Genomic DNA, 52,465 nt, shown 5'->3' with positions numbered 1-52,465 from the left:
AGGTAAGCGCGCACCCCAGCCCTGGCCACCCCCACATCAACCACAGCGCCACCCGGCGCGTAGAAAGCTGTGCCCGGCACGGTCCGCAAGATCATCTGCTGGTGGGAGGGGGCGGGGGAAAGCAGAGAACCGCCCGCAGCGACCGGACCCGCCCCACCACCACAGCCCTCCGCATCACAGCTCTCCACACCACAGCCCTCCACCCCACCGCCGGGCGCCGCCACATCAGCACCGCCACCGCCCCGCGGCGCACCACCCTGCCCACCACCAGCTCCGATTTCGACGCCACCACGCCCACCACCACCCCCCGCCGAACCCACACCGCCACGCCCCCGCGACGCATCACCCGACCCCGAACCAGCTCGCAACCCGGCACCGCCGCGCGCCGCCGCACCCTCCTGCCCACTGTCAGCCGCTCGATCGGCACTGTCACCGTGCCCGCTGGCGCCAGGCAAATCGGCAGCGCCGGTCCGCGATTCGCTCGCAGAACTAGCGCCGCTGCCATGCCCGGGCCTCTGCGACGCGCCGTCGGGACGGACACTGTCACGGCCCTGCGACATGCCCTCAAGGCCAGCACTGTCACGGCCCTGTAGAGCGTCCTCAAGACCAGCACTGTCATCGCCCTGTAGCGCGCCATCGAAGCCAGCACTGCCATGGTGCTGCGACGTGCCCCCAGCCCTGCCGCCGGCATCGGCCGCGGTAGAGCTTCCAGCGGGCGATGCGGCCGGTCCCCCAGGCTCCGAGGCGTCATGGGGCCGGGCGCCGGCGGCCGGATCCGTACCGATGCGCAACGACACACCGTGTCGCGGGCTGCCGGTCGCGGAGGCTGCGTGGTGTGGCTGGAAAGCGTCACCGCAGCTGCTGCCAGCCGCCGAGTCAGCGTCCTCGTGCGCGGTGCGGTCGTCGCTGGCGTCGCCCGACTCGGGAGCGGGGCTGAAGACCGTGATTTCGCACCGGGCCCCCGCGACCGCGACCCAGCGCCCCACCTCGAGTTGGACTGCGGCGCCGCCGAGGGTGAGTTCGAGGGCTGCGGCTTCCTCTGCGTTGCCCACTAGGCGGTTGGCGAGTTTCAGTGATGCTCGGTCTGCTGCTCCCGAACGTGGGACGCCGAGGTGGGCGAAGCCGGGGCGGCCCAGGTCCTGGACCGTGGTCAGTGGTCCGGGGCGGACCACACGCAGGCCCGGTTGCGTTGCGCTGGATCTATCCGGCGCCGGGGAGTACTCCGTGGAGGCGACGGCTTCTGAGGCGCTCTGCTCCGAGGCGTCGCGGAAGAGGACTCGCATGCCGGGTCTCAGCAGTGCGGGGGACGATCGCGTCTCGTCCCACAAGGCGGGTGCCCATGATGCGAGACGCCCGATCAGCTGCCAGCCGCCTGGCGATTCGCGTGGATACACGCCGGCGTACGGCCCGCCCAAGGCCACGGCGCCTGCGGGGACACGGGTGCGCGGCGCGTCGCGGCGTGGCGCGCGCAGTGCCTCCGGTAGGCCCGTCAGGTATGCGAAGCCTGGCGCGAAGCCTGTGAACGCGACCGTGAATTCAGTGCTCGTATGGAGCGCGACGACCTCGTCGGGGGCGAGGCCGGTCAGGCGGGCGACCTCATCGATGTCCGGTCCGTCGTAGGTCACCGGCAGCTCGACGTGCTCAGAATCAGCGCCCGGTGGAGCAGTGGCGTCGGCGCCCGCAGCGGCCCAATCCACATCCCGCAGCGCCGCCGCGAGCTCCCGCAGCCCACGCTGGCCCGCATCGTCGAAAGTCGCGATGGCCATCAGCGTGCGCTCGGCAGGCACCACATCTACCAGGACGCCGGGTCGCGATACGCGCCACTGCTCGACCCATGCGAAACAGCGTTGGACTTCGTCCAGCGACGTGAACTCAAGCAGTACTCCGAACGGACCAGCCGGCAGCACACGGGGATCATCCGACTGCCGCTGTCCGGAATCAGAGCGGGTGCCGGGAGACGGATCAGATCCCCGCGCAGCCGACGAAGGCGTAGAAAGCTCGGAAGGGTCCAAAGAGCCCGCAGAAGCCCCCGAAGGGTCCCCACTCACGCGAAAGCCCCGACCTCGACCCCCACCGACCGCAACCCATCCCGCACCGCGGCTGCCATCTCCACGGCAGAGGGCGAATCCCCGTGGACGCACAACGACTGCGCCGAAACCGCCAGCAGCGTTCCGTCGATCGCGCGCACCGTCCCCGACACCGCCATCTCCACGGCCCGCCCTGCGACCTCCTCGGGTGACGTCAGTACCGCCCCCGCTGCCGTGCGCGGGACCAGGGTTCCCTGCGGGGTGTACGCGCGGTCCGCGAATGCCTCCTGGACGGTCGGCAGGCCTGCCGTGGTCGCTAGTTCCAGGAACACCGATCCGGGGAGGCCCAGGACAGGTACCGTTTCGTCGTATGCCGAGGCGAATGCCGCTACCGCGCGTACCACCGCCTCAGCTTGGACTGCGTCGTGCACGATACGGTTGTATAGAGCGCCGTGCGGCTTGACGTAGCGCACGCGGTCGCCCGCCGCCCGGGCGAAGGCGTCCAGGGCCCCGATCTGGAAGAGGACGTCGTCTGCCAGTTCGTGGGGGTCGTACTCGATGTCGCGGCGGCCGAAGCCGGCCAGGTCGCGGTAGCCGACCTGGGCTCCGATCCGTACTCCGCGGCCTACCGCCGCCGAGCAGACCCGGCGCATGGTGGAGGGATCGCCGGCGTGGAAGCCGCAGGCGACGTTGGCGCTGGTGACCAGGTCCAGCAGGGCGTCGTCGTCCCCCAACCGCCAATGCCCGAAGCCTTCGCCCAGATCTGCGTTAAGGTCGATCATCCTGCGCACCACAGTACGCCCGAAGACGGAGTCGTCACCCCTTGTCGCTCCTGTACCCTCTCTGCCGCAGTGCCCTGAGTAAATCTGTGAGGACCAACCGTGGAGACTGCCCAGGCAATGAGTGAGCCGTTGTTCCAGAGTCTGGAAGACGCCGTCGTGGTGGCCGAGACGGCCCTGCTGGACACGCAGGTGGCCGTCGAGTCGCTGCGTGCCGAGCTGGACCAGTTCACCCGGCTGCACCAGATCCAACTGGGCCCCCTGTACGGCCGGCTGGATGAGCTTGACGCGCTCACCGCCGAGACCGAAGCCGCCATGACCGGCGACCCCGAGGCGATCCGCCGTGCGGTGGAGGCTCGGGCCCGCGTCGACGGCGAGGACCCGCTGCTGTTCGCCGCCGCGAACGCCGGGCTGCTCGAAGACGACGAGGAGGACGCCGCCGCCCAGTCCGAGACGCCACCGCGACCCCGCGAGTCGGCAGCACCGGCTCCAGACCCGGACGTCCCGGTGCGTCCCAGCAAGACCGCGCAGCGCCTCTACCGGGAGCTGGCCCGCCGCTCGCACCCGGACCTGGTCCAGGACCCGACGGAGATCGCCCGCCGGTCGGCCTTCATCACCCGGGTGAACGCCGCGTACGAGAAGGACGACCTCCCCGGGCTCCAGAAGCTGAGCGAGGAGTGGTCCCTGACCTCCTCAGGTCCCGGCGTGGACGCCCCACAACGCGAGATGTGGCTGCGCAACCGCCTGATCTGGCTGCGCGCGAAGCAGGCGGAACTGGCGCTGGAGCGCCAGACGCTGATGGAGAACCCCATGGCGGACGTTCTCGCGGCCTACCAGTACGACTCTCTTAACGCCCTGCGCTCGATCTCCGAACAGCTCTACACGGCGATCGCCGAGCGGGAGGCCCTGCTGAACGCGCTCATCGGTTCCTGAGACCGGCCAGCCATTCGGCGGCCTCGCGGAAGTCCTCGTCGGAGGTTCCCTTGCGAACCTCCACAGCACGTCCGTCGGCACGCGGGTAGCTGCCGAGGTAGCGAACCTCGGCGGCGACCCGCCGCAGTCCGGTCAGGACCTCTCCGACCCGCGCGTCGTCGAGGTGTCCCTCGCAGTCGATGGAGAACCAGTACGTCCCCAGCTTCGACCGCGTGGGCCGCGACTCGATGCGCATCAGGTCGACGCCCCGGACCGCGAACTCCTCAAGGATCTCCAGAAGCGCGCCGGGGTGGTTGTCCCGCAGCACCACCGCGAGCGACGTCTTGTCGGCGCCGGTGCGTACCGGCGCCGAGCCGCGCGGCACGACCATCACGAACCGGGTGACCGCCCCGCTGACGTCGTGGATGTCCTGCGCGAGCACCGCGAGCCGGTAGAAGGGCGCCGCGAAGGCACCCGCCAGGGCCGCGTCATGAACGCCTTCAGAGACCAGCCGCGCGGCGTCCGCATTGGACGACGCCGCGACCCATCGCGCGTCCGGCAGGTTCTCGGCCAGCCAACGGCGGCACTGGGGATAGGCGTGCGGATGGCTGGAGACCGTCTTGATGTCCGCGAGCGCCGTATCCGGGCGCCCCATTAGCGCGAACTCCACCGGGAGCAGGATCTCGCGCACGATGTGCAGCGGCGGTTCCTCAGTGGACAGATCATCCAGGGTGGCCGGGACCGCGCCCTCCACCGAGTTCTCGAACGCGACGACCGCGCCCTGCACCTCGCCCCGCCGCACCGCGTCCAGCGCCGCCGGGACCGACTCGTAGGGAACCCGCTCCGCCTCCGATGCCCCGGGAACGCTAAGAAGCGCCGCCTCCGTAAACGTCCCCGCCGGGCCCAGGAAGCCGTAGCGAATCGGGACGGGAGGCGACGCTGTCTGGGTCATGCGGCCTAGCCTACGGTCACTGTGGCGGCCGCCACGCGACCACCGGGTCCATCGCCCGCAACACCAGGTCCGGCACCAGACGCGCGGCCAGCCCCATCCCCAGGTTCCGCAGCGCCTCCTTGGGCCGCGACGTGCTCTGCGTCAGCGCACCCATCCGATGCGACCGGCGCACCATGTCCGCCCCGCGCGGGGCACGCAGTGCGGTGTACTGCGCGAGCCCGCTAGCGACCTCTACAGAGCTCTTAGCCGACCCCACAAGCGCCGCCAACGTAACGCCGTCCTCCATGGCCTGATTCGCCCCCTGGCCCAGATGCGGGGTCATGGCGTGCGCGGCATCGCCGAGGATCGCGACCGCGCCGCGGTGATACGCGGGCAACGGTTCGGCCATCTCATAGATGTCGTTGTGCAGGATCGTCTCCGGGGCCGCAGCCTCGATGAGTTCGGGGATCGGGAAGTGCCAAGCGCCGAAACGGCGCGTCAACTCCGCCTTCTCATTCGGATACGTAATGCCGGCTTCCGCGTAGTCGGCCGCATAGGCGTAGGTGCGTCCGTCGGCCAGCGGCGTGATCCCGAAGACCTGGCCGCCGCCCCACACCTCGCCAGGCAAGAAGTCCCCGGCGGGCGTCGGAACAAGCAGACGCCACGCTGTGATCCCGCTATAGACCGCGCCCTGGTGCTCGGGAAACAGAGCCCTGCGCAAGGACGAGTTCACCCCATCGGCGGCGACGATCAAATCCGCTTCGATGACCGCGGAACCGGTCAGCAGACACGGTCGCCGAGTACTGTCTCCGGCCTCCACACCCTGCGCGGTGACGCCGAGCCGGAACGTCTCCGGCGGCAGCAGCCCCACCAGCACGTCCATGACCGAGGACCGGGTCGCGGGGATCACCGCGTCACCGAACCGGCGGATCATGGCCTTGCCCGCCGTGCGGGCGATCACCCGGCCGTCGGGCCGGGACACGGCGGCGTCACCTTGAAAGGCAGCCAGCTTCCGCACCGCGTCGCCGACTCCCAGCGCGTCCAAAGCCCGCAACCCGTTCGGCGCAACAGCCAGTCCGGAGCCGACCGGCCGCAGCTGCGAGGCGCGCTCCACGACGACCACTTCCCACCCGCGCTGGTGGAGCCCAGCCGCGGCCGTGAGCCCGCCGAACCCCGCCCCCACCACAATCGCCTTCATGACCGCTCCCCACTACATCCGTAGTTTCAACTACAAACGTAGTTCTACGGCACTACAGCCGTAGTCGTCAACTGCTAGGGTCGGCTGTCATGACCTCCCGCTCGGATCTCATCGGAGACACCGCCATCGCCTTGCTCGCCGAGCGGGGCCTGCGCGGCCTCACCCACCGCGCCGTCGACGAGGCCGCCGGGCTGCCCCCCGGCTCCACCTCCAACCACGCCCGGACCCGCAGCGCGCTGCTGGAGACGACGTTCGCGCGGCTGTGCCGGCTGGAAGCCGAGGTCTTCGAGAACGCGGCGAATCCTGGCGGCGTCCTGGCGCTCCAGAACCTCACCCCGGAACTCGCCGCCGACCTCGTCGCCACCCAGCTGCACGACACCCTCACGCTCCGCCGGGAGCAGGCGCTGGCCCGCTTCGAACTCGCCCTGGAGGCCACGAGACGGCCGGAGCTGCGGGTCATCTACGACGCCGCCGGAGTCACCTTTCGCGAGCCCGCACGCGCCCTCGCGACGGTGCTGGGCGCCACGGACCCGGACCGCCACGGCCGTATGTTCATCGCGTGGTGCGAAGGGCTCTTATTCGACTCGGTGGCCGGCGCCGGCAACCGCGCGGTCCCGACCAGGGAGGAGATCCGCGACGGCCTCCTGGAGCTCTTCCGCGGCATGCTCGCGAAGCCCACGCCATAGCGAGTCCACGCACTAAGAACCCGGGCGCTAAGAACCCGGGCACTAGGAGCCCGGACGCTAGGGGCCCATATAAATAGGAGCCCGGGCAAAAGGGAACCACCGCACAGCGCGTACTCAGCGGGAGTATTAGAGCGGGCGCCCAGGAAGATGCCGCACGGCGAACGCCGCGGCCTGGGTCCGCCGCTGCATGGCCAGCTTCGCCAGGATTCCGGTGACGTAGTTCTTCACCGTCTTCTCGGCCAGGTGCAGCCGCTCGCCGATCTGCCGGTTGGTGAGCCCTTCGGCGATCAGCTCCAGGATCCGCGTCTCCGACACCGTCAGGGACGCCAGCTTCGCCGCCGCGCCCTCGCGGTCGACATCCGCCGGAACGATCCCCACCCGCAGGCGGCTCAACAACTGTTCGGTGGCGGTCGGGTCCAACAACGAGCCCCCGCGCGCCACCGTCCGCACCGCGTCCACGAGCGCCGAACCCCGGATGTCCTTCAGGACGTACCCGGCCGCACCGGCCATGATGGCGCCGAACAACGCGTCGTCATCGGAGAACGAGGTCAGCATCAGGCAGCCCAGCCGCGGCATCCGCGACTTCAGCTCGCGGCAGGCCTCGATCCCCGAGCCGTCGGGCAGCCGCACGTCGAGCAGCGCGACATCCGGCCGCGCCGCCTCAGCCGTGGCCAGAGCCTGCGCCACACTGCCGGCTTGGCCTGCCACGTCGATGTCGGGCTCGGCGCTGAGCAGTTCGGCCACCCCGCGCCGCACCAACTCGTGGTCGTCCAGGAGGAAGACACGGATCGTGTCCGTTATATCCGACTTCCCCGCATCAGAGTGCACACCGACAACATAGCGATACTCGAGAGCTTTCGCGTGTTTGGTGGGGGGCATCGCCCAGGCATTGCGCACTGTAACGTGGCCTCTGCACGGCCGAGGGGGATCCACGTCACACCCCGACCGAAACCCGGCGGCCGGCGTCGAACCTCGCTGACCGCGGCGGCGATCCCGCCGTACGTCCGTCTGAGATACGTGTAGAGGAGACATGTAGTGGTGACCTCACGCAAGGGCGCGGGTGGCAAGACCGCTGCTGCGAAGAAGAAAGCCGGTGCCGCGGGCCCGGACCTCGTGCAGCTGCTGACGCCCGAAGGGGACCTGGTCGAGCACCCCGATTACTCGATCGATCTGTCGCCCGAGGAGTACCGCGGCCTGTACCGGGACATGGTCCTGGTCCGCCGCATCGACGCCGAAGGCACGGCGCTACAGCGCCAGGGCGAGCTGGGCCTGTGGGCCCCGCTGCTGGGCCAGGAGGCCGCGCAGGTCGGTTCCGGCCGCGCGCAGACCGCCGAGGACTATGCCTTCCCCACCTACCGCGAACACGGCGTGGCCTGGTGCCGCGACGTGGACCCGGTGAACCTGCTCGGGATGTTCCGCGGCGTGAACAACGGCGGCTGGGACCCGAACGAGAAGAACTTCCACCTCTACACGATCGTGATCGGCTCGCAGACGCTGCACGCCACCGGCTACGCCATGGGCATGCAGCGCGACGGCCGCGAGGCGGCGGTGATCGCCTACTTCGGCGACGGCGCGTCCTCGCAGGGCGACGTCAACGAGGCGTTCGTCTTCGCCAGCGTGAACAACGCCCCGGTGGTCTTCTTCTGCCAGAACAACCAGTGGGCCATCTCCGAGCCCAACGAGCGTCAGTTCCGTGTCCCGCTCTACCAGCGCGCCGCCGGCTTCGGCTTCCCGGGCGTGCGGGTGGACGGCAACGACGTCCTGGCCTGTCTGGCCGTCACCCGTGCCGCTCTCGAGCACTCGCGCAGCGGCAACGGCCCGATTCTGGTCGAGGCGTTCACCTACCGCATGGGCGCGCACACCACCACCGACGACCCGACCCGCTACCGCAGCTCGGAGGAGCTGGAGGAGTGGAAGGCCAAGGACCCGATCATGCGGATGCGGTCCTTCCTGGAGAAGAACAAGTACGCCGACGAGGCCTTCTTCACGGAGGTCGACACCGAGGCGGACACGGTCGCCGCCGACATCCGGGCCCGCTGCGTGGCGCTGCCGGACCCGAAGCCGATCTCGATCTTCGACCACGTCTACGCCGAGCCGCACCCCCTGATGGACGAGGAACGAGCAGAGTACGGGGCTTACTGGGAATCTTTCGAGGGTGCTCACTGACATGGCAGAGTCGACTACCAAGACACAGCAGATCTCTCTGAGCAAGGGCCTGAACCTGGGCCTGCGTCGGGCCCTTGAGGACGACCCGAAGGTCCTGCTCATGGGCGAGGACATCGGCAAGCTCGGCGGAGTCTTCCGGGTCACCGACGGCCTGCAGAAGGACTTCGGCGAGGCCCGCGTCATCGACACCCCGCTGGCCGAGTCCGGCATCGTGGGCACCGCGGTGGGCCTGGCGCTGGCCGGGTACCGGCCGGTGGTGGAGATCCAGTTCGACGGCTTCGTCTACCCGGCGTTCGACCAGATCGTCACCCAGGTCGCCAAGATGCGGGCCCGGGCGCTGGGCAAGGTCAGCATGCCGATCGTGATCCGCATCCCGTTCGGCGGCGGCATCGGCGCGGTCGAGCACCACTCGGAGTCCCCCGAGGCCTACTTCGCGATGACCGCGGGCCTGCGCGTGGTCGCGGCCTCGAACCCGGTGGAGGCCTACTGGATGATCCAGCAGGCCATCGCCTCCGACGACCCGGTGGTCTTCTTCGAGCCCAAGCGCCGCTACTGGGACAAGGCCGAGCTGGACCCGACGGCGACGCCCTACCCGCTCTACGCCTCCCGCGTGGTGCGCCAGGGGACCGACGCCACGGTGGTCGCCTACGGGCCGATGGTGAAGACCTGCCTGGAGGCCGCCAAGGCGGCCGAGGAGGAGGGCCGCTCGCTGGAGGTCATCGACCTGCGGACGCTGTCCCCGCTGGACCTGGAGCCGGTGTTCGCCTCGGTGCGCAAGACCGGCCGTCTGATCACCGTGCACGAGGCCTCGGTCTTCATGGGCATGGGCGCGGAGATCGCCGCGAAGGTCACCGAGAAGTGCTTCTACTCTCTGGAGGCACCGGTCCTGCGCGTCGGCGCTCCGCACACCCCGTACCCGCCGTCGCGGGTCGAGGAGGAGTTCCTGCCGGACCTGGACCGGGTGCTGGACGCCGTCGACCGCGCGTTCGCGTTCTGAGGGATCGGGAGCACACATGGGTGAGATCAAGAGATTCAACCTCCCGGACGTCGGCGAGGGCCTGACCGAGGCCGAGATCCTGGCCTGGTCGGTGAAGGTCGGAGACATCGTCAAGGTCAACCAGATCCTGGTCGAGATCGAGACCGCCAAGGCCGCCGTCGAGCTGCCCTCGCCGTGGGCCGGCAAGATCGTCGAGCTGCTGGTGTCCGAGGGCCAGACGGTCGACGTCGGCACCCCGATCATCGGGATCGACATCGACCCGAGCACGCCGAGCACCAGTGGTGCCGCGGGCGGGGACGACATGACCGCCGGAGTCGCGGCGACCGCCGAGGCGAAGGCGGCCCCGCCAGCCGAGAAGGAGAAGCGCGAAGCGGTCCTGGTCGGCTACGGGGTGAAGCAGGCCGCTGCCGCCCGCCGTCCCCGCAAGACCGCGGCGGCCCCTTCGGCCGCCGACGTCATGGGCGCCTCGCTGCGCGAGGAGCCGGTCGTCGACGACGTCCCGGCCCCGGCGTACTACGGCCAGCCCGCGGGCCGGGAGACGGCCGCTCCGACGGTCCGGGCCCCGGCCTCGACCGTCTCGGTCACGCCGGCCGCGCCATCCGCGCCGATCGGGGCAAAGCCGCTGGCCAAGCCGCCGGTCCGGAAGCTGGCCAAGGACCTCGGCGTCGATCTGGCGTCGGTGGTCCCCACCGGCGTCAACGGCACCGTGACCCGGGAGGACGTCCACGCGGCGGCCTCCGGGACGACGCAGACCGCGCCGAGCGCGGGCACCGCGGCCCCGGCGGCCCCGGCGGCCCCGGCCGCCCCGTTCGTCAACGGCGAGCGCCGGGTCCCGATCCGGGGCGTGCGCAAGGCGACCGCCGCGGCGATGGTGCAGTCGAAGTTCACGGCCCCGCACGTCACCGAGTTCCTGACGGTGGACGTCACCCCGACCATGAAGTTCGTGCAGCGCCTGAAGGAGATGCCGGACTTCAAGGACGTCCGGGTGTCCCCGCTGTTGCTGGTCGCCAAGGCGTTCCTGGTCGCGATGGCCCGGAACCCGGAGATCAACGCCCGCTGGGACGAGGCGAATGGCGAGATCGTCTACTTCGACCACGTCTCGCTGGGCATCGCGGCGGCCACGCCGCGCGGGCTGCTGGTGCCGAACATCAAGGGTGCGGACCTGCTGCCGCTGGTGGAGTTGGGCCGCGCGCTCAACGCCCTCACCGCGGTGGCGCGCGAGGGCAAGACCTCGCTGGCCGACATGACCGGCGCCACGGCGACCATCACCAACGTCGGCGTGTTCGGCGTGGACACCGGCACCCCGATCCTGAACCCCGGCGAGGCGTCCATCCTGGCGTTCGGCGCGGTGCGGGAGCAGCCGTGGGTGCACAAGGGCAAGGTGAAGCCGCGCCAGGTGACGACCCTCGCGCTGTCCTTCGACCACCGCCTGGTCGACGGCGAACTGGGGTCGAAGGTGCTGCGGGACATCGGTGCGGTGCTGGCCGACCCGCTGACCGCGCTGGCCTGGAGCTGATTTCCTAGTAGGGATCCCCATAAGGATCTCTACCCGGGAATCTCTATAGCGGTACCGGCAGAGGCGCACCGGTTCTCAGAACCGGTGCGCCTCTGGCACGATCGAGGGTATGCGCGTATCGCTCATGCAGCTCGTCGTCGACGACGCGGAAGCGCCGCACGACCGCTGGAACCGGGTCGTCAAACTGGTCGAGGCCGAGCGGGAGACGGGAGCCGACCTCATCGTCCTGCCCGAACTCTGGGTGGCCGGCGGGTTCGACTACAAGAGCTGGAGCGATCACGCCGACCCGATCGCCGACAGCGAGCCGATCGCGGCATTGGAGAAGGTGCGGACCCACGAGGGCGCGGGCCCTGAGACATGGCTGCACTTCGGTTCCTATGTAGAGCGCGCAGCTGACGGGACTCTCTATAACACCTCTGTCTTCCGTGGCCCCGGTGGAGTGCGGGCGGAGTACCGCAAGATCCACCGCTTCGGCTTCAGCGAGGGCGAGGCGACGCTGATGGGCGCCGGGGAAGAACTCGTCACCGTTCCCTCTCCCTGGGGGACGCTGGGACTCGCCACTTGTTACGACCTCCGCTTCCCCGAACTGTTCCGCGGACTTCTGGACCGAGGGATGGAGCACCTCGTCATCAGCTCTGCGTGGCCTGCGAAGCGGATCGAGCACTGGCGAGTGCTGCTGAAGGCCCGCGCTATTGAGGACCAGGTTTTCGTCTTCGCCACGAACTGCGTGGGGACCAACGGAGGCGTTCCCCTCGGTGGCCGCTCCGCGGTCATCGACCCCTGGGGGAATGTCGTGGCCGAAGCGGGTACCGGTGAAGAGGTCCTGCGGGTGGACGTGGATCCGGCACTGGTCGCTCAGACGCGTGGCGCGTTGCCAGTTCTCAACGACCGCCGCCTGCGCTGAGGGCCGGGGGGCACGATCCTGAGCTGCTGCCCCATAATGGCCCGGACGCCGTACAGGGGAGGCAGACGTTGAATATGAACGGCAATGTACTCAGGGGGGAGACCGCGGCGACCGACCGGATCGGTCCATACCTGCTCGTCACCCAGCTCGGATCGGGTGCCATGGGCCGGGTGTTCCTCGGCACCGATGCCGCCGGACGGCAGGCCGCCGTCAAGGTGGTCCGGTCCGACCTGGCCGACATCCCGGCGTTCCGCAAGCGCTTCGCGCGGGAGCTACAGGTCGCCGAGCGGGTACACAGTCCGCGCGTCGCGGAGATCTTCAACGCGCAGACCGACGGCCGGCAGCCGTGGCTGGCCACCGAATACGTCCCCGGCCCGACCCTGCAGGACGCCGTGGACCAGGGCGGCGCCTTCGACAACCGACGGCTTCGCGCGCTCGCGGTCGCCGTCGCCCAAGCGCTCCAGGTCATCCACGCCGTGGAGGTGGTCCACCGCGACCTCAAGCCGGCGAACATCCTGCTCGGCCCGGACGGCCCCAAGGTCATCGACTTCGGCGTGGCCCGCGCCCTGGACGCCTCACTGCTGACCAATACGGGCCAGACCCTCGGTACGCCCGCGTACATGTCCCCTGAGCAAGCCGACGGCCGCTCGGTCGAAAGCTCCTCGGACGTGTTCGCGCTCGGCGCGTTACTGGTCTTCGCCGCGACCGGCCGGCTCGCCTTCGGCGACGGCGCCCCGCTGGCGATCCTGCACCGGGTGGTCAACAACGAACCGGACCTCACCGGGGTCGCCGAGGGCGACGAGGCGCTGCGCCGGGTCATCGAAGGCTGTCTGGCCAAGGAACCCGAGGACCGGCCCTCGCCGGAGCAGATCGTGCAGCTCTTCGGCGTCACCGAATGGCAGCCGCTCACCGGGGTGGCGTGGCAGCAGCCGCCGCTCGGCGTGGGGCTGCCGCTGACCGCCAGCGAGTCGTACGACCTGTCCACCATGTCGCTCGCCCCGAGGCGGGCCGGAAAGCGCGCCGCCGTGATCTCCGGCGCCACGGCCGCCGCGCTCGTCCTGGTCGCCGTCGCCATTGCGGAGAGCAGCGGCGGCGGAAAGGGAACATCGGCGGACAGCGCACACACCGGCGGCACGACCGCCGGTTCTCAGCAGAACGGCGGCGCGTTCCCACCCACCGGCGGCTCGTCCGGCAGCGGTTCCGGCGGGCAGACGACGAGCAGCGGTGGTCCTTCTCCGACACCGGGCGGGCAGGTCGCCCCGGTGAAGCCCGGTTCGCCCGGCACGACGCCGGCTCAGGGCGGCTCGCAGCCGGTCACGATCACCTTCTCCGAATCGAACAACCAGAACGATCTACCGTCCTCGTCGGCATCGCACCCGAGCTCGCATCCGTCAACGAAGAAGTCTTCCGCGCCCGCACAGCCGGCCCACAACCCCCCGGTCCCGATGGGCGCCGGTGAGATCACGGCCCTGATCCCGACCTGGTTCGGCGAGCCCACGATGAACATCTCGTGGAAGGCGCACCCCGACGCGACAAGTTACAAACTCCACTACACGATCAGCCCTGGCGTCTCCAGCGGGCTCAACCCACCCCCGGCGACCGACCAGACCATCCCGGTCGACGGCACCAGCTACTCGTATCAATTCACAGCGGGCGGCGTGACCTGTCTCCAACTCGCCGCGGTCAACCAATACGGCGTGTCGGCCTACTATCCGAGCCCGATGACCTGCTTCAACGACGGCGGCCAGCAAACCAGCGGCTGACCGCCCCCGCGGCAGCCCTACCGCCCAGTAAGTTACCGGCGGTAGGGTTCAGTCATGGGAACCTGGGGACCGTCTGGCGTCAGCGGGAAAGTCGTGGTCATCACCGGTGCGGCCCGCGGAATCGGCGCGGACGCGGCACGGCGCCTGGCCCGCGCCGGGGCGAAGGTCGCGCTGGTGGGTCTGGAGCCCGACGAACTCCGTAGGACCGCGGAGTCGTGCGGACCGGACGCCACGGCCTGGGACGCGGACGTCACTTCCTGGGACCAGCTCGGCGCGGCCATCGACGGCATCGTCAACCACTACGGCGGCATCGACGTGGTGGTGGCCAACGCCGGCGTGGCTCCGACCGGCTTCATCCGCTCCATCGACCCGGCGGCCTTCGAGCGCACCATCGAGATCAACCTGCTCGGGGTCTGGCGGACGGTCCGCACCGCCCTCCCGCACATCATCAAGAGCAAGGGCTATGTCCTCGTGGTCACCTCGGCCGCGGCCCTCATCCACCCGCCGGCGCTGGCCGCGTACACGGCTTCCAAGGCCGGCGCCGAAGCGTTCGGCGACAGCCTGCGGGCCGAAGTGAAGCACCTCGGCGTGGACGTCGGCGTGGCCTACTTCTCCTGGATCAAGACGGACCTGGTGACCAGCGCGGACTCGCATCCGGTCCTCGGGAAGTTCCGCAAGGCCGCACCCGGCCCGGCATCCCGCGTGTACCCGGTGGAGAAGGTCGGCCAGGCGGTCGTCGCCGGCATCACCAAACGCAGCCGGGTCATCTGCGTGCCGTCCTGGCTCAACAACCTGCGCCGCTTCCACGGCATGCTGCCCGCGATCGTGGAGAAGGCGAACGCCCGGGCCACCGCACGCGCGGACCGCGAGATGATCGCGGACGTCGAGAAGCGGGGCGCCGAGGCGGCATCGCGGCTGACCGGTCCCGGCGGCGCGGCGGCCCAAGCAGCCCAAGCAGCCAAGGCGGCAGCCACAGCGTCGGAAACGCTAAAGGAATCAGCGACTACTACCTCTGCAGAGAACGCATAGCTACGGCTACTGCCTCTACAGAGAAGGCACAGCAGCCGACTTCAGCCCGAGCACCGAACCGGCCACCCGGTCCAGCGCCGCCGCGGGATCGGCGGTGAGTCCGGTGTGCACCGGACCCGGCTGCACCACCGTGGAACGCGGCGCGATCAGCCACCGGAACCGTCGCCCCAGTGTGTCCTGTCCGGCGGGACCAGAGTCCGGTCCGCCGCAGCACACCTTGGCGATGGCGCCGAGCAGCGCCTCGATCCCCTCGACGTCCGCTGTGGGATCCAGTGCGCGCACCCGCACAGCGTCCATCTGCGTGGTGCATCCGAGGAAGTCGAGCTGCTGGCAGTAGAGCACCACGCCGACGTTGACGTACTCCCCGCGCTCCACGCGGGGAACGGCGCGCAATACCGAGTACTCGTAAGGCTGAACGCTCATTTCACGCGCCCCTGCATCCAGTTCGGGTGCTTCGCCTTAAGGCGTGCCTTGAGATCAGAGCTGTCCAGAGCCCGCGCAGCTTCCTGTGCAGAGCTATCCACAACCTGTGGAAACCACTCGCGCGGTCCCGCTACCCGGGTCGACAAGTAGCCCACATACGCCTCGCGCACTTCTTCGGGAGATCCGAATCCGGGCTCGTCCGCCAGCCACTCATCCGGGACCATCGCCACGACCGACCGCAGCAACTCCTCGGTGACGAGCGGAGCCAGCGCGGCATCGGCAGCCGGCATGTCCTTCGCATAGGAGGCAAGCACATGGTCGCCCGCGTCAAAAGGCGCCAGGGCACCCTTCTGCGCGCCCGGCCAGTTGTGATGGAAGATCAGCGAAGCGCCGTGGTCGATCAGGTAGAGCTTGCGGTGCCACAGCAACAGATTCGGGTTCCGCCACGACCGGTCGACGTTCCGCACCAACGCGTCGAACCACACGATGCGGCTGGCCAGTTCGGACTCCACGGGAAACGCTAAAGGGTCATATCCCAGTGAACCCGGCAGATAGTCCATACCGAGGTTCAACCCCTTGCTCCCCTTAAGGAGTTCCTGGATCTCCTGATCCGGCTCGGCGGCGCCGATCGCCGGATCCAGCTCGATCCCGACCAGGGCCGGCACCGGCAGGCCCAGGGCCCGGGCCAGTTCCCCGGCGACGACCTCGGCGACCAGGGCCTTGCGACCCTGGCCGGCCGAGCGGAACTTCACCACGTACGTCCCGAGGTCCGAGGCCTCGACCAGTCCGGGCAGCGAACCGCCCTCGCGGAGCGGGGTCACGTACCGGGTGGCGGTGACGGTCGGCAATACGGCAGGCATGGTCACCACGCTAACCGCACCGACGCTGGTTGATCATCCGCATTACGACGACCGCGACGACGGCGGCTCGGGCCGCACCGACGACTCGTCCTCGGCCGACGCCTGCGCCGGGGACTGCGAGCTGATCACCAGCGCGTCGTCCTCGATGTCCACGTCCACCCGCACCGTGTCCCCGTCCCGGATCTCCCCGGCCAGCAGCCGGCGGGCCAGCGGGTCGCCGATCGAGGACTGCACCAGGCGGCGCAGCGGCCGGGCCCCGAAGGCCGGCTCGTACCCGGCGATCGCCAGCCAGTCGGAGGCACCCGGGGTGACCTCCAGCGTCAGCCGCCGGTCGGCCAGGCGCGCGGCCAGTTTGCGGACCTGGATGCCGACGATCTTGCCGAGCTCGCTGGTGCCCAGCGGGTCGAAGATCACCTGCGCGTCCAGCCGGTTCAGGAACTCCGGCTTGAAAGCCGCCCGCACCGCGCTGTCCACCCGCTGGCGCCGGTCCAGCCGGGCCTGCGCCGGGTCCAGGGCCTCGTCAATCGTCAGGTCGAAGCCGGAGGTCCCCAGGTTGGAGGTGAGGATCAGGATCGTGTTGCGGAAGTCCACGGTGCGGCCCTGGCCGTCGGTGAGCCGGCCGTCGTCCAGCACCTGCAGCAGCACGTCGAAGATCTCCGGGTGCGCCTTCTCGACCTCGTCGAGCAGCACCACCGAGTACGGCCGGCGGCGCACGGCCTCGGTCAGCTGGCCGCCCTCCTCGTAGCCGACGTAGCCGGGAGGGGCGCCGACCAGCCGGGCCACCGAGTGCTTCTCGGAGTACTCCGACATGTCGATGCGCACCATGGCGTGCTCGTCATCGAACAGGAAGTCCGCCAACGCCTTGGCCAGCTCGGTCTTGCCGACGCCGGTCGGGCCGAGGAACAGGAACGAGCCGGTCGGGCGGTCCGGGTCGGAGATGCCCGCGCGGGCGCGCCGCACCGCGTCGGAGACCGCGGCCACCGCCTCGGTCTGGCCGATCAGCCGCTTCCCGATCCGCTCCTCCATGTGCAGCAGCTTCTCCGTCTCGCCTTCCAGCAGCCGGCCGGCCGGGATGCCGGTCCAGGCGCCGACCACCTCGGCGATGTCGTCCGGGCCGACGTCCTCCTTGACCATCGGCTCGACGGCCTCGGCCTGGTCGACCGTGGTGGACGCGGTCTCCAGCTCGGCCTCGACGGCCGGGATCTCGGCGTAGAGCAGCCGGGAGGCGGTCTCGAAGTCGCCGGACCGCTGGGCCAGCTCGACCTGCGACTTCATCGCGTCCAGCCGCTGTTTCAGCTCGCCGACCCGGTTCAGGCCGCCCTTCTCCTGCTCCCAGCGCGCGATCAGGGCGTTGAGGGTCTCCTGCCGGTCGGCCAGGTCCAGCCGCAGCCGGGCCAGCCGGTCGCGGGAGGCCGGGTCGTGCTCCTTTGCCAGCGCCAGCTCTTCCATTTTCATGCGGTCCACGGTGCGCTGCAGCTCGTCGATCTCCACCGGACGGGAGTCGATCTCCATGCGCAGCCGGGAGGCGGCCTCGTCGATCAGGTCGATGGCCTTGTCCGGCAGGAAGCGCGAGGTGATGTAGCGGTGCGAGAGAGTCGCGGCGGCGACCAGCGCGGTGTCCGAGATGGCGACCTTGTGGTGCGCCTCGTAGCGGCCCTTGAGCCCGCGCAGGATCGCGATGGTGTCCTCAACCGTCGGCTCGTCTACCAGCACCTGCTGGAAGCGGCGCTCCAGCGCCGGGTCCTTCTCGATCCGCTCTCGGTACTCGTCCAGCGTGGTCGCGCCGACCATCCGCAGCTCGCCGCGGGCCAGCATGGGCTTGAGCATGTTGCCGGCGTCCATCGCCGAATCGCCGGTCGCGCCCGCCCCGACCACCGTGTGCAGCTCGTCAATGAAGGTGATGACCTGGCCGTCGGAGTCCTTGATGTCGGCCAGGACCGCCTTCAGGCGCTCCTCGAACTCGCCGCGGTACTTCGCGCCGGCCACCATCGCGCCCAGGTCCAGGGACACCAGGCGCTTGTCGCGCAGGCTTTCCGGGACATCGCCGGCGATGATGCGCTGGGCCAGGCCCTCGACCACGGCGGTCTTGCCGACGCCGGGCTCTCCGATCAGCACCGGGTTGTTCTTGGTCCGGCGGGAGAGCACCTGCACCACCCGGCGGATCTCGGCGTCGCGGCCGATCACCGGGTCCAGCTTGCCGTCCCGCGCCGAGGCGGTCAGGTCGACCCCGTACTTCTCCAGCGCCTGGTAGGTGGCCTCCGGATCCTGCGAGGTCACCCGCGAGGAGCCGCGCACCTTGCTGAAGGCCTCGCGCAGCGCCTTCGGCGTGGCCCCGGCCTTCTTGAGCAGTTCGGCGGTGGCGTCGTTGCCCAGCGCCAGGCCGACCAGCAGGTGCTCGGTCGAGACGTACTCGTCGTCGAGCTTGCGGGCCTCGTCGCCGGCGGCGTTCAGGGCGTTGAGCGTGTTGCGGGCCAGGGTCGGCGCGGAGACGGTCGACCCGCTGGCCGACGGCAGCCGCTCAGCGGCGGCCGCGACCGCCTGGCTGAGCGCGACGCGGTCCACCCCGACGGCCTCCAACAGCGGCCGGGTGGTGCCTTCGACCTGGCCGAGCAGGGCCAGCAGCACCTGGACGGTCTCGACCTGAGGGTTGCCCGCGCGGGTGGCCTCGCGGATCGCGACGCTCAGGGCCTCCTGACTCTTGGTCGTCAGCTTCTGCGAATCCACAGTGAGTCCTCCACGCCTTTAAAGCAGATCAATACAGATCAGCCCCCCGAAATTCAGTTATCAGCGCGTTGCGTGGCGCCAGCCGTTCAGTGGCGCGCAGCGCTCACTTGCCCTGCGGCTTCCACACCGCCAGCGCCGTGGTGAACGTCGCGGGCAGGGCGGGCAGCAGGTCGCCGCGGTACCCGGGCGGGGCCGGCGGCAGCGGGGCGGTCGGCTGCGACGGCACCGGCATCGCGACCGGAACCGCGCTCTGGGTCGGGTAGAGGGTGACGGCCTCGAGTTCGGCGACCCGCCGGGACAGGGCCGCGACCTGCTCCTCGAGTTCGCGGATCCGCTTGATCCCGGCCAGGTTCACGCCCTCGTCCTGGGACAGCCGCTGCACTTCGCGCAGCGTGTCGACGTCCCGGGCCGAGTAGCGGCGGCCGCCGCCGCCGGTACGCTCCGGGCAGACGATGCCCAGCCGGTCGTACTGGCGCAGGGTCTGCGGGTGCATCCCGGCCAGCTGGGCCGCGACGGAGATGACGTAGACCGGCGTCTCCTCGGTCAAGGGCAGGAACGGGTTCTTGGAAGCCATCAGTCCCTCACTCTCCCTTAGCCGCGTCCAGCAACTCCGCCCGCGGGTGGTGGTTGCCGGTCGCCTCCTGGTACTTCTGCAGCGCCGCCCGGGCGTCGTCGCCGATCTCGGCCGGGACCGCGATCTCGAAGCGGACCAGCAGATCGCCCTTGGTGCCGTCCTTGCGCGCCACACCCCGGCCGCGGACCCGCAGTACCCGGCCGTTCTGCGAGTTGGCCGGCAGCTTCACCGTCACCGGCATGCCGCCCAGGGTCGGGACCTGGATGTCCGCGCCCAGCACCGCCTCGGGGTAGGTGACGGGCACGGTCACGGTCAGGTTGTCGTCCTCGCGTCCGAAGACCGCGTGCGGGCTCACATGGACCACCACATAGAGGTCGCCGGCCGGGCCGCCGCGCTCGCCGGAGGCACCCTTGCCCTTGAGCCGGATGCGCTGGCCGTCGCGGACGCCCGCCGGGATACGGGCCTGGATCGTCCGGGAACTGGCGGCCCGGCCGGAGCCGTGGCACACCGGGCAGGGGTCGTCGACCAGCAGGCCGCGGCCCTTGCAGTCCCGGCAGGGTTCGGAGAAGGCGAAGCCGCCCTGGTTCCGGCTCACCTGGCCGGTGCCCGAACAGGTCGGGCACACCCGGGGGGTGGTCCCGGCCTTGGCCCCGGTGCCCGAACAGGCCGAGCAGGGGGTGTCCGAGGTCAACCGGAGCGAGACCGTGGCGCCGTCGATGGAGTCGCTGAACTTCAGCGTCACCTCCGACTCCACGTCCGAGCCGCGCCGGGCCTGGGTGGTACGCCCGGTGGTGCCGGTACCGCCCGTGGTCGGCCCGCCGGTGCGGTTGAACAGCCCGCCGAGCAGGTCTCCGAGGTCGAAGTTGAACCCGCCGGCGCCGGCACCGCCCGGCGGCCGGAAGCCGCCGTTGCCGAAGACCGAGCGCGAGTCGTCGTACTCCTTGCGCCGCTTGTCGTCGGACAAGACGTCGTAGGCCTCGGAGATCTCCTTGAACTTCTCCTCAGACGCCGCGTCGCCCTTGTTGGCGTCCGGATGGTACTGGCGTGCCAGTTTCCGGTAGGCCTTCTTGATGTCGGCGACCGGTGCGTCCTTGGGGACTCCGAGGATCTTGTAGTAGTCCTTGTTGACGGCCACCTAAACCCACGCCTCCCGTCCGGGTTGTGCCATGTCGTTCACGTGTCGTCTACGCCGGCAGCCTCGGGGCTCACAGCCCCGAATCGTCGTCGTCGTCGACTTCCACAGCGGGTTCGGCCTCTGTCTTCTTCCCCGCCGCGCCCTTGGCGGCAGGGGCGGAGACCTCAGCCGCGGCCGGCTTGGGCTTGGCGGCCGGCTCGGGCGCCGACTCGGTCTCCGGTGCCGGTCCGGGCTCGGCGACCTGTACCTGGGCCGCGCGGACCACACGCTCGCCGATCCGGTAGCCGGGACGGAACAGCACCGCCACGGTCACCTCGTCCACGTCCGGGGACGTGATGCTCATCAGCGCCTCGTGCAGGTTCGGGTCGAAGACCTCGCCCGCCGCGCCGAACCGGGCCAGGCCCAGCTTGGCCACCACGGCCTCGAACGCCTCGCCGACCTGCCGGAAGCCGCCTTCCAACTCGCCGTGCTCGCGGGCCCGGCCGATGTCGTCCAGCACCGGCAGCAGCTCGGACAGCGCACCGGCCACAGCGGTCTCCTTGACCACCTGGCGGTCGCGCTCCACGCGCTTCTTGTAGTTGCTGAACTCGGCCTGCAGCCGCTGCAGGTCGTTGGTGCGTTCGGCCAACTCCGTCTGCACGCCCTGCAGCTCATTGGTCCGCTCGGCGAGTTTGGCCAGCAGCTCGGTCACCGCGAGGTTGGCGCGCTCTCCCTCGCCCTCCCGCTCGGCCGCATACTCGTCGCTCACGAATGGTCCTCCTGAACCGCCGCTTCCCCATGGTCCGGGAAGGCTTCAGTGTCGCTGGGGGTGGCGCCGTACGGGGCGGTCCATCATCCGCTGATGGTCCTGCCCCGCACGGCGCCGTCTAGCCGTCGTACTTCTCTGCCTGTCAGCTTCGCCGATCAGCGCGAACCTGAGGGGCCGGCCTGACTCAGGCCTGGCCGCCCTTGCCCTCGTCGACGATCTCGGCGTCCACCACGTCGTCCTCGGCGGCGCCGCCGCCAGGAGCGCCGGTCGGCTCCTCACCGGGCGCGGCGCCCTCGCCGGAAGCCTGCGCCTGCTGGTACAGCGCGGCGCCGAGCTTCTGGCTGGTGGTCGCCAGCTTCTCCGAAGCCGAGCGGATGTTCGCCGAGTCCTCGCTCTTGAGGGCTTCCTTGGTCTCGCCGATCGCGGCGTCGACCTCGGACTTCACATCGGCCGGGACCTTGTCCTCGTTGTCCTTGAGGAACTTCTCGGTCGAGTAGACCAGGGACTCGGCCTGGTTGCGGACCTCGGCGTCCTCGCGGCGCTTGTGGTCCTCGTCGGCGTACTGCTCGGCCTCGCGCATCATCCGGTCGATCTCGTCCTTCGGCAGCGCCGAGCCACCGGTGATGACCATCGACTGCACCTTGCCGGTGCCCAGGTCCTTGGCCGAGACGTTGACGATGCCGTTGGCGTCGATGTCGAAGGTGACCTCGATCTGCGGCAGCCCGCGCGGCGCCGGCGGCAGGCCGGTCAGCTCGAACATGCCCAGCCGCTTGTTGTAGGCCGCGATCTCGCGCTCGCCCTGGTAGACCTGGATCTGCACCGAGGGCTGGTTGTCCTCGGCGGTGGTGAAGGTCTCCGAGCGCTTGGTCGGGATCGTGGTGTTCTTCTCGATCAGCTTGGTCATGATGCCGCCCTTGGTCTCGATCCCCAGGGACAGCGGGGTGACGTCGAGCAGCAGGACGTCCTTGACCTCGCCCTTGAGCACACCGGCCTGCAGCGCGGCGCCGACCGCCACCACCTCGTCCGGGTTGACGCCCTTGTTCGGCTCCTTGCCGCCGGTCAGCTCGCGGACCAGGTCGGCCACGGCCGGCATCCGGGTGGAACCGCCGACCAGCACCACGTGCTCGATCGCGCTCAGCGGGACGCCGGCGTCCTTGATCACCTGGTGGAACGGGGTCTTGCAGCGGTCCAGCAGGTCCGAGGTGAGCTGCTGGAACTGCGAGCGGGTCAGCTTCTCGTCCAGGTGCAGCGGGCCCTCGGCGCTGGCGGTGATGTAGGGCAGGTTGATCGAGGTCTCGGTGGAGCTGGACAGCTCGATCTTGGCCTTCTCACCGGCCTCGCGCAGCCGCTGCATGGCCATCTTGTCCTTGGACAGGTCCACGCCGTGCGCGTTCTTGAACTGGGTCACCAGCCACTCGACGACCTTGTTGTCCCAGTCGTCGCCACCGAGGTGGTTGTCGCCGTTGGTGGCCTTCACCTCGATGGTGGAGAAGCCGTCGTCGTCCTTGCCGACTTCCAGCAGCGAGACGTCGAAGGTACCGCCGCCGAGGTCGAAGACCAGGATGGTCTGGTCGCCCTCGCCCTTGTCCAGGCCGTAGGCCAGGGCCGCGGCGGTGGGCTCGTTGACGATGCGCAGGACGTTCAGGCCCGCGATCTCGCCGGCCTCCTTGGTGGCCTGGCGCTCGGAGTCGGAGAAGTAGGCCGGGACGGTGATGACCGCGTCGGTGACCTTCTCGGACAGGTAGGACTCGGCGTCGCGCTTCAGCTTCTGCAGGATGAACGCCGAGATCTGCTGCGGGGTGAACGACTTGTCGTCGACCCCGATCTTCCAGTCGGTGCCCATGTGGCGCTTGACCGACCGGATGGTGCGCTCCACGTTGGTGACGGCCTGGCGCTTGGCGACCTCGCCGACCAACACTTCGCCGTTCTTGGCGAAGGCCACCACGGACGGCGTCGTCCGGGAGCCCTCGGCGTTGGTGATGACGGTGGGCTCGCCACCTTCCAGGACGCAGACGACGGAGTTCGTCGTCCCGAGGTCGATGCCGACCGGACGTGCCATGGGGATTCCTCCGCGAAAGACGTTTCGTTGCTGACGCGTGCCCATGGAGTGGGGAAGGCCCGCGACAGGTTGAGTCGAGTTCGCTCAATAATGCACGGTGCGGCGACCCGAAGTCAAAAGGTTGCGCGGATGACGCTCAACTTTGATGCGTTAGTTGCGGATGACCTGCACAGATGCCTAACAGAAGGCCTGACACGCGGTACCGCCCGGACGGCCGTCCAGACCCGGCGTCGACATGCACAGTACCGATCGACGGCTTACCGTCGGCCTGAGGGGGCGGCGGAAGGAGCCTGAAACATGCGGAACGTCCTCGGCGGCCTCCTGGCACTGATCGGCGCGGCGGCCACACTCTTCAGCCCTTGGAAGGCCTGGTACAACAACCGGCACGGCAGTACCTACAAGTTCTGGGAGGTCTTCGGGTCCGGGATCTCCCCCTCCGGGTCCGGGGTCATGGACTCGGTCTTCCTGGTCTTCCTGGTCATGGCGGTGCTGGCGGTGGCCGGTGTGCTGCTGCGCTCGCGGGCGCTGGTGGGCTTCGCCGGCGTGGTCGCGTTCGGCTTCACCATCCTGTGGATGGTGCGGCAGGGCCAGGCGGCCGGCGAGCTGACCATCACCGGCACGAACAGCCGGGGTCTGGGCACCGGCCTGGGCTACGCGTTCGGCGGCGGACTGCTGATGATCATCGGGTCGCTGCTGATGGCCGGCCGGCCGCAGCGGGCCCCGAAGGCCGAGCGGGCCGAGGCCGGGGCGGCCGATCGGGCGACGGGTACCGCCGCGGCGACATCCGCACCGCCCGCGATCGCGACGACCGCGCCGGCGGACAAGCACCCGGCGGGGGCGGGCGGCGCTACGGCCGCGCCCGCCCCGGCGGCGTCGTCCGAACGCACCGGCACGGAACGGCTCAGCAAGGAGGAGCGGCAGATGCTCGGCCTGGACGAGGACGCCTCGGCCAGGCCCAAGTCGCAGAACTGAGCGCCGCGGCGGCGGGCGCGCCGGAGCCATGTTTCCCGTGAAACAGCCCGGCGCGTCAGCCGTTCGACGCCGAGGCGGATACTGATGCCGACGCCGAGACCGGGGCAGGCGCCGACGTGGCGGCGGCTGGATCGGCCGTGAATCCCTGGTCCAGGAAGGTGATCACCTTCGGGAAGGACCCGGTGACGAAGTCGTAGGTGTGCCCGCCGGGCTCCAGATGCCAGTTCAGATCAACGCCGCAGTCGCAGTCGTCCAGCCGCTGGGCGAACTCGGCAGCCTCACCGTTGATCAGCGGATCGGGGTCGTCCTCGTCCTCCAGCAGCAGCACCCGTTTCCCGGCGGCCTTCTGGACCATGTCGTCCGGGGTGTTGGCGGCCTGCAGCTTGGCGTCCGAGCCGAACATCCCAGCGGGGTCGTCGACGTGGAAGTAACCGGCCATCGAGACGAACTGGCCGAACAGGTCGGGGTGCCGCAACGCCAGGTTGGCCGCGCCATAGCCGCCCATCGAGAAGCCCGCGATCGCGCGCATGCTCGCCGGCAGCGGCGTCTTGCCCTCGACCGCCGGGAGCACGTTCTTGATCAGGTAGGTCTCGACCATGTCCTTGCCGTCGGCGGCGTCGGCCCATTCGGTGTCGTCGTGCGCGGTGCCGCCGCCGGTCGGCGCGGCCACGATGAAGGGCGCCTGGCCGCCGGTGGTGAACGCCTGGTCGAGGACGTCCTTAACGGCCTCCATCATGCGGTCCGGCTCACCGGGATCCCCGTGGAGCCAGTACACCACCGGCAGGACGACCCCGGCCGGCACCGCGGGGCGGTAGACCAGGACCGGCCGGGTCTTCATGTCGGTGTCCGCTGAGGGCACGTTCAGCGTCGTGACCGTGCCCGGCCCGGTGGCCTTCGGCACCGCGTGCCAGGTGATCGTCCCGGGCGCCGAGGCTATGGAGTCGTCGGTCGTGGAATCGGTCAGCGGAGCGGTCGGGGGCGCGACCGGGGTGGCGTCGTCAGCGCTCTGATGCTTGCCGAAGTGGTGGGTGGCGTAGCCGAAGGCCACCCCGGAGCCCGCGACCAGCATGGTGCTCAGGACGAAGAGCGCGAAGCCCCGCAGCGCGTTCCACCTGCTGCGTTTGCGCGCGCGACGGTGACCTCTCGCCGCGCTGGCCGCCATAGCCCGTCCGCCTCCCCGCCCCACGCCGGAGCGCTGCGCGCGCGCCGTCCGGACTGGGACGGCACACCGGATGTCCACTGGTTCATTCGAGGCTAGTCAGCACACATAAAGCGCAGGTTAAGGATGATCCGCAATGTAGAGTGCGCGCATGCCCGGGACATCAGGGCCACTCCAGGCGCTGTTTCTGCGGTTCGGGCTGCCGGCGCCGACCGCTTTCCACGCCGTCGACAGCGGGCTCCTCAACCGGTCATACCAGATTATCTGCACAGATCAGCGCTACTTCTTGAAGCACTATCTGCCCTGGCGGGGAATCGGTTCCGGTCTTCCCGACGCGTACGGACGCACGCGCTCAGCGGCGCAGACCCTGCGGTGGCAGCACGAAGCCGTGATCCGATTACAGGCGGCGGGTCTCCCCGCAGTCGCCCCGCTCAGGGATTTACGTGGCAGTACAGTCGCATATGTGCGAGGACGCCCTTTTGCGGTGTTCCCCTGGAATGACGGAGTACACCGTCATGGCCGGCATATGCAGGATGTTGACGCGCGCCGTTTAGGCGTCCTGCTGGCCGAGATCCACACCGGCCTGGAGCGGGTCCTCCCCCCGGTTCCGCAACCGCTGTTCGTCGCGACCAAGTCCGAACTACACGCCGTCGCAGAGGCGGAACAGTTCCTGGCGCTGATCGACCGGCGTCCTGAGCGGGACGACATGGACCAGCTCTCCGCGCACCGATTACGGGAGCGATTAGCGCTCCTCTCCGAAGTCGCGCACCTGCGCCCCGCGCCCGGTGCCTGCGCGACCACCGGCTACATCCACGGCGACTTCCACGCGGGGAACGTCATGTGGTCGGCGCGGGAACCCGGCAGCCGGGTGACGGCGATCGTCGACTGGGAGAAGACAGCGGTCGCGCCTTGTGGGGACGAGGTAGTGAGTACCGCATTAGTGTTCTTCACGGGGGAGTACACAGGTCAGCTCGACCTGGATCTGGTACGCGCGTTCATCGCGGGCTATGTCTCGGCCCGGCCGCGGTTCTCCGAACGGGAACTCACTGACTCCGTACGCCGTGTCTGGTGGGAGCGGCTGACCGACTTCTGGATCCTGACATGGCACTACCACCATGCCGACCACCGCGCGGACTCGCTGTTCCCCGCCACCGCGGCACTGGTGCCGTGGTGGACGGAGAACTACGACAAGGTCCGGGACGCGTTCTTGGAGGGCGCCGGCGCGGCTACAGGTACGGTCCCGCGCCGCTGATCCGCCCCGGCTGCTGCTCGCCGTCCGCGGGCATTCCAGGCGGCACCGAACCGGGCGGCAGCGCCCGCCGGATCTGCTCCAGCTGCGCCCGCGCGGCCATCTGCTGCGCGAACAGCGCGGTCTGGATGCCGTGGAACAGCCCCTCCAGCCAGCCGACCAGCTGCGCCTGCGCGATCCGCAGCTCGGGCTCGCTGGGCACCTCGTCCTCGGCGAACGGCAGCGACAACCGCTCCAGCTCGGCGACCAGCTCCGGGGCCAGGCCCTTCTCCAGCTCGGCGATCGAGGAGCGGTGGATCTCCCGCAGCCGAGCCCGGGAGGCCTCGTCCAGAGGCGCCGCCCGGACCTCCTCCAGCAGCTGCTTGATCATCGAGCCGATCCGCATCACCTTCGCCGGCTGCTCGACCATCTCGGCGACGTTCATCGGGTTCTCGCCGGACTCCTCGTCCCCGTGAACCCCGCCGGCCGCCTCGGCCGGCACCACGATCACCCGGCCGGCCAGGTCGTCCTCGTGCTCGGGGTCGGTGTTCAGGCTCATGTTCATCGCTCCGAAGATGTCGCCGTTCAAACCCGTCATGTATCCGTCCCTAGATGTGTGAGCGGCTTCGCCGATCGCTCGCCGGCTCAGCTGCCTCGTACCGCCGCCACGTCGAGCACGACCTTGCCGATGTGCCCGCTGTCCTCGATGACCCGGTGGGCCTCGGCCGCCTGGTCGACCGGCAGTACCCGGTCGACGATGACCCGGAACCTGCCCTGTTCGATGAGCGGCCACACGGCGTCCCGCGCCGCCGCGACGATCTGCGCTTTCTCTTCAGACGACCGGGCGCGCACGGTGGTTGCGCTGATCGTCCCCCACTTGCGCAGCAGGTTGTTCAGGTTCACCTCGCCCTTGACGCCGCCCTGCAGCCCGATGATCATCAGCCGGCCGTGCGGCGCCAGCGCCTCGACGTTGGGGTCGAGGTAGGCGGCGCCCATGTTGTCGAGGATCACGTCCGCGCCGCGGCCGTCGGTGACCTCCCGTACCCGTTCCACGAAATCCTCTTCGCGGTAGTTCACCGCGACGTCGGCACCGAGGTCGCGGCAGGCCTGGAGCTTGGCCGCGCTGCCGGCCGTGACGATCACCCGGGCGCCGAACTCGTGCGCGAGCTGGATCGCGGTGGTCCCGATGCCGCTGGAGCCGCCGTGGACCAGCAGGGTCTGCCCGGCGGTGAGCCCGGCGAGCATGAAGACGTTCGACCAGACGGTGGACAGCGTCTCCATCAGCCCGGCGGCGTCCAGCGCGGCCATGCCGTTCGGCAGCGGCGCGACCTGCCCGGCGGGCACCGCGACCAGCTCGGCGTAGCCGCCGCCGGTCAGCAGCGCGACGACCTCGTCGCCGGGCACGAACCCGGAGACCCCGGCCCCGACCTCGACGATCTTGCCTGAGCACTCCAGCCCGAGATAGGGCGAGGCTCCCGGCGGCACCTGGTAGAAGCCCATCCGCTGCAGGGTGTCGGCCCGGTTCACCGCCGTGGCCGTGACCTGGATCAGCACTTCGCCGGCCGCCACGACCGGATCGGGGACCTCGGTCCACGCCAACTGCTCCGGTCCGCCCGGTTCCGCGATCGTGATGGCACGCATGACTTCACCCTAGCGAGAGCTGTCGGCGGGGGTCGGATCCAGGCACACGGGCGGCTTCAGCGGATACCGCTGTGCACGACTGGGACCCCTGTGCAGATTGAGGCGCCTTTGCTCCCCCATTCGGTCGACAACAAGTAAAAACCGGTCAGTAGCCCTTGGCACCGGTCTTAATCGGTCGTAGAAAGAAAGCAAGGCCCGGCGACCACCCAACTCAACGAGAAGGAATGGTTTGGCACAAGGCCGCCCGACCTCGACACCGATACGGGAACCCACGCAAAGACCGACCCCTTAAGGGGCCAGCCAGCCAGGCAGACGGCAGAGATACAGCGAGGACCTGGAAGGCGACTACGGAGAACAGACGCTTGTTAACTCGTTCTCGGTGTCTTTTATAACAGCGGTGCCGCTGCGCAGCGGCACCGCTGACCATTTCCTTATAGCCATTGTTTCCTGATGACTACCGGACATTCCCAGTGGCTACTGAGGATTCGCAGCGGCAGCGACCAGTGCGCCGGCGAGTTTGCGCGCCGCCTCATCGTCAAGCGGCCGATGCCCGATCAATCCGCGATACCAGAGCAGGCCGTAAGCCAGGTCGGTGAGGAAGTCCAGATCGGCGTCGGGGGAGACCTCGGCGCGGGCGGCCCCGCGTTCGAGCAGGAGCCGCAAGGTGGCGCGCCGCCCGGCCAGGAAGTCGTAGAAGGGCCGGGCCGCCTCGGGGTTCTCGATGGAGGCGGCCATCATGCTCTTCAGCTCGCTCATCACATTCGGGTCCTCGGACTGCTCGAACGTGGTCTCGAAGAACTCCCGCAGGTCGGCACCCAGCGCACCGGTGTCGGGCAGCGGGATGGTGTGCCGCGCCCGCGTCCCGACCGCCTCGGCGATCACCGCGGCCTTCGACGGCCACCAGCGGTAGATCGTCTGCTTGCCGACCTCCGCGTCGCGGGCCAGCCGTTCGATCGTGAAGCCCTCGTAGCCGACCTGCTGAAGCAGCGCGATGGCGGCGTCGATGATCGCTTCGCGGGCCGCCTCGTTGCGGCGCCTTCCGGTGTGCGGTCGCTCCATGACCGGCAGCCTAGCGGAGTTGTCTAGACGCGTCGTCTCGGTAATAATTGTCGAGACGGATCGTTTCGACAAAGAGTCATCCGACGGAGGGGACGGGTATGTCCACCCAGGGGAAGTTCACCGGCAAGACCGTTTACGTCATCGGCGCCAGCCACGGCATCGGGGAGGCGATCGCCGGCGCGTTCGCCGCCGCCGGCGCCGACGTGCTGATCACCGGCCGCACCAAGGAGCGTCTGGACGCGGCCGCCGAGCGCATCGGCCACCCGGTCCGCGTCTTCCAGTCCGACGCGCGCCGCCAGGAGGACGTGGACGCACTGTTCGCGGCCGCCGACAAGAAGATCGACCACCTGGTGCTCGCGGTCAGCGGCGGCATGGTGGGGATGGGCACCCTGGCCGAGCTCACCGACGAGGCGCTGTACGAGGGCTTCGACGGCAAGGTCTTCGCCCAACTCAGGGTCCTGAAGGCGGCCCTGCCGCACCTCGCCGCGGACGCCTCGGTGACCTTCATCGGCGCCGGCAGCTCCCGCGCCGCCTTCCCCGGCACCACCGCCCTGGCAGCGGCCAACGGCGCGCTGGACGCCGCGGTCCGCCCGCTGGCCTCGGAGCTGGCGCCGGTCCGCGTGAACTCGGTCTCCCCCGGCATCATCGACACCGCGTGGTGGCACCCGCTGGGCGAGCAGCGCGACGGGTTCATGGCGCAGACCGCCGCCGCGACCCCGGTCGGGCGCGTCGGGCAGCCGCAGGACATCGCCGACGCGGTGTTGTTCCTGGCCGGGAACGGGTTCACGACGGGTGTGGTGCTGGATGTGAACGGCGGGGCGACGCTGGCGCGGAGCTGAGGGGGAGCGGCGGCGCCTCAGCCCCGCATGATCGCCTCGCACACCGCCAGCGACTCGCGGGCGCCCAGGGCGACCGCCTCGGCGTAGTGCGCGAGCCAGGCGGCGAGGCCCTCGTCGGTGCCGGTCGCGTAGCCGCGGGCGGCGTCCAGATAGACGCCCACCCCGAGGTCCACGTGGCCGGCTTCGACCACGGCCAGTGACTGCGGGTCCAGACCGCGGTCGGCGAGGATCAGCCGGGACGCGGCGCGGGCCAGCAGGCCGTCGCCCCAGCCGAAGGGCTCGGCCACCAGCAGCTCGGCGTGGACCGCCGCCGCGACGACCACGGCCGGCGCCTCGGCGGCGGCCGGGTCGCGGAGTTCGTTCGCGAGGGTGCTCAGGGCGGCCGCCGCTTCGGCGCCGCGCGGCCGCCCGATGCGGTCCGGGTCGACGTGGCCGGCGGCGGCGAGCAGATGCATGCGGGACAGAGCCTGGATCGGGGAGCGCTTCCACACCGGGGCCAGGGTGCCGAGCTCGCCGGAGATCCGCAGGGCACCGCGCAGGTGGCCGGAGCCGTCCTCCTCACCGAGGTCGGTGCGGCGGCGGACCTCCTCCAGCGGCCAGTCGGTGCCGGTCTCGCTCAGCGAGCCGAGGGCGGCCGACGCCCGGGCGCCGCGCAGCTGGGATTCGGCCGTGACCCGGGCCGACTGGCTGCGCAGGACCTTGTGGCGGCGCACGCGGTCCACGGCCTCGCGGGCGGTGTCCGCGGCCTCGGCGGCGTTGGCCGCGGCGGCCAGGCGCTGGATCGGGGAGCTGGTGTCCATGACCGGGACTCTACCTACCGGCCGGTAGCGCGGACGCCACCCGATCGGAGGACTCATGGTTGACGGCCGGCACCGGCGCCGTCGAGACTCGGCGCGTACCCGTTTTATTGAAAACGGTTGTCATCAGGCGCGGGCCTCCTCCCGGGAGGCCCGCCGCTTGTTCCCATGTCCCGTGCGAGGAGGTCCCGGCATGCGCATCGCCCTGGTCGGCAAAGGCGGCAGCGGTAAGACCACGGTCTCGGCCCTCCTGATCCGGCACCTGGCCGCCGGCGGGCGCCCGGTGGTCGCCGTGGACGCCGACATCAACCAGCACCTCGGGGTGGCGCTGGGCCTTTCGGAGGATCAGGCCGCCGCGCTCACCCCGATGTCCGCCCGCCTCAGCGAGATCAAGGACCACCTGCGCGGCGACAACCCGCGGATCTCCGGCTCGGAGTCCATGGTGAAGACCACCCCGCCCGGGCGCGGATCGCGCCTGCTGCGGCTGGAGGAGGAGAACGCCGTCCACAGCCTGTGCGCGACGCGGCTGGCCGGCGATCTGGAGAACGTCCGGCTGATGGTGACCGGCGGCTTCGAGGAGAAGGACCTCGGCGTCTCCTGCTACCACTCCAAGGTCGGCGCGGCCGAGCTCTATCTGAACCACCTGGTCGACGGGCCCGACGAGTACCTGGTGATGGACATGACGGCCGGCGCGGACGCCTTCGCCTCCGGCCTGTTCACCCGCTTCGACCTGACCTGCCTGGTGGTGGAGCCGACCCGCAAGTCGGTGTCCGTCTACCAGCAGTACCGCGAGTACGCCAAGGAGTACGACGTCACGATCCGCGTGGTCGGCAACAAGGTGACCGGCCCGGAGGATCTGGCCTACCTGCGCGAGCACACCGGCACCGACCTCGTCGCCTGCCTCGGTGCCTCGGCCTACGTCCGAGCCCAGGAACAGGGCCGGGACAAGGGCTTCGACACCCTGGAGCCGGCCAACCGGACCGCCCTGGCCCGGCTCCAGATGGAAGCGGACGCGGTCCCGCAGGACTGGGCCAAGTTCACCCGGCAGGCGATCCACTTCCACCTGAAGAACGCTCAGGCCTGGGGCGACCGTGCGACCGGCGTGGACCTCGGCGCGCAGGTCGACCCGGACTTCATCATGGGACCGGAAGCGTTCGCGGAACAGAGCTGAACGCCGCCACCTTCCGCACCACGTCGGGGTCGGTCAGGATCCGGAAGTGGCCGAGGCTGGTCCACGGGTCGAACTCGGCCCCGGGCCACAGGGCCGCCAACCGGTCGCCGTTCGCCACCGCGACCTCGCGGTCGCCGAGGTCGTGGACGATCAGCAACGGCGGCAGCCCGCTCAGGTCCTCGGAACGCATCCTCAGCGGAATGTCGAACCTGTCCATAGACGTTCCCACGCGGTTCTCCAGAATCCTGAGGAACCGCGTACGTATCCGTTCCTTAAAGCCCAGCATCTTCGCGAACTCATAAGAGAACCCGATCGGGTCGCTCATCGGCGCCACCGCAGCCAACCTCCCCACCGGGAGGCCGTCGAGGATCGCCAGGACCACCGCTGCGGCACCGAAGGAGTGCGCGATTACTGCGTGCGCTTCCCCGAAGCGGTCTACAACGGCGGACAAGCTCTCTGAGAACTCCGGGAGAGTGGAGCGTCCGGGACCGGCAAGGCTCTCCGTCGACGTCCCATGGCCCGGCGCGTCGAACGACACGACCCGGTAGCCGGCGGCCAGCAACGGCTCCACGAAGGCGTCCAGTTGTCGGGCTACGCCACCCCATCCGTGCACCAGATAGACGAACGGTCCCTCTACTCCCCATACGGTGCCGCGCACTGTGCTGCTCCGCACCGCCACGGTGAACGGCTCCCCGGCCGATACCGCGACCGGGGTCTTCGGCAGCCAGGGCCGTTTCGGCACCGTGAGCCAGATCCGTTCGGCCCAGCGCGCACCGGGCCCCGGGGCGACGACTTCCAGCACCTGGAACGTGGTGCGCAAGGCGCCGAACGTGAGCGCCTTTTTAGCACGAACGATCGTGCTTTTTTTACCCGACGACGAAGACGCGGCCATATGAGGACCCCCTCTAGCGGTTGGACTCGATCAGTCTGGAGAACGCGCGGCGCGCCCGCTCCTCGGCCCTGGCGTCGCCGAGCAGCCGGTGTGCCTGGAAGTAGATGAGCATGATCCCGTGCAGGTCGTGGGCGAACTGCTCCGGATCGGCGTCGGCGGCGAAGAAGCCCTCGGCGATCCCGGTCCGGAACATCTGCGCCACCGAGTCGCGGAAGTCCAGGTGCATGCGGACCAGGCGGTCCCGCACCGCCCCCGGCTGGTCGTCGTACTCCCACGCGGCCGAGACGAACAGGCATTCCGCGGTGCCGTCACGGGCCGTCGCCAGCCAACTCTCGAACAGCGTCAGGACGCGCTTCTCACCGCGCGGGGCGGACACCGCCGGCCGGACGACGTCCTGGATGAACGCCTCGCCGGCGAACTCCAGGACCTGCACCTGAAGCGTCTCCTTGGATTTGAAGTGCGCGAACAGGCCGCTCTTGGACATCCCGGTCCGTTCGGCGAGCGAGCCGATGGTGAGCGAGGCCAGCCCGCTGGACGCCGCGACCTCGACCGCCGCTTCCAGCACCTGCTTGCGAGTCTCTTCACCCTTGCTCACAGGACGAAAATAGCACGATCGTTCGGCGTGCGCGACCGAGCCCGGTCACGCTCAGCGATGTCAAGGCCCGGACACCCTCGACTTCGTACCCGGACCGCATCAGACTGGGGCTTGTGGCATCCAACAACGCCACCGTCGGCATCGTGGCCGCTCTGGTCGCCCCGGCGGTCGCGGTGTCCCGCGCGATCCAACGGCACCGCTTGGCGGGCACCTCGGCCGAGCGCGCCGCATACGCCGCTATGCACGCCGTCGCTCTCGCCGGCCCCCCGCTCCGCGCCGGCCTGACGCCGGACTCCACCCGCCGCGCCGCCCGGCACCTGCGGCCGCTGCTCGGCACCGCGGCCCTGGCCTTCAACGACACCGAGCGGATCCTCACCTGGGACGGTGCCGGGCAGCACCGGCATTCTCAGAACTCCTACGAGCTCTCTACAGGCGCCCTCAGGTCCGGGGACATCCGTGTGCTCGGCCCAGAGGACGTGCACTGCGGCAGCGACTCCTGCGGGATCCGGCACGCGGTCGTCGCCCCGATCATCCCGCCGAGCCGCATCGGGGGGATCCGCGAAGACGGGGACAGCACGGCGATCGGGACGCTGTCCGTCTATACGTCCAACACATCCGTCGCCCTGGTACGCGCCGTCAGCGAGGTCGCGTATTGGGTCGCCACGCAGATCGAACTCGCGGAGCTCGACCGGTCGCGGACCCGGCTGATGGAGACCGAACTCAGGGCGTTGCGTGCCCAGATCTCGCCGCACTTCGTCTACAACTCGCTCACCGCCATCGCGTCCTTCACGCGCACTGACCCGGAACGGGCCAGGGAACTACTCCTGGAGTTCGCGGACTTCACCCGCTACTCGTTCCGCGCGCACGGCGAGTTCACGACCCTCGCCGAGGAACTGCGCTGCGTGGACCGCTACCTGCTCCTGGAGCGCGCACGCTTCGGCGAGCGGCTCCAGGTGACCCTGCGGATCGCCCCTGAGGTGCTGCCTGTAGAGGTTCCCTTCTTATGCGTTCAGCCCATAGTGGAGAACGCAGTACGGCACGGCTTGGAAGGCAAGCCCGGCCCCGGCCACGTCACCATCACCGCCGAGCCGACCCGGCACGACTACCGGATCACGGTCGAGGACGACGGCGTCGGGATCACCCCGGACGTCCTGCGCGAAGCCCTCGCCCCGGCCGAACCCGGCACCCGCACCTCGGTCGGCCTGTCCAACGTCCATGAACGCCTGCGGGCGGTTTACGGAACCCTCCACGGCTTGGTGATCGACTCCCGGCCCGGAGCGGGTACCACGGTGGTGATCCGGATCCCGAAGAAGGAGAGACGGCAGACCGCATGACCATCGCGACGCCCGCCGGTCTGCGGGTACTGGTCGTCGACGACGAGCCCCCGGCCGTCGCCGAACTCGCTTACCTCCTGTCCCTCGACCTCCGCGTCTCCTCGGTGCGGACCGCCAACGACGGACAAGAAGCGTTGCGGATCCTGAAGAACTCACCTGTGGACGCGCTGTTCCTCGACATCCGCCTGCCCGGCCTGGAAATCGCCGCGCTCCTCAACCAGTTCGCCACGCCCCCGCAGATCATCTTCGTGACCGCCCATGAGGAGTTCGCTATAGAGGCGTTCGATCTGCACGCCTCGGACTACCTCCTGAAGCCGGTCCGCGCCGAACGCCTCGCGGAGGCCATCCGCCGGATGGCCCCGGCATCCACACCCCGTAGGGCCCCCGAGTCGGGGCCCTACGACGTCATCCCGGTAGAGCTGGCCGGCGTCACCCGCTTCATCCCGCGCCAAGACGTCTCCTACGCCGAAGCCCAGGGCGATTACGTGCGCTTGTATACGGCCACAAGCAACCACCTCGTCCGCATTCCCTTGGCGGTCCTGGAAGAACACTGGTCCGCCGCCGGCTTCGCACGCATCCACCGCCGTTTCCTGGTCCGCGTCGAGGCCGTCTCCGAGGCCCGCTGGGAGAGCGGCCACCTGACCGTCATCGTCGGTGGAACGCCGATCCCCGTGGCCCGTCGCCACACCCATGAGGTCCGCGAACGGCTCAGCCACCGCTGATCGCGCTGAGGCGGTGATCGCTCGTCCATCGGGCGTCGATCTGGACCCACTAAAAACGATCTTGTACCCGCTGAAACAACCACCGCGCGGCACCCTGAGCACGCCGCCCACCGAATCGGGTCCTGGTGGGCGGCGCACCGGTGTCTTCAGGTAAAAGGTCTATACCAATGAGGCCGAGGCCCTTGTATTCCCGGCCCTCCCTTGGTGTGCTACTGCCTGGATACAGTGTGACCGCTGCCATAAAGGATCGAACGAGGAGAGACGGTGTCGAACGAGGCCCTTTCCAATCTGCTACGTGAGGACCGCCGGTTCGCGCCGCCCGCGGCCTTCGCCGCCGACGCGAACGTGAAGGCCGACGCGTACGCCGAGGCCGAGGCCGACCGCGAGGCGTTCTGGGCGAAGCAGGCCTCGCGCCTGTCCTGGGACACCGAGTGGAGCGAGGTGTTGGACTGGTCGGGCAAGCCGGTCGCCAAGTGGTTCGTCGGCGGGAAGCTGAACATCGCCTACAACTGCGTCGACCGGCATGTCGAGGCCGGCAACGGCGACCGGGTCGCGATCCACTTCGAAGGCGAGCCCGGCGACTCCCGCGCCATCACCTACGCCGAGCTCAAGGACGAAGTCTCCAAGGCCGCCAACGCCCTCACCGAACTCGGGGTGCGGCAGGGTGACCGGGTCGCGATCTACATGCCGATGATCCCGGAGACCGCGGTCGCCATGCTGGCCTGCGCGCGCATCGGCGCGGTGCACTCCGTGGTGTTCGCCGCCTTCTCCCCCGACGCGCTGCGCGCGCGGATCGAGGACGCCGGGGCCAAGCTGCTGATCACCGCCGACGGCTACCACCGCCGCGGCGGCACGGTGAACCTGAAGGCGAACGCCGACGAGGCCGTGACCGGCGCCGAGACCATCGAGAACGTCCTGGTCGTCAAGCGCACCGGCGCGGACGTCGCCTGGGGTGCCAAGGACGTCTGGTGGCACGACGCCGTCGGCGCCGCGAGCACCGAGCACACCCCGGAGGCGTTCGACAGCGAGAACCCGCTGTTCATCCTCTACACGTCCGGCACCACAGGTAAGCCGAAGGGCATCCTGCACACCACCGGCGGCTACCTGACGCAGGCCTCGTACACCCACCACGCGGTGTTCGACCTGAAGCCGGAGACCGACGTCTACTGGTGCACCGCCGACGTCGGCTGGGTCACCGGCCACTCCTACATCGTCTACGGCCCGCTCTCCAACGGCGCGACCGAGGTCATGTACGAGGGCACGCCGGACACCCCGCACCAGGGCCGGTTCTGGGAGATCGTCCAGAAGTACAAGGTCAGCCTGCTCTACACCGCGCCCACCGCGATCCGCATGTTCGCCAAGTGGGGCGACGACATCCCGGCCAAGTTCGACCTCTCCTCACTGCGCCTGCTGGGCTCGGTCGGCGAGCCGATCAACCCCGAGGCCTGGATCTGGTACCGGAAGAACATCGGGGGCGACCGCACCCCGGTGGTGGACACCTGGTGGCAGACCGAGACCGGGGCGATCATGATCTCCCCGCTGCCCGGCGTCACCGAGGCCAAGCCGGGCTCGGCCATGCGGCCGCTGCCGGGCATCTCGGCGAACGTGGTCGACAAGGACGGCGCCATCGTCGAGAACGGCCACGGGGGCCTGCTGGTCCTGGACAAGCCCTGGCCGTCCATGGCCCGCGGCATCTGGGGCGACCAGCAGCGGTTCGTCGACACCTACTGGGCCCGGTTCGCCGAGCAGGGCTACTACTTCGCCGGCGACGGCGCGAAGAAGGACGACGACGGCGACCTGTGGCTGCTCGGCCGGGTCGACGACATCATGCTGGTCTCCGGCCACAACATCTCGACCACCGAGGTGGAATCCGCGCTGGTGTCCTACCCGGCGGTCGCCGAGGCCGCGGTGGTCGGCGCCAAGGACGAGACCACCGGCCAGCGCATCGTCGCCTTCGTCATCCTGCGCGCCGGCGAGCAGGAGGACACGGAGTTGGACGCGGCGCTGAAGGCCCACGTCTCCAAGGAGATCGGCCCGATCGCCAAGCCCAAGCAGATCCAGATCGTGGCCGAACTGCCGAAGACCCGCTCCGGCAAGATCATGCGGCGTCTGTTGAAGGACGTGGCCGAGGACCGCGCGGTCGGCGACACCACGACCCTGGCGGACTCCGCGGTCATGGACCTGATCAAGGCGAAGCTGCCGCACGCCACCGAGGACTGATCGGGGCCCGATCGGCTTCACCGACCGCCGGGTGCACGGACCTCAGGGTTCGGGCATCCGGCGGTCGCGTCGTATGGCGCGCGCCGCTCCGGCGCCTTCTCAAGATCCGGATAGTCGCACACTAGTTCCTCACGCTCCGGTAACCTGAACAGCTCAGGTGCGCCGGGAAGTCTGGTCGGCATGGGTAGTGGTCTGGTGATCACCGCCCGTCCGCCGCCGACCGCCGAACCACGAGGACGCCCTGATGACGCCCCCGGACCAGCCCTCCGCCCCGCTCCGCGCGTTCGCGCGCCTGAAGCGGCTAGAGCGCAGACACGTGGCGGCCGTCCTGCGGACCGAGACCGTCGGCGGCGCGCTGCTCATCGTCTTCGCGATCCTGGGCCTGTTGTGGGCCAACTCCCCATGGCGCCACTCCTACGACACCGTGAGGGACACCGTCGTCGGGCCGCACCTGTGGCACCTCGACCTGTCGCTGGCGAGCTGGTCCGCGGACTTCCTGCTCGCGTTCTTCTTCCTGGTGGCCGGGATCGAGCTCAAGCACGAGTTGCAGGCCGGCGAGCTGTCGAACGCGCGCGCCGCGGTACTGCCCGTCGTCTCCGCGCTGTGCGGCATGGTGGTGCCGATCGCGGTCTACCTCATGGTCAGCGCCGGGCACGCGGAGGCCGGCGACGGCTGGGCCGTGCCGACCGCCACCGACATCGCCTTCGCGCTGGCGGTGCTGGCCGTGGTCGGGCAGAACCTGCCGTCGGCGCTACGCGCGTTCCTGCTGACCTTGGCCGTCGTCGACGACCTCGGCGCGATCATCATCATCGCGGTCGCGTACACGGCCAAGATCGATGTCGCGGCGCTGGCGATCGCCGCGGTCCTGATCGTCGCCTTCTACGTGGTGCAGCGGATGCGGATCGCCAGCCTGTGGCTCAACGTCCCGTTGGGGCTGGCCATCTGGATCGCGGTGCACGCCAGCGGCATCCACGCCACGGTGGCCGGCGTGGCCATCGGCCTGATGCTGCGCGGCCGGGTCCACGACGACGCCTACACGGACGGCGCGCAGGATGACGCCGCGCAGGACGAGGAGTCCCAATCGCCCGCCGAAAGGGTGCAGTGGCTGCTCCAGCCATTCTCAGCAGGCTTCTGCGTCCCGGTCTTCGCCATCATGTCCGCCGGCGTGTACATCGGTGGCGACACTCTCGGCAACCTGGTCAGCGACCGGATCCCGCTGGCGATCGCCGCGGGCTTGTTCGTCGGCAAGTCGGTCGGGGTGTTCGGCGGCGCGTATCTGACGGCGCGCTTCACCCGCGCCGAGCTGTCCGACGAACTGCGATGGCGGGACATCGCGGCGGTGTCCGCCCTCACCGGCGTCGGGTTCACGGTTTCGCTGCTGATCTCCGAACTCGCCTTCACCGACAACCTGGCTCTGCTCAACCTGGCCAAGGGTGGAGTGTTACTCGGGTCCCTGGTGTCCGCACTGGTCGCCGTCGTGCTGTTGCGGAGAAGGGACCGCTTCTACGACCAGCTGTGCACCGCCGAGGAGTCGGAAGACGTGGAAGTGGCGCTCAGGCGAGAATGAGACGGCGTCCCCTCCGCACTGGCCGCGGAGGGGACGCTCATCGGGATTCGCTATAGAGGTTCCCTACTAGCGATTCCCTACTAGTCGGTCAGGCGCGCGTCCGCATAGGCGGCCATCGCGGTGGCCTGGTACTCGGCGAGGCCTTCGGCGATCTTCTCGTAGTTCGCCTTGAAGCGCTCGTCGTCGACGTACATCTTGCCGAGGCACCTATAGGCGTTGCGGTTGGGCGTCCAGAACACGCAGAGGCCCTGGTAGTGCTTGTGGGTCTCGTCCAGAACCGCGGGGTCGTCGACCGGGGTGCCGGCCGCCATGAACTCGGCCATGCGGATCATCGCCGCGGTCGTCTCGCGCTGCCAGCGCTCGATGTCCGCTTCGGTCATGGTCGCGTAGACGGCCTGGGATCGCTCGAACTCCTCAGGCCACCGCTCGCGCGCCTCGTCGTCGTACTGCGAGTTGTCGAACCCCTCGAACAGGTTCTCCGGCCGGTTGATCTGCACGGACATCTGGGGTCTCCCTTCCAGCTCGGCGATGGTCCGCCGCACGGTCTCGGCCACCCGCGACAAGCGGTCGCGTTCGACGAGCAGCCGGGCGTACTGGCGGCGCAGCGCCGCCAGCGTGTCCGGCTCCGAGTCGATCGCGGCGGCGATGTCGGGCAGGCCGAGCCCGAGCTCGCGCAGTACGAGGATCTGCTGCAAGCGCAGCAGCTGTGCTTCCTCGTAATAGCGGTAGCCGTTGGCGCCGACATGGTCGGGCTTGAGGAGCCCGACGTCGTCGTAGTGACGCAGGGTTCGGGCGGTCACCCCGGACATCCGCGCCACCTGCGCGATCGACCAGCTCATGGCGGTTCCCATCGGTGTGCGGCCGGTCGGTCCGGCCACTTCCTCGAAGGTAGAAGCTTCCGTTACGTCAAGGTCAAGCCGGATTCGCCCGCCCCGTCGGCCCGCACGGCAGCCTCGCGCCGCAGACCGCTCAGGGCCGGCTGAGGATCAGCTCGAAGGCCTCGGCGGTGTTCTTGAGGATGTGCTCGGGCTGCGGGTCTTCGGGGGCCAGCACCCGGCCGTGCCGGAGCCACGCGGTGTGCATGCCGACGCCGTTGCCGCCGGCGATGTCCGAGACCAGGGAGTCGCCGACCATCCAGCCGCCCTCCAGCGGCGCCCCGGCCCGTTCGGAGGCCAGCTGGAAGATCTTCGACTCCGGCTTCCAGCTGCCCTCGACGTCCGAGACGCACACCACGTCCACGTAGGCGCGCAGCCCCACCGCGTCGATCTTGGCGTTCTGGAAGTGGCCGAACCCGTTGGTGACGATGCCGATGCGCCAGCCCGCGTCGCGCAGGGCCTCCAAGCCGTCCAGCACGCCGTCATAGGGCTTCAGCAGCCCGACCATCCGCTCCCGGTAGTCGGCCAGCAGCTCGGCCGGCTCGGCGGCCAGCCCGAAGTGTTCGACCAGGCCCCGGAAGGCGTCCTCCGGCGTCCCGGTCCAGAAGATGTGCTCGTTGTCGACGAACCACCGCGCGTCGCCCCCGGCGTCTTGGGTCGCGACCACCTCCTCGACCCAGGCGACGAAGGCGTCCTTGGAGGAGATCAGGGTGTCGTCCAGGTCGAAGAGCGCGAGACGGGGCATGGCTCCGAGATTAACTGATCGTTCCGACGCCCAACGGAACTCCGGGTTACGGCTGGTGGCGGAGGTACCGCCCGGGCCGGTGGGCCCAGGCGGCGGCCGCGCTCAGACCGCGCTGAGCACCAGCCCCGAGGTCGGCACCCCGGTACCAGCCGTGACCAGCACGTTGTGCACCTCCGGGACCTGGTTGACGGCCGTCCCCCGGACCTGGCGCACCGCCTCGGCGATCCCGTTCATGCCGTGGATATAGGCCTCGCCGAGTTGGCCGCCGTGGGTGTTCAACGGCAGTCGGCCACCGAGGTGGACGGCGCCGTCGCGGATGAAGTCGCGCGCCTCACCGCGGCCGCAGAAGCCGAACTCCTCCAGCTGGGTCAGGACGAACGGAGTGAAGTGGTCGTAGATGACGGCGGTCTGGATGTCGTCCGGTCCCAGCCCGGACTGGCTCCAAACCTGCCGGGCGACGGTGCCCATCTCCGGGAGGCCGGTGATGTCGTCACGGTAATAGCTGGTCATCATCTGTTGGTCATGCGCGGACCCTTGCGCGGCGCCCGCTATAAGGACTTCCTTCCCAGGGAGGTCACGCGCGCGCTCTGCAGAGACGACAACCAACGCGACCCCACCGTCCGACTCCTGACAGCAGTCCAGCAGCCGCAGCGGATCGGTGATCAGCTTCGAACTCTGATGGTCGGCCAGGGTGATCGGGCGCCCGTGGAACCACGCCGCGGGGTTGGTGGCGGCATGGGCCCGCGCCGCCACCGCGACGCGCCCGAAGTCCTCGGAGGTGGCACCGTACTTGTACATGTAGCGGCGTGCGGCCATCGCGACCCAGGCCGCCGGGGTGATGAGCCCGTAAGGCGAGTAGTAGCCGAAGTGCTGTGCCATGGGGGATTCGCCACGTGCCTGGATAGCGGCGTCTCCGCTTCCGAAGCGGCGGCCGGAACGCTCGTTGAAGGCGCGGTAGCAGACCACGACGTCGGCCAGGCCCGCGGTGATCGCCGCCGCCGCGTGCGCGACGGTCGCGCAGGCCGCGCCGCCTCCGTAGTCGACCAGCGAGAAGTAGCGCAGTTCGGCGACGCCCAGACCGCGGCCGACCATGATCGAGGGGCTGGAATCCATCGAGAAGGTCACCAGGCCGTCGACATCGCGCGGCGCGATGCCGGCGTCGTCCAGCGCTGCCTTGCACGCTTCCAGACACAGCTGGAGTTCGCTGCGGCCGGAGTCCTTGGAGAACTCCGTGGCGCCTATGCCGACGATCGCGGTCGCACCGGACAGAGACGCCTTCACTTGCCGATCCCTTTCACGGTCACGGTTCCGGTCACATGGTTACCGAGCTGGTTGGCACCACGGATCGCGACCTCCACGGTGCCGTCCTCCCCGACCCGCGCCACGGCACCGGTGAGGGTCATCGTGTCGCCGGGATAGTTCGGCACCCCGAGCCGGATCGCGATCTTCAAAACCCGGGCCTGGGCGCCGGCCCAGTCGGTCACGAAGCGACCGACGAGGCCGTTCGTGGTGAGGATGTTCATGAAGATGTCGGGGGAGCCCTTCTCCCGGGCCGCCGGGACGTCGTGGTGCACGTCCTGGTAGTCGCGAGAGGCGATGGCCCCGGCGACGATCTGCGTCGGGGTGATCGGGATGACCAGCTCCGGCAACGTCTCCCCGACTTTGGGCAGCGCGGTCTCGCTCATGCGTCGTCCTCCTCTAGCGGGTGGGCGGCGATCAGCTCGCCGAGGTCGCCGGACCAGGCCTCTGCAGAACCCCCATAGAGCTCCCAGTAGCGGGCCCACGCGTGGTACCTGTGCAGGGGATAGGTGATGTCCACACCGAAGCCCCCGTGCAGGTGCTGTGCGGAACCGACGACCCGGCGCGCACCGTCGGCGGCCCAGATCTTGGCCGTGGCCACGGTGTAGCGGGCACCAGGGGAGCAGATGTCGTGCTCTGTGACCGCACGTACCGCTTCCCACAACGCCGCCTGCATAGCGCGGGAATCGATGTAGCGGTCCGCGGCACGCAGCGCCACGGCTTGGAACGTGGCCAACGGGTAGCCGAACTGCACCCGGCCGCTGACGTACTCGGCGGTCATGGCCAGGGCCCGCGCCGCGATCCCGCAGAGCATCGCCGAGGAGAACAGCGCGGCGAGTGCGCGGGCCTCGTCGACCGCTTCGCAGACCTCCATGACCTCGGCGTCGATGAACTCCAGGACGCCCAGCGGCTCGCCGGTCGTGGTCACCTGGTCCCCGATGCGTGCCGTCGACAACGAGACCAGCGCCAGCACTTCCTTACCGTCCTCGCGGCGGGCCGGGACGAGGACCAGATCGGCGCTGAGCGGGTACGGCACCAACTGGGTGATGCCGTTGAGCCGATGGCCGGTCAGCCGCAGCGGTACGGCGATCGTGGACGGATGCTCGGCCAGCGCGGCGGTGATGACGAGTTCGCCGGACAACACCGCCGGCAGGTTCTTCTCACCGATCACCGAGACCGCGACGAACGTCTCCACGAGCGGCAGCCGGGCCAGCGCGGCACCGGCATCGGTGAGCAGGCGCACCATGCCCGGCACACCGGTGCCTCCGCCTCCGACGCTCTCCGGGAGGACAGCGGCGAGCAGGCCGGTGTCGGCCAGAATCCCCCACAGGCGGCGATCGTGCTCGTCGGACACCGCTTCGTTGCTGTAGGACGGACTCCGCGAGGCCTCCACGTCGAGGTCGCCGAAGACCTCTCTACAGAGCTCTCCCACCGCTTCCAGCGCATCATCCACAGAGTGATCCACGACAGTCACGACGCCCCACCTTCTCGAGCGGGACCGGCAAAGACGAGTCCGTCCTCGAAGACGAGACTCAACGGCATCTCGATCCGCAGGTCCTCGTTGGCGATGCCCTTCGCCCCGCAGACGATGCGCGGCCGCCTGTCGCTGTCTTCGATCTCCAGGTCTATAAGGACGACCGCATAGGGGCCCTCTTCCCAAGGAGGAAGAGGGTGATGGCAGATGGTGTAGCTGTGCAACGTGGCGTGCCCGGTTGCCTTCACCGTCGTCCAGTCCAGAGACTGGCACTCCGGACACATCGGAGACGGAGGATGCCGGAGCGATCCACAGGCTGTGCATTTCTGGATGAGCACGGCGCCCTTGGCTACGCCCTCCCAGTAGTAGGCGTTGTCGCGGCCGATGACCGGCTGGGGACGCGTCATGCCTGGGCTCCCGTGTCTTGCGCCCGCGCGGGTTTGAACCACAGCGTCCGGAACAACATCTCGCCGACCAGCTCGCCGTGCTGGTCGCGGTACTCGGTGATCGAGGTGAGGAAGTAGCCCTCGCCGAGCGCCGTCTTCTTCCGCGGCGACACCGAGTCCAGCCGCGTAGTGGCGTAGAGGTGGTCCCCGACGGTGAGGTACCGGTGGTACGTCTGCTGACAGTCCGTCGCCACCACCGCCAGGTAGCCGGCCTTGACCAGCGTGGCCTGGGCCCGGGTGGACCCGTCCTCGGCCCCGCGCATCCGCAGCCCGGGCATCGTCCAGGCTTGCAACGACGCCGGGGGCGCGACCACGTCGGGATGACCGGCCGCGCGGGCCGCCGCCGCGTCGGTGTAGATCGGCAGCTCGTCGCCCATCGCGTCGCACCAGTGCCGGATCATCGGCTGGTTCACCGGGTCCCAGGCCGACACCGGTTCGGAGGGCGGGTCGGCGGTGTGCGCGGACACTGTCTCGTACAGCGGATCGGTCTCCACAGTTCTCCCTATCTCCGCACCCTGGGCATCGCCAGCCCGGTCATCGCGATGATCTCCCGCTGGATCTCATTGGCCCCGCCGCCGAAGGTGTTGGTCACCGCGTAGCGGTAAAGGAATTCGAGGTCGCCCATGAGGAGTGCGCCGGGGGAGCCGGCTTTCAGGATTCCCGCCGCGCCGAGTACCTGGATCAACTCCGCCAACGCCTCTATATGCGTTTCCGTACCGTGCACCTTTGCGGCGGACGCATCCGCGGGGGACAGGTGTCCCCCGGTCTGGTCTTTCTGCAGCGCCGCGACCATCTGACCATTGAGCAGTCGCAGACCGCTGATCCGGACATGCGCGCGGGCCAGCGTGGTCTTCACCCAGGGGAGGTCTATGACCCGCTTCCCGTCCGCGGCAGGCGTCGCCATGGCCCAGCTCTGCACCTTCGTGAAGGACCGGATCACGCCCTGGGCCACCGCCGCCAACGCCACCCGCTCATGGTTCAGCTGGGTGGTGATCAGCTTCCAGCCCTGGTTCTCGGCGCCGATCCGCATCGTCACCGGGACCCGTACATCGCGGTAGTACGTGGCGGTCGTGTAGTGCGAGGCGATCGTGTGGATCTTCGTCGCCTCGAAGCCGGGGTCGCTGGTGTCGACCAGCAGGATCGAGATGCCCTTGTGCTTCGGGGCTTCCGGGTCGGTCCGGCAGGCGAGCCAGACGTACTCCGCGGAGTCTCCGTGCGTGGTGAAGATCTTCTGGCCGTTGACCACATAGGCGCTGCCGTCCTCGGTGCGCACCGCGCGCGTCGTCAGGCTGGCCAGGTCGGTTCCGGCGTCGGGTTCGGAGTAGCCGGCCGCGACGTCGATCTCCCCGGCGAGGATCCGCGGCAGAATCAAGTCCTTCTGTTCCTGCGTGCCGAAACGCATAAGCGTCGGCCCCACAGTGTTGAGCGCCACCAAGGGCATCGGACAGCCGGTGCGCGCCGCCTCGTCGAAGAAGATGAACTGCTCCACCGGCGTCAGGCCGCGGCCGCCGTACTCCTTCGGCCATCCGACGCCGAGCCAGCCGTCCGCACCGAGCTTGCGGTGCAGGGTACGGGCGGTGTCCGTGGCGGTGTCGGGCAGCCGCAGATCGCGGCGGACCTCCTCGGTGACCAGCGCGGCGAAGTAGGCCCTCAGTTCGGCGCGCAGGGCTCGTTGGGCCGGCGTGTAGGCCAGGTGTTCCGGTGGGCGCATGCGGTGGCGTCTCCCGCGTTCGGCGTGATCGGCTGGACAGGCGAGTGCTGAACGCCCTGACCGGAGGCCCGCGGTGACCCGAGCGCGATCTGAGCACTCGTCAGATTAGAACACGTTCTACTGGATGGCCACACCCGGTTATGGTGGCTGTCATGGACCTCCCCGGCGGAGTCGGCGAACCCTTCGACGTGATCGTCCTGGCCGGCGGCGGCGCGCGCCGGCTGGGCGGGGCGGACAAACCCGCGCTGGAGGTCGGCGGGGTCAGCCTGCTCGACCGGGTGCTGGCCGCGTGCCGGGACGCGGCGTCGGTGGCGGTCGTGGGTCCGCCCCGGCAGGTGAGCCGTGCGGTCGTGTTCACCCGCGAGTACCCGCCCGGCGGAGGGCCGGTCCCGGCGCTGGCCGCCGGGCTGACCGTCGGTTCGGCCGGCCTCGTCGCGGTCTTCGCCGCCGACCTGCCGTTCCTGGACGCGGAGGCCGTCACGGTCCTGCGGCGCTCATTGACCGCCGACGCAGTGCTCTACACCGACGCCCGAGGCAAGGACCAATTGCTGGCCGCGCTGTATCGGCGTAACAAACTGGCGGCGGCATTGGAGGCCCTCCCAGAACTCCGGGGCGCGCGGCTGTTCTCGGTCCTCAATACGCTGGAAGTGACCCGTATCCCGGACACGCGGGGAGCGACTACGGACTGCGACACATGGGACGCCGTTCACGCGGCCCGCGCACTGGTCGCGACACGACTCGCGACAAAGGCGAAGATGGAGGACATGGACGACAAGAAGCAGCTCGCCGACTGGTGCGCCGCCGCCGCGGCCGAACTCGGGCTGACCGGGCACGAACTCACCGACGCCGACCTGGACGCGATCCTCGGTCTGGCCGGGGTCGCCGCCCACAATGTGCTGCGACCGGCGGCGCCGCTGACCACGTTCCTGGCCGGGTACGCGATCGGGTTGCGCAGCTCCACCGACGGCGGGCGCGGGGCCCTGGACGGGCCGATCGCCAAGCTCAGCGCCCTGGCTCAGGCCTGGGATCCGGCGACCGGCACGGCGGCCGGGCCGGGTCGCGGCGGCCCGGTGGCCGGGACGGTCGGCGGCTCGGTGGCCGGGACCCCGGCCGCCACCCGCGACGCCTCCGCCGGTGGCGCGGTCGGTGGCGCGACTGGTGCCACGGCCAGTGCCGCGGCCGACAGCCCGGCCGGCGACTCGACGGGATCCGGCGGCCGGTGAGCACGTCCTGGGCCGAGGCTCGCAAGATCGCCGGCACCGTGGCGATCCCCCTGCCCGCCGCCCGCGTGCCGATGGGCCAGGCCCGCGGCATGGTGCTGGCCGAATCGCTGTCCGCGCTGGTCGACCTGCCGCCGTTCGCGACCTCCGCGATGGACGGCTGGGCGGTCGCCGGCCCGGCGGCTTGGAAGGTCACCGGCCGGGTGCTGGCCGGCCAGGAGCCGAGCCGGCTCGACGACGGCGAGGCGGTCGAGATCGCCACCGGGGCGCGGGTGCCCTCCGGGGCGGAGGCGGTTCTGCGCCGCGAACGCGGGTTCGTCGACGCGCACGGCTGGCTCCACGTGGCCGAGAACTCCGAGGCCCACGACCACGCGGCCCCGGTCGCCGCACCGCAGCGCTCTTATGCGGCGGTCGCCAACAACGCCACCGCGACGCGCACCCCGCGCGGCACCGAGTTGGGACTGCCCATAGGGACCGACATCCGACCGCAGGGCCAGGAGTCGCGCCGCGGCGAGACACTGCTGTCAGCCGGGACCCGCGTCACCCCCGCGGTCCTGGGCCTGGCCGCCGCCGCCGGCTACGACGACCTGCCGGTCCACGAACGCCCGCGGGTCGCGCTCGTCGTCATCGGCGACGAGCTGGCCGGGTCCGGCCTGCCCGACGGCGCCCGGATCCGGGACGCGCTCGGCCCGATGTTCACCGCCTGGCTCGAAGCCCTCGGGGTCGAGGTGACGGTGAGCCGGGTCGCCGACGACCCCCGCGACCTGCTCGCCGTCATCGCGTCCTCCCCGGCCGACCTGGTGATCACCACCGGCGGGACGGCGCGCGGCCCGGTGGACCACGTGCACCGGGTGCTGGCCGACCTGGGCGCGCGGCTGGTCGTCGACGGGGTCACGGTCCGGCCCGGACATCCGATGCTGCTCGCGCAGTACGGCGGCAGCCGACAGCACCGCCGGTTCGTCGCCGGGCTGCCCGGCAACCCGCTGGCCGCCGTGGCCGGCTTCGTCACGGTGGTGCGGCCGCTGCTGCGCCGGCTGTCCGGGCTGCCGGACACGTCACACTTCCTGTCGCTCGGAGATGCCGTCGGCACTCACCCGACAGACACTCGACTCGTGCCCGTCTCCGTCACCGACGCCTCCGTGCTCCCCCTGCGGTTCACCGGCCCGGCGATGCTGCGCGGACTGGCGCTGGCCGACGGACTGGCCGTCGTACCGCCGGGAGGAGGGGTGGTCGCCCTCGGCGCCGGGCAGCGGGTGGAGGTGCTGACGGTCTGAGCGAGCACACCACGTACGCCGCGCCGTTCCGCCCGGCGATCGTGCTGCCGCGCGCCGTCCCGGGCCCGCTGTGGGCGGTGCTCAAGCGGGTGCTGCTGGCGCTGGCGATCCTGGTGCTCTCGGCGGTGATCGTCTACCTCGGGCGGAACGGCTACCGGGATTCCTCCGGGAAGCCGATCGGCTGGCTCACAGCCTTCTACTACGCCACGGTCACCCTTTCCACCACCGGCTACGGCGACGTGGTGCCGGTCAGCGACTCGGCCCGGTTGGTCAACACCCTCGTCGTGACGCCGCTGCGTGTCATGTTCCTGCTGGTGTTGGTCGGCACGACTCTGGAAGTGCTCACCGAGCGGACCCGCAACGTATGGCGGCAGGACAGGTGGAGGTCGAAGGTGCGGGATCACACGGTCGTGGTGGGCTACGGCACCAAGGGCAGCTCCGCGGTGCAGACACTGCTGAAGAACGGCCATTCCCCGGACTCGATCGTGGTGGTCGACACCGATCCGGCCCGGATCGCCGAGGCCAACCGGCGCGGCCTGGTCGGCGTGGTCGGCGACGGCAGCCGCAGCGAGGTGCTGGAGCGCGCGGAGATCACTAAGGCCCGGCACGTGGTGATCAGCGCGGAACGGGACGACACCGCGGTACTGGCCACGCTGACCGTGCGCCGGCTCACCCGGCGGGCCACCATCGTGGCCTCGGTCCGCGAGGCGGAGAACGCCCCGCTGCTGCGCGAGAGCGGCGCCACCTCGGTGGTCACCACCTCCGACACCGCCGGGCAGCTGCTCGGCGTCGCCACCATCAGTCCCAAGGTCAGCCAGGTCGTCCAGGACCTGCTGTCCTACGGAGACGGCCTGGAACTGTTGGACCGGCCCGCGGACTCCCGCGACGTCGGCAAGGAGCCCAGAGCGGTCAAGGAGCCGGTGCTCGCGGTCATCCGCGGGTCGCGGACCATGCGCTACGACGATGTGGCGATCGGCACCATCCAGCTCACCGACCGGCTGGTCGTGGTGCGATCAGTGCACGACCACCGGACGGACCCGGTTCCGCACCGGGACACCGGGTCCGGCCGTCCCCCGACACCTCGCTGAGGGCTCAGTCGAAGTCGTAGCGCCGTCGGCGGCGGCCTCGGGTGCCCAGCCACCAGATGGTCCCTGCGGTGGCCAGAGCGAGGCCGAGAGCGGTCCCGGACACCGCGGGCTTGGCCGCCAGCTCGCCGACCCGGGAGCGCAGCGCCACCGGCTTGTCGAAGACCAGGATCGGCCACTCCCGGACGGTGGCTTCCTTGCGCAGGGCCCGGTCGGGGTTGACGGCGTAGGGGTGGCCCACCGACTCCAGCATCGGGATGTCAGTCGCCGAATCGCTGTAAGCGAAGGACCGCTTCAGGTCGTAGCCGCGCTCGGCGGCCAGTTCCATGATCGCCTTGGCCTTGTTCTCGGCGTAGGCGTAGAACTCGATCTCGCCGCTGTACTTGCCGTCCTCGCCGACCGCCATCCGCGTGCCGATCGCCAGGTCCGCGCCCAGCATCTCGGCGATCGGCTCCACGACCTCCGACCCGGAGGTGGAGACGATCACCACGTCCCGCCCCGCGGCCTTGTGCTCGGCGATCAGCGCCGCGGCCTCGGAGTAGATCAGCGGATCGATCAGGTCGTACAGGGTCTCGCCGACGATCTCCTTGACCTGTTCGACGTCCCAGCCGGTGGCCATCGCGGACAGGAACTGCCGCATCCGCTCCATCTGGTCGTGGTCCGCGCCGCCGGCCAGATAGACGAACTGGGCATACGCCGTCCGCAGTACAGTGCGCCGGTTGATCAGGCCGCCGTTGTAGAACGACCGGCCGAAGGCCAGGGTGGAGGACTTGGCGATGATCGTCTTGTCCAGGTCGAAGAAGGCCGCCGGACGGCCCGCGCCATCCGCACGTGCGTCCGCATGCTCATCCACACAATCGAGGATAGCGTCGTTGGTAGCGCCTACGCCGACGCGGCTTCAGATGCGCCCCCAGATGCGCCCTCAGTGACGGCTTTGAAGCGCAGTTGCGCCCGGTCGAGGCCACCTCTTCAGTCATTCGGCGTAATGGATGAGGGTGGGGTTTGCATTCTGCGAGCCTCGGGTACACCATGGAAGTCACGGATCGTTCGCGACCGTGCTACCACGGCCCGGCTCCTCCCCCCCGAGCCTGGTCGTGGAGAAGACCCCCGCTCTCCCCCCCGGCGGGGGTCTTCACTTTTCTTCTAACGGCTCCGCCCCGTTGCCTGCGATGTCACAGCCGCGCCCCACCCGCTCCCGGGTGGCGGCGGTCCGGCGGGCGAGTCCGCAGGTTGTAGTGGACAACCGGCACGCCGCACCGGTCGGGGACCCGCGCGAGCGCATCACCCACCGGCCCCGCGACTCCGCTCGAGGCCCACTCGAATCCCCACATGCGTTCTTCACTTAAGCCCCGCCGGACACAGATCCCGGGCACAGATCTCAGACACAGATCTCAGACACAGATCCCGGGCACAGATCTCGAGCGCAGATCTCGAGCACAGATCCGACGACCGATGTCCGGATATCCGGGCGGGTTTGCGCTTCCCTGAGAAATCCACAAGTTCGTACACGAACTAAGACTCCGCATCCAATAACCGCGTAGCCGCTGCGCCAAACGGGGGATAGCGGTTTTCCCGAACCCGGGTTTATCCACAAGTGCTTCCGGCCGTTCTGGCGCACTCTGCGATTCCTCGGCGACCGTGGGCCGGTGGCCCGCCGACCGAAGGCGGGCCTAGATCCACAGTGGACATCGCCCCCAGGGAGCCGCCATGCGAGACCTCACGCAGCATCCAGGGTCCGGCCGACCGGGCCGGACCCGCCGCCCGGATCCCGGCGCACAGCCAGGTCAGGGGCCCGCCGCGGCCCCGGCGCCGCTGGCCGTGACCGCCGACCCGGCACTGGCCGACGCGCTGTTGCGGATCGCCGCCGAGGCCGGGGTGCGGATCGAGATCGTGCCCGGGCCCAGCGCCGCGCGCCGCCGCTGGGCCGCCGCGCCGCTGGTGCTGATCGGCGCGGACCAGACCGGCGAGGTGGCCCGGGCCGGACTGCCCCGCAGACCGGAGGTCGCGCTGATCGGCCGCGATCTGGACGACGCCTCGGTCTGGCAGCGAGGCAGCGCTGTGGGCGCCGCGCACGTGCTGATCCTGCCGGACTGCGAGCGCTGGCTGGCCGGCATGCTCGCCGAGGCCGACAGCCCGCGCGAGGAGCCCGGGGCGGTGGTCGCCGTGCTATCTGGACGCGGCGGCGCCGGTGGCTCGACCCTGGCCGCCGCGCTGGCCCTGGCCGGCACCCGGCGCGGCCTGCGCTCCACCCTGGTCGACCTGGACCCGGCCGGCGGCGGTATCGACCTGCTCTTCGGCCTGGAGACCGAGCCCGGGCCGCGCTGGTCGGAGCTGGCCCAGTGGCGGGACGGCAGGCTGTGCGGCCGTTCCCTGCGCGAAGCGCTGCCGACCTACGCCGCGCACTCCCGGCACGGGCTGGCCGCGGGCCTGGGCTTCACCGAGGAAGGCGCGGACCGGTTGCCGGTGCTGGCCTGGCCACGTGCCCGGCCCGGCGAGGACGACGGTCCCGGCTGGCTCGGGGCCCGGCCGGGGGCCGACGAGGACCCCTGGTACGACAGCGGGTCGCCGGCGGATCCGGCGAAGGCGGACCCGTGGCTGTCCTCGGACCCGGGCGTCCATGGCGCCGACATTGCCGACGGATCCGGGAATCCCTTGTTCGGCCCCGGAGCCGGGTATGACGGCGCAGTCCCGGACATCGACGACGATCTG

General features: G+C 69.9%; 47 protein-coding genes and 1 pseudogene (1 of these 48 running past the window's edge). 20 read left to right on the top strand and 28 right to left on the bottom strand.

Annotated elements, in window-relative coordinates:
* Together KGQ19_RS51695 and KGQ19_RS04070 are read right to left on the bottom strand one after the other, a co-directional pair.
* On the bottom strand, positions 1 to 1,907 hold a 1,907-nt coding region (locus KGQ19_RS51695), incomplete at its 3' end, for a 5-oxoprolinase subunit B/C family protein (RefSeq protein WP_212007692.1).
* Between the two features lie 137 nt (positions 1,908 to 2,044).
* Complete coding sequence (locus KGQ19_RS04070) at positions 2,045 to 2,809, bottom strand: LamB/YcsF family protein (protein ID WP_212007691.1); 765 nt, start codon at positions 2,807 to 2,809, stop codon at positions 2,045 to 2,047.
* 117 nt (positions 2,810 to 2,926) lie between these two features.
* On the opposite strand from KGQ19_RS04070, the gene KGQ19_RS04065 reads away from it, so the two are divergent.
* Entirely contained in the window at positions 2,927 to 3,739 is an 813-nt protein-coding gene (locus KGQ19_RS04065; RefSeq protein WP_212007690.1) for a hypothetical protein, read from the top strand.
* Here the strand turns inward: KGQ19_RS04065 and pheA are convergent.
* Together pheA and KGQ19_RS04055 are read right to left on the bottom strand one after the other, a co-directional pair.
* Entirely contained in the window at positions 3,726 to 4,670 is a 945-nt protein-coding gene (pheA, locus tag KGQ19_RS04060) for a prephenate dehydratase (RefSeq protein ID WP_212007689.1), read from the bottom strand. The genes KGQ19_RS04065 and pheA overlap by 14 nt on opposite strands.
* A gap of 16 nt (positions 4,671 to 4,686) precedes the next feature.
* Positions 4,687 to 5,847 carry an FAD-dependent monooxygenase gene (locus KGQ19_RS04055; RefSeq protein WP_212007688.1) on the bottom strand — a complete coding sequence of 387 codons (1,161 nt, stop codon included), beginning with the start codon at positions 5,845 to 5,847 and terminating at the stop codon, positions 4,687 to 4,689.
* 89 nt (positions 5,848 to 5,936) lie between these two features.
* Between KGQ19_RS04055 and KGQ19_RS04050 the strand changes: the two genes are divergently transcribed.
* Positions 5,937 to 6,533, top strand: a complete 597-nt coding sequence (locus KGQ19_RS04050; protein ID WP_212007687.1) for a TetR/AcrR family transcriptional regulator — start codon at positions 5,937 to 5,939, stop codon at positions 6,531 to 6,533.
* A 126-nt stretch (positions 6,534 to 6,659) separates the two neighbouring features.
* Here KGQ19_RS04050 and KGQ19_RS04045 read toward each other — a convergent pair whose 3' ends face one another.
* Positions 6,660 to 7,361: a response regulator gene (locus KGQ19_RS04045; protein WP_212007686.1), complete on the bottom strand. Its 702-nt coding sequence runs from the start codon at positions 7,359 to 7,361 to the stop codon at positions 6,660 to 6,662.
* 207 nt (positions 7,362 to 7,568) lie between these two features.
* On the opposite strand from KGQ19_RS04045, the gene pdhA reads away from it, so the two are divergent.
* From pdhA to KGQ19_RS04015, 6 genes and pseudogenes are all read left to right on the top strand, one after another.
* Complete coding sequence (gene pdhA / locus KGQ19_RS04040; RefSeq protein WP_212007685.1) at positions 7,569 to 8,699, top strand: pyruvate dehydrogenase (acetyl-transferring) E1 component subunit alpha; 1,131 nt, start codon at positions 7,569 to 7,571, stop codon at positions 8,697 to 8,699.
* Position 8,700: 1 nt separating this feature from the next.
* Positions 8,701 to 9,696 carry an alpha-ketoacid dehydrogenase subunit beta gene (locus KGQ19_RS04035; protein WP_212007684.1) on the top strand — a complete coding sequence of 332 codons (996 nt, stop codon included), beginning with the start codon at positions 8,701 to 8,703 and terminating at the stop codon, positions 9,694 to 9,696.
* Positions 9,697 to 9,712: 16 nt separating this feature from the next.
* Positions 9,713 to 11,212 carry a dihydrolipoamide acetyltransferase family protein gene (locus KGQ19_RS04030; RefSeq protein ID WP_212007683.1) on the top strand — a complete coding sequence of 500 codons (1,500 nt, stop codon included), beginning with the start codon at positions 9,713 to 9,715 and terminating at the stop codon, positions 11,210 to 11,212.
* 109 nt (positions 11,213 to 11,321) lie between these two features.
* Positions 11,322 to 12,065 (top strand): annotated as a pseudogene (locus KGQ19_RS04025) (nitrilase-related carbon-nitrogen hydrolase); the annotation flags it as partial.
* A gap of 125 nt (positions 12,066 to 12,190) precedes the next feature.
* On the top strand, positions 12,191 to 13,879 hold the full coding sequence (locus tag KGQ19_RS04020; protein ID WP_212007681.1) for a serine/threonine protein kinase: 1,689 nt from the start codon (positions 12,191 to 12,193) through the stop codon (positions 13,877 to 13,879).
* A gap of 54 nt (positions 13,880 to 13,933) precedes the next feature.
* On the top strand, positions 13,934 to 14,908 hold the full coding sequence (locus tag KGQ19_RS04015) for a short-chain dehydrogenase/reductase (RefSeq protein ID WP_230418163.1): 975 nt from the start codon (positions 13,934 to 13,936) through the stop codon (positions 14,906 to 14,908).
* A 15-nt stretch (positions 14,909 to 14,923) separates the two neighbouring features.
* On the opposite strand, the gene KGQ19_RS04010 is transcribed toward KGQ19_RS04015, so the two are convergent.
* The 7 genes from KGQ19_RS04010 to dnaK all read right to left on the bottom strand — a co-directional run bounded on the left by KGQ19_RS04010 (position 14,924) and on the right by dnaK (position 23,431).
* On the bottom strand, positions 14,924 to 15,331 hold the full coding sequence (locus KGQ19_RS04010; protein WP_212007680.1) for a DUF3037 domain-containing protein: 408 nt from the start codon (positions 15,329 to 15,331) through the stop codon (positions 14,924 to 14,926).
* Complete coding sequence (locus KGQ19_RS04005) at positions 15,328 to 16,191, bottom strand: HipA family kinase (protein WP_212007679.1); 864 nt, start codon at positions 16,189 to 16,191, stop codon at positions 15,328 to 15,330. The genes KGQ19_RS04010 and KGQ19_RS04005 overlap by 4 nt, the downstream gene beginning before the upstream one ends.
* Positions 16,192 to 16,233: 42 nt before the next feature.
* A complete protein-coding gene (gene clpB, locus KGQ19_RS04000; RefSeq protein ID WP_212007678.1) occupies positions 16,234 to 18,915 on the bottom strand; it encodes an ATP-dependent chaperone ClpB in 2,682 nt (893 codons plus the stop codon).
* 103 nt (positions 18,916 to 19,018) lie between these two features.
* Complete coding sequence (locus KGQ19_RS51690) at positions 19,019 to 19,489, bottom strand: heat shock protein transcriptional repressor HspR (protein WP_212007677.1); 471 nt, start codon at positions 19,487 to 19,489, stop codon at positions 19,019 to 19,021.
* A 7-nt stretch (positions 19,490 to 19,496) separates the two neighbouring features.
* The gene (dnaJ, locus tag KGQ19_RS03990; RefSeq protein ID WP_212007676.1) at positions 19,497 to 20,624 is read right to left on the bottom strand and encodes a molecular chaperone DnaJ; all 1,128 of its coding nucleotides are present in this window, start codon (positions 20,622 to 20,624) and stop codon (positions 19,497 to 19,499) included.
* 70 nt (positions 20,625 to 20,694) lie between these two features.
* Positions 20,695 to 21,372, bottom strand: coding sequence for a nucleotide exchange factor GrpE (gene grpE / locus KGQ19_RS03985; RefSeq protein ID WP_212007675.1), 678 nt, complete (start codon positions 21,370 to 21,372; stop codon positions 20,695 to 20,697).
* A gap of 184 nt (positions 21,373 to 21,556) precedes the next feature.
* Positions 21,557 to 23,431: a molecular chaperone DnaK gene (gene dnaK / locus KGQ19_RS03980; RefSeq protein WP_212007674.1), complete on the bottom strand. Its 1,875-nt coding sequence runs from the start codon at positions 23,429 to 23,431 to the stop codon at positions 21,557 to 21,559.
* Between the two features lie 297 nt (positions 23,432 to 23,728).
* Between dnaK and KGQ19_RS03975 the strand changes: the two genes are divergently transcribed.
* Positions 23,729 to 24,403: a hypothetical protein gene (locus KGQ19_RS03975; protein ID WP_212007673.1), complete on the top strand. Its 675-nt coding sequence runs from the start codon at positions 23,729 to 23,731 to the stop codon at positions 24,401 to 24,403.
* 55 nt (positions 24,404 to 24,458) lie between these two features.
* Here the strand turns inward: KGQ19_RS03975 and KGQ19_RS03970 are convergent, their stop codons facing one another.
* Positions 24,459 to 25,565, bottom strand: a complete 1,107-nt coding sequence (locus tag KGQ19_RS03970) for an alpha/beta hydrolase (protein ID WP_212007672.1) — start codon at positions 25,563 to 25,565, stop codon at positions 24,459 to 24,461.
* A gap of 148 nt (positions 25,566 to 25,713) precedes the next feature.
* On the opposite strand from KGQ19_RS03970, the gene KGQ19_RS03965 reads away from it, so the two are divergent.
* Positions 25,714 to 26,814, top strand: coding sequence for a phosphotransferase enzyme family protein (locus KGQ19_RS03965; protein ID WP_212007671.1), 1,101 nt, complete (start codon positions 25,714 to 25,716; stop codon positions 26,812 to 26,814).
* On the opposite strand, the gene KGQ19_RS03960 is transcribed toward KGQ19_RS03965, so the two are convergent.
* From KGQ19_RS03960 to KGQ19_RS03950, 3 genes are all read right to left on the bottom strand, one after another.
* Complete coding sequence (locus KGQ19_RS03960; protein ID WP_212007695.1) at positions 26,789 to 27,355, bottom strand: bacterial proteasome activator family protein; 567 nt, start codon at positions 27,353 to 27,355, stop codon at positions 26,789 to 26,791. The two genes, KGQ19_RS03965 and KGQ19_RS03960, sit on opposite strands and share 26 nt — an antisense overlap.
* Before the next feature lie 80 nt (positions 27,356 to 27,435).
* On the bottom strand, positions 27,436 to 28,431 hold the full coding sequence (locus tag KGQ19_RS03955; RefSeq protein WP_212007670.1) for an NAD(P)H-quinone oxidoreductase: 996 nt from the start codon (positions 28,429 to 28,431) through the stop codon (positions 27,436 to 27,438).
* A 474-nt stretch (positions 28,432 to 28,905) separates the two neighbouring features.
* Positions 28,906 to 29,490 (bottom strand): TetR/AcrR family transcriptional regulator, encoded by a 585-nt coding sequence (locus tag KGQ19_RS03950; RefSeq protein ID WP_212007669.1) that lies wholly within the window; start codon positions 29,488 to 29,490, stop codon positions 28,906 to 28,908.
* Positions 29,491 to 29,588: 98 nt separating this feature from the next.
* Between KGQ19_RS03950 and KGQ19_RS03945 the strand changes: the two genes are divergently transcribed.
* A complete protein-coding gene (locus KGQ19_RS03945; protein WP_212007668.1) occupies positions 29,589 to 30,329 on the top strand; it encodes an SDR family oxidoreductase in 741 nt (246 codons plus the stop codon).
* A gap of 17 nt (positions 30,330 to 30,346) precedes the next feature.
* On the opposite strand, the gene KGQ19_RS03940 is transcribed toward KGQ19_RS03945, so the two are convergent.
* On the bottom strand, positions 30,347 to 31,129 hold the full coding sequence (locus KGQ19_RS03940; RefSeq protein WP_212007667.1) for a hypothetical protein: 783 nt from the start codon (positions 31,127 to 31,129) through the stop codon (positions 30,347 to 30,349).
* 190 nt (positions 31,130 to 31,319) lie between these two features.
* Here KGQ19_RS03940 and KGQ19_RS03935 point away from each other — a divergent pair, with 190 nt between their 5' ends.
* The gene (locus KGQ19_RS03935; protein ID WP_212007666.1) at positions 31,320 to 32,297 is read left to right on the top strand and encodes an ATP-binding protein; all 978 of its coding nucleotides are present in this window, start codon (positions 31,320 to 31,322) and stop codon (positions 32,295 to 32,297) included.
* On the opposite strand, the gene KGQ19_RS03930 is transcribed toward KGQ19_RS03935, so the two are convergent.
* Positions 32,263 to 33,117, bottom strand: a complete 855-nt coding sequence (locus KGQ19_RS03930) for an alpha/beta fold hydrolase (protein ID WP_212007665.1) — start codon at positions 33,115 to 33,117, stop codon at positions 32,263 to 32,265. The genes KGQ19_RS03935 and KGQ19_RS03930 overlap by 35 nt on opposite strands.
* A gap of 85 nt (positions 33,118 to 33,202) precedes the next feature.
* On the bottom strand, positions 33,203 to 33,784 hold the full coding sequence (locus tag KGQ19_RS03925; RefSeq protein WP_194892667.1) for a TetR/AcrR family transcriptional regulator: 582 nt from the start codon (positions 33,782 to 33,784) through the stop codon (positions 33,203 to 33,205).
* Between the two features lie 113 nt (positions 33,785 to 33,897).
* On the opposite strand from KGQ19_RS03925, the gene KGQ19_RS03920 reads away from it, so the two are divergent.
* From KGQ19_RS03920 to nhaA, 4 genes are all read left to right on the top strand, one after another.
* Positions 33,898 to 35,118, top strand: coding sequence for a sensor histidine kinase (locus KGQ19_RS03920; RefSeq protein ID WP_212007664.1), 1,221 nt, complete (start codon positions 33,898 to 33,900; stop codon positions 35,116 to 35,118).
* The gene (locus tag KGQ19_RS03915) at positions 35,115 to 35,840 is read left to right on the top strand and encodes a LytR/AlgR family response regulator transcription factor (protein WP_212007663.1); all 726 of its coding nucleotides are present in this window, start codon (positions 35,115 to 35,117) and stop codon (positions 35,838 to 35,840) included. The genes KGQ19_RS03920 and KGQ19_RS03915 overlap by 4 nt, the downstream gene beginning before the upstream one ends.
* 264 nt (positions 35,841 to 36,104) lie before the next feature.
* Positions 36,105 to 38,060 carry an acetate--CoA ligase gene (acs, locus tag KGQ19_RS03910; protein WP_212007662.1) on the top strand — a complete coding sequence of 652 codons (1,956 nt, stop codon included), beginning with the start codon at positions 36,105 to 36,107 and terminating at the stop codon, positions 38,058 to 38,060.
* 244 nt (positions 38,061 to 38,304) lie between these two features.
* Complete coding sequence (gene nhaA, locus KGQ19_RS03905) at positions 38,305 to 39,627, top strand: Na+/H+ antiporter NhaA (protein WP_212007661.1); 1,323 nt, start codon at positions 38,305 to 38,307, stop codon at positions 39,625 to 39,627.
* A gap of 80 nt (positions 39,628 to 39,707) precedes the next feature.
* Here the strand turns inward: nhaA and KGQ19_RS03900 are convergent, their stop codons facing one another.
* The 8 genes from KGQ19_RS03900 to KGQ19_RS03865 all read right to left on the bottom strand — a co-directional run bounded on the left by KGQ19_RS03900 (position 39,708) and on the right by KGQ19_RS03865 (position 46,177).
* Positions 39,708 to 40,466, bottom strand: coding sequence for a MerR family transcriptional regulator (locus KGQ19_RS03900; protein ID WP_212007659.1), 759 nt, complete (start codon positions 40,464 to 40,466; stop codon positions 39,708 to 39,710).
* A 130-nt stretch (positions 40,467 to 40,596) separates the two neighbouring features.
* Positions 40,597 to 41,247 carry an HAD family hydrolase gene (locus KGQ19_RS03895; RefSeq protein ID WP_212007657.1) on the bottom strand — a complete coding sequence of 217 codons (651 nt, stop codon included), beginning with the start codon at positions 41,245 to 41,247 and terminating at the stop codon, positions 40,597 to 40,599.
* Between the two features lie 102 nt (positions 41,248 to 41,349).
* Positions 41,350 to 42,528, bottom strand: coding sequence for a lipid-transfer protein (locus KGQ19_RS03890; protein WP_212007656.1), 1,179 nt, complete (start codon positions 42,526 to 42,528; stop codon positions 41,350 to 41,352).
* The gene (locus KGQ19_RS03885; protein ID WP_230418162.1) at positions 42,525 to 42,932 is read right to left on the bottom strand and encodes a MaoC family dehydratase; all 408 of its coding nucleotides are present in this window, start codon (positions 42,930 to 42,932) and stop codon (positions 42,525 to 42,527) included. The genes KGQ19_RS03890 and KGQ19_RS03885 overlap by 4 nt, the downstream gene beginning before the upstream one ends.
* Positions 42,929 to 44,020: an acyl-CoA dehydrogenase family protein gene (locus KGQ19_RS51685; protein ID WP_212007655.1), complete on the bottom strand. Its 1,092-nt coding sequence runs from the start codon at positions 44,018 to 44,020 to the stop codon at positions 42,929 to 42,931. The genes KGQ19_RS03885 and KGQ19_RS51685 overlap by 4 nt, the downstream gene beginning before the upstream one ends.
* Positions 44,017 to 44,427, bottom strand: coding sequence for a Zn-ribbon domain-containing OB-fold protein (locus tag KGQ19_RS03875; protein WP_212007654.1), 411 nt, complete (start codon positions 44,425 to 44,427; stop codon positions 44,017 to 44,019). The genes KGQ19_RS51685 and KGQ19_RS03875 overlap by 4 nt, the downstream gene beginning before the upstream one ends.
* Entirely contained in the window at positions 44,424 to 44,960 is a 537-nt protein-coding gene (locus KGQ19_RS03870; protein ID WP_212007653.1) for an FAS1-like dehydratase domain-containing protein, read from the bottom strand. Before KGQ19_RS03870 ends, KGQ19_RS03875 begins: the two co-directional genes overlap by 4 nt.
* Positions 44,961 to 44,968: 8 nt before the next feature.
* Entirely contained in the window at positions 44,969 to 46,177 is a 1,209-nt protein-coding gene (locus KGQ19_RS03865) for an acyl-CoA dehydrogenase family protein (RefSeq protein WP_212007652.1), read from the bottom strand.
* A 152-nt stretch (positions 46,178 to 46,329) separates the two neighbouring features.
* Between KGQ19_RS03865 and KGQ19_RS03860 the strand changes: the two genes are divergently transcribed.
* Genes KGQ19_RS03860 through KGQ19_RS03850 form a run of 3 tightly spaced genes read left to right on the top strand, consistent with a single transcriptional unit; the run spans position 46,330 to position 49,759 of the window.
* Entirely contained in the window at positions 46,330 to 47,400 is a 1,071-nt protein-coding gene (locus KGQ19_RS03860) for an NTP transferase domain-containing protein (RefSeq protein WP_212007651.1), read from the top strand.
* Positions 47,397 to 48,671, top strand: a complete 1,275-nt coding sequence (locus tag KGQ19_RS51680) for a molybdopterin molybdotransferase MoeA (protein ID WP_212007650.1) — start codon at positions 47,397 to 47,399, stop codon at positions 48,669 to 48,671. The genes KGQ19_RS03860 and KGQ19_RS51680 overlap by 4 nt, the downstream gene beginning before the upstream one ends.
* 41 nt (positions 48,672 to 48,712) lie before the next feature.
* Positions 48,713 to 49,759: a potassium channel family protein gene (locus tag KGQ19_RS03850; RefSeq protein WP_212007649.1), complete on the top strand. Its 1,047-nt coding sequence runs from the start codon at positions 48,713 to 48,715 to the stop codon at positions 49,757 to 49,759.
* Between the two features lie 4 nt (positions 49,760 to 49,763).
* Here KGQ19_RS03850 and KGQ19_RS03845 read toward each other — a convergent pair whose 3' ends face one another.
* Positions 49,764 to 50,609, bottom strand: a complete 846-nt coding sequence (locus KGQ19_RS03845; RefSeq protein ID WP_212007648.1) for an HAD-IB family hydrolase — start codon at positions 50,607 to 50,609, stop codon at positions 49,764 to 49,766.
* A gap of 854 nt (positions 50,610 to 51,463) precedes the next feature.
* Between KGQ19_RS03845 and ssd the strand changes: the two genes are divergently transcribed.
* A protein-coding gene (gene ssd, locus KGQ19_RS03840; protein ID WP_212007647.1) for a septum site-determining protein Ssd crosses the window boundary here: on the top strand, positions 51,464 to 52,465 show its 5' portion. Its footprint extends 729 nt past the window's final position; only the first 1,002 of its 1,731 coding nucleotides appear in the window; the start codon lies at positions 51,464 to 51,466; its stop codon lies off the right edge, out of view.

The organism is Catenulispora pinistramenti (assembly GCF_018274385.1).
Taxonomy (GTDB): Bacteria; Actinomycetota; Actinomycetes; order Streptomycetales; family Catenulisporaceae; genus Catenulispora; species Catenulispora pinistramenti.
The sequence above is the reverse complement of the archived record's forward strand: the minus strand, read 5'-3'. Positions and strand labels throughout refer to the sequence as shown.

Excerpts from the sequence above, each read along its gene's own strand:
- KGQ19_RS04070 (WP_212007691.1), bottom strand. The coding sequence starts at position 2,809 with ATGATCGACCTTAACGCAGATCTGGGCGAAGGCTTCGGGCATTGGCGG.
- KGQ19_RS04065 (WP_212007690.1), top strand. The coding sequence starts at position 2,927 with ATGAGTGAGCCGTTGTTCCAGAGTCTGGAAGACGCCGTCGTGGTGGCC.
- pheA (WP_212007689.1), bottom strand. The coding sequence starts at position 4,670 with ATGACCCAGACAGCGTCGCCTCCCGTCCCGATTCGCTACGGCTTCCTG.
- KGQ19_RS04055 (WP_212007688.1), bottom strand. The coding sequence starts at position 5,847 with ATGAAGGCGATTGTGGTGGGGGCGGGGTTCGGCGGGCTCACGGCCGCG.
- KGQ19_RS04050 (WP_212007687.1), top strand. The coding sequence starts at position 5,937 with ATGACCTCCCGCTCGGATCTCATCGGAGACACCGCCATCGCCTTGCTC.
- KGQ19_RS04035 (WP_212007684.1), top strand. The coding sequence starts at position 8,701 with ATGGCAGAGTCGACTACCAAGACACAGCAGATCTCTCTGAGCAAGGGC.
- KGQ19_RS04030 (WP_212007683.1), top strand. The coding sequence starts at position 9,713 with ATGGGTGAGATCAAGAGATTCAACCTCCCGGACGTCGGCGAGGGCCTG.
- KGQ19_RS04020 (WP_212007681.1), top strand. The coding sequence starts at position 12,191 with ATGAACGGCAATGTACTCAGGGGGGAGACCGCGGCGACCGACCGGATC.
- KGQ19_RS04015 (WP_230418163.1), top strand. The coding sequence starts at position 13,934 with ATGGGAACCTGGGGACCGTCTGGCGTCAGCGGGAAAGTCGTGGTCATC.
- KGQ19_RS04010 (WP_212007680.1), bottom strand. The coding sequence starts at position 15,331 with ATGAGCGTTCAGCCTTACGAGTACTCGGTATTGCGCGCCGTTCCCCGC.
- KGQ19_RS04005 (WP_212007679.1), bottom strand. The coding sequence starts at position 16,191 with ATGCCTGCCGTATTGCCGACCGTCACCGCCACCCGGTACGTGACCCCG.
- KGQ19_RS51690 (WP_212007677.1), bottom strand. The coding sequence starts at position 19,489 with ATGGCTTCCAAGAACCCGTTCCTGCCCTTGACCGAGGAGACGCCGGTC.
- dnaK (WP_212007674.1), bottom strand. The coding sequence starts at position 23,431 with ATGGCACGTCCGGTCGGCATCGACCTCGGGACGACGAACTCCGTCGTC.
- KGQ19_RS03975 (WP_212007673.1), top strand. The coding sequence starts at position 23,729 with ATGCGGAACGTCCTCGGCGGCCTCCTGGCACTGATCGGCGCGGCGGCC.
- KGQ19_RS03970 (WP_212007672.1), bottom strand. The coding sequence starts at position 25,565 with ATGGCGGCCAGCGCGGCGAGAGGTCACCGTCGCGCGCGCAAACGCAGC.
- KGQ19_RS03965 (WP_212007671.1), top strand. The coding sequence starts at position 25,714 with ATGCCCGGGACATCAGGGCCACTCCAGGCGCTGTTTCTGCGGTTCGGG.
- KGQ19_RS03960 (WP_212007695.1), bottom strand. The coding sequence starts at position 27,355 with ATGAACATGAGCCTGAACACCGACCCCGAGCACGAGGACGACCTGGCC.
- KGQ19_RS03955 (WP_212007670.1), bottom strand. The coding sequence starts at position 28,431 with ATGCGTGCCATCACGATCGCGGAACCGGGCGGACCGGAGCAGTTGGCG.
- KGQ19_RS03950 (WP_212007669.1), bottom strand. The coding sequence starts at position 29,490 with ATGGAGCGACCGCACACCGGAAGGCGCCGCAACGAGGCGGCCCGCGAA.
- KGQ19_RS03945 (WP_212007668.1), top strand. The coding sequence starts at position 29,589 with ATGTCCACCCAGGGGAAGTTCACCGGCAAGACCGTTTACGTCATCGGC.
- KGQ19_RS03940 (WP_212007667.1), bottom strand. The coding sequence starts at position 31,129 with ATGGACACCAGCTCCCCGATCCAGCGCCTGGCCGCCGCGGCCAACGCC.
- KGQ19_RS03935 (WP_212007666.1), top strand. The coding sequence starts at position 31,320 with ATGCGCATCGCCCTGGTCGGCAAAGGCGGCAGCGGTAAGACCACGGTC.
- KGQ19_RS03915 (WP_212007663.1), top strand. The coding sequence starts at position 35,115 with ATGACCATCGCGACGCCCGCCGGTCTGCGGGTACTGGTCGTCGACGAC.
- nhaA (WP_212007661.1), top strand. The coding sequence starts at position 38,305 with ATGACGCCCCCGGACCAGCCCTCCGCCCCGCTCCGCGCGTTCGCGCGC.
- KGQ19_RS03900 (WP_212007659.1), bottom strand. The coding sequence starts at position 40,466 with ATGAGCTGGTCGATCGCGCAGGTGGCGCGGATGTCCGGGGTGACCGCC.
- KGQ19_RS03895 (WP_212007657.1), bottom strand. The coding sequence starts at position 41,247 with ATGCCCCGTCTCGCGCTCTTCGACCTGGACGACACCCTGATCTCCTCC.
- KGQ19_RS03885 (WP_230418162.1), bottom strand. The coding sequence starts at position 42,932 with ATGAGCGAGACCGCGCTGCCCAAAGTCGGGGAGACGTTGCCGGAGCTG.
- KGQ19_RS03875 (WP_212007654.1), bottom strand. The coding sequence starts at position 44,427 with ATGACGCGTCCCCAGCCGGTCATCGGCCGCGACAACGCCTACTACTGG.
- KGQ19_RS03865 (WP_212007652.1), bottom strand. The coding sequence starts at position 46,177 with ATGCGCCCACCGGAACACCTGGCCTACACGCCGGCCCAACGAGCCCTG.
- KGQ19_RS03860 (WP_212007651.1), top strand. The coding sequence starts at position 46,330 with ATGGACCTCCCCGGCGGAGTCGGCGAACCCTTCGACGTGATCGTCCTG.